The sequence below is a fragment of the Streptomyces sp. NPDC044033 genome, from assembly GCF_056434425.1.
The window spans coordinates 1-56,804 of record NZ_JBWKFF010000001.1 but is presented as its reverse complement, the minus strand read 5'-3'; the positions used below and the strand labels follow the sequence as shown (position 1 = coordinate 56,804).

Sequence of the window (56,804 nt, the reverse complement as noted above, 5' to 3'; positions counted from 1 at the left end):
CGGCCAGCGAGCGCGAGGCCGACCGCAGCCAGTGTCGACCGCAGCCGCTCGGTCCACCGGCCGTACCGCCGGGTCAGCCCGGCCACCTGCTCAACGAACGTCTGCCGTTCGCACAACACGTTCCCGCAGATGAATCGGCGGACCCGCAGACACAGCCGAACCCGCTTCCCCGCACTGGGCACGTCAGCAGGAAACCGCAGATAGGAGCTGTGAACCCGATCCGACCAGCCTCTGCACCCAACGCAGTCAGCCCCGGCCCTCGTGCACCGGGCCTCTATCAGTACCGCCTCATCGTTCACCTCGACCGACAGCACCGCGATATCCGCGATCGACGGGAACAGCAGCTCCTCCAGCCGGAGCACCGTCTCTTCCACGAACCCGAACCCTCAGCCCATCCGAGCTCTCCACTGACGATTTTCAGGCAACTTCCCGCGGCCAGGGCGGCCTACAACCGTTACTCACGGTGCACGCTTCACGAAATGTGAGCCAGAACCCGAGTTTGGGAGGCACCCGCCGCTGAGCTGATGGGTACATGTACCGGTGTGCCCAGACTCCAGTGGCCGCGCATCGTTGCCGCCGCCCTCGTCACCAGCTACGACCAGACCGGCGGGTGTTAAATCCTCGAAGGACGCGAAACCCCTGCTCTCAACCATGTCGGGACGGTAACGCCACGCCGACGCTCCGCCCAGGGCACGGTCGGATGAGCCGACGACGCGACCGGGCGCCGCGTCGTCGACACCGCCTTACGCGTTCGGGTCCCAGGCGAAGAGCCGCTCGAAGATGGCCCGGTCGCCGTCGATCTTCACCGAGTCCAGCGGGGTGCGTCCGTAGAACCACAGGACCAGCTCACCGGCCGTGCCCCGGGCGGAGGCGTCGGACGGGGCCTGGGCCTCGCCCTCGCCGGCAGCCGGGAGGTGGACGGCGCGGGCGCCATCCGCCTCGACCGTGAAGCGCCAGGAGCGGCCCTCGGTGGCGTGGTAGTCGACGACGGCCGGCTCGTGCGGCCAGACGCCCGACCACGCGCAGCAGGTGAACAGGAAGTCCTCGACGCCGTCCAGCGCCACATCCGCCGGCAGCGGCTGCGCGGCGCCCACGGTGAGCTGGGCGTCATAGGTGTGCATCGCGATCTCCTGAAGCTGGTGCCGGGCGACGGCACCGCTGGTCCGCGGCGACTGCGAGGCGCCCCACCACGTCCAGCACTCGGCGTCCGGGCCTACCTCCCGCAGGGTGTCCAGCAGCTCCTGCGTCGACGCGGCCAGCCAGGCCACCAACGCCTCGCGCTCCCGGGGCGCCTGCGCCTCGGCGCGCGCCGCCACGGCCTCGGCCGGCGGGGCGTCGGCCGGACCGGCCTCGACGACGGCGGCCCAGAAGGGGCGGCCCGAGCCCAGGTGCCGCGCCAGGTCGAACAGTGTCCACTCGGGACAGGTCGGCACCTGCACGTCCAGGCTGGGCGCGGCGGCGATCGCGGCCCGGAAGGCCGCCGCCCGCTCGTCGATCAGTCGCAGCAGGTCAGGGAGTTCAAGATTCTTCTGCACTACGGCTGTCTATCACCGCACTCTGGCGGCCGAAAGTGAATTTCCCGGCCGCCGCCTGCCGACGCCGCCGTCCGAACCATCCGCCCGAACCGCCGCCGACACCGAACCTCCGGGCAAGGCGGGCGACCCGCGTTGGCCGGGGTTCGCCCGTCGGTACAAACTCGCCGCCGAACAGCCGGTGCAGTGGGAGGTTGAGGCTCTCGGCCCTGCCGAGCCTCAGCGCCTGGTCCTCGCCGCCGTCGAGCCGTACATCGACCGCCGCGTTCTCACCGACCGGATCACAGAGGAGGAAAGGCAGCGAGATCAGCTCAGGGCCTTCACCGAGGGATGGACCCTGAATCGCTCGCCGGACCGTGAGTGACTCCCAAACTCATCGACATTGATCATGGAACAGGCCCACGCGGTGACTCCCGAAGCCGACGACAAACGACTCCCGTCCTCGCGTACAAAGCCAGCTTGAACAGGAAGAAGCCGGTGCATCAGTCCACTCGCCTCCGTGACGCGCTCTAAACGAGGACTGGAAGAGCCGCCAGACCGTGGACCAGGCGGGTCGGTCGCCAGGCCAGTTGCTCTGGGGGCACGGCGAGCCGGATGTGCGGGAATCGCGTCAGGACCGCGCGCAAGGCGAGTTCGGCCTCTAGGCGAGCTAGCGGGGCGCCGACGCAGCGGTGAATTCCGTGGCTGAAGGCCAGGTGTCCGCCGGCGTTCCGCCCGAGGTCGAGCTGATCGGGGGAGGGGAAGCGGTCGGGATCCCGGTTGGCGGCTCCGATGGCTACCTGCACGGGAGCGTCGGCTGGAATCTCGGTTCCGCCGAGGGTGATGGCCTCGGTCGTGTACCGAAATGTGGCCACGCTGACGGGAGAGCTGTGGCGAAGCAGTTCGTCCAGTGCTCCTGGCAGGAGGTCTGGGTCGTGGCGCAACTCCGCCAGATCGGCAGGCTGCTGGAGGAGCGCGAGGAGCGCATTGCCGATGAAGTTGGTCGTGGTCTCGTGCCCGGCGACGAGGAGGAGTACGGCAAGCGACACCAGCTCCTCCTCGCTGAGGTGCTCCTCGCCGTCCCGGACCAGGATGAGCCGATCGAGAAGTGCGTCGCCAGGGCTGTCTCGCCTCTCGGCAATGAGCCCCGTCATGTACTCGGCGATCTCGTGCGAGGCCGCGTCGATCCGCGCGGGCTGGCCCGCCGCGAACAGGTCGGCAGACCACCGCTTGACGTCTGGGCGGTCGTCCTCGGGCACGCCGAGCAACTCACAGATCACGGTGACGGGCAGGGGCATCGCGAAGTCAGCGATGACGTCGACCTCGCCCTGGGCGGGCCACTGGTCCAGCAAGGAACTTGTCAGCCCTTCGATGAACGGGCGCAACGCGGCGACGGCCCCGGTGGTGAACCCTTTGGCCACCAGCTTGCGGAGGCGGGTGTGCTGGGGAGGGTCGCTGGCGAGCATGTTCTGCGAAACGGCGGGGTGTAGCCGGCGCTTGGAGTGCTTTCCGGCGAAGAAGGCCGCAGTATTCTTCGAGAGGCGTGGGTCGCCGAGCGCCTGTCGGGCTTCCGCGTATCCAGTAACCAGGTAGCTGGTGTGTCCGGAAGATGCGCTCCGTAGAGCCTGGACGGGGCAGATGGACTGCTGAGTGCCGCTGCTGCCACCCGGCTGCTGGTGATCCTGCGGGGGTTTCTTCACGTTGTCAGGCTCCAATTCGCTCAGAGCGTCCCGCATGTGCGACACGCGAGCCCTGGGTGTGGGCATAAGCATTGGCGATGGCCAGCAACCACTCGGTCTCGGCGCGAAGGTCGCCGCCGCGTGCCGTGGCGTCCGCAGCCGGTAGGTCGGCAACTTCTACTGGGAGGGAGTTGGCGCGGTGGCGCTCGAGTGCGCTCCGCACGACGGCTGCTTCCACCCGAGCCGCCCCCCGACCGGCCCCAGCGTCGACCGTCTCGCGGGCCGCCTCTTCGACGGTCCGCGACCGGTACGGCCGCAAGGCCAGCATCCCGTCACTGATCTCGATGACCCTCCGTTGGAGGAGGAAATCGAAGTCGTCCGCATCGTTGTCCGCTGCAGGGAGAACGATGTCTGGTATCTCGTCCGTGAGGGCGTTCCACAGTGGTTCCAGGGCAGCCAACGATCGCTTCTCCCAGCGCCTGCGCCGAGCGAGAGTGATCGGGTACACGATGGCCGGCAGCGTGAGGCCCACGCAGATGAGCAGCACTGCCACCGCGGGCGCGGTCACGCTGAACGCGCACGGCGAGGAGAGCAGCGTGGTGCATTCCGTGTGGTCGGGAAACAGATCCACGTCCACGTCCAGGCCCAGGCTGATCAGCCTGGCGGCTTTATAGACCGTATAGATCAGGGCGAAGACGCAGCCCGCCGCAGCCAGGCGCATGCCGAGCCGGACGCTGCTTCTGCGGGTCGACTTCGACTGCCGGACGGCCTGACGCAGGAAGTCCACCACGGCGAAGCCCAGGTACGTGACGTACACGAGCAGGTAGGCCGCATACACCTGGGGTGACCGATGGGTCACTTCCTCCACTGCGAAGAGCACCGTCATGCTCACAACCGCCCCACCGAGGAGGGCCAGGCGCACGCGGATGCGCCGTCCAGCCTCATCAGGGTCGAGATTGACCTGGAACGAGACGGCCAGGACCGAGGTGGCGGCAGCGAGGGAAGCGGAGTTGCTCAGCAGACGGGCCACGTGCGGTACGGCAGCTTCGACCGCCTGCTCGAACAACGGCGCGTAGGAAGCGAAGGCCAGAGCGAACGAGGCAAGCAGTGCCCCCATCGCCCAGGTTCCCGCCGGGCGAGGCGTACCGCGCCCGAAGATCCAGAACGTGGCGGCTGACAAGAGGATGCAGGCCATCCCCAAGAAGAGGACGTTCATCATCATCAGAATCGGCCTCCCTTGATTGGCTGGGCGAACAGCGCGTCCCATCTGTCTGCGCCCTTTTCGGGCTTCCGAGACGGTGATTCGCGTTCGCGGTACATCCGCTGGCGGATGATGGTGGCCAGCATCTCCGCCTCCAGCTCGTCGTCAGTCGAGTAATTCGTGCGCCCCGACATCCGCAGGACCAGAGTCGGATTCACCCCCAGAGCGTGCGCGGCCTCCGCATCGATTTCCAGGCTCCCCGGGTGGTCGCGCCAAACGTGCATCAGCTCATGCGTCAGGATATGGCGCTGATGATGGACCGAGGTTCCCTCTTCGTAGTAGAGGAGATCCTCCTCGGTGGTTTCCAAGCGGATGCCGCACGGCGCCTCGATGGAACCCAATGTGTTCAGAGGCCGCAGCACGATCGGCTTGCCACGGGCTGCCGATACCGCGTCCCGCAACTCGCGAGTTGTGAATCGGTAGGGCAACTGCAACCGGTCGATCTGTTCCTCACCCGTACTGCGCGGTCGGGCCTCGGAACCATCTCGCGGCAAGGGCATAGGAGTCCTCCCTCAGCCTTGGCTGTTACGCCTGTTTGTGCGCTGAGGAGGAGACTGCCAAGGGGAAGGCGGAACTCGCAGTTCCCCGGAATCATCGATTCCGGTTACGCGCGGTGAGGTTTACGGCGGGGGATTCATCAAGTGGCGCCTAGACCTTAGAGGGCGGGCAGGCGAGGGCACCCATCAGCAACAAGTTGTTGACTTGTGTGTGATGTCGTTGAATCGTCCACCATCCGTAATGCCCGACTACTCTGAATGACGGTTTCATGATCCATTCGCGATCTGCCCGGCGTGTTGTGGTGCATGTCACGTGACGTGCCGTTCTAACGTCTCACCCCATGGACTCCCGGGGTGGGCGGAATGACCTGGGCTCTGAGGGGGAGCCCCTGTCTGACCTGCTGCGAGCATGGCGCCGACGCGTGGACCCCCGCGCTTTCCCGGGTCTGATCGTGCAGGGGAGGAGGGGTGAGGGGCTCTCGCAGGCTGACGTCGCCTGGCTGACGGGCGTCACCGAGCGGTGGGTCCGAGCCCTGGAACGGGGTAGGGAAGCGAACTACTCTGCGGACTTCCTTGACCGGCTCTCCTTCGTCCTACGACTCAGTCGGGCAGAGCGTCATGCCTTGTATCTGAAGGCCCTCGGCCGCCCGCCGGCCCCGCCGTCGCTACCGGAGGCGGATGCTGTCGGGGGGATGGGCGGGCTGCTGCAGCAGTTCATCGACAACCAGAGCCCCAACCCTGCCTTCGTGTCCGATCTGGCGTGGAATATTCTCGGGAGTAATGAAGCGCTTCGCCAATGGTTTCCGTGGACGGCCCACCAGGCCAATCTCATGCGATGGGCTTTTCTGCGTCCTGAAGCAAAAGAGCAACTGGTGAACTGGCGAGATGAGTGGGCGCGCATCTATCTGGGGCAGATCCGGTACGCGAGAATCCACTTCCCCCGGAGCGAGTCATTGCGGCAACTGGAAGAAGATGTCCTAGGCGGCAGCCCCGAGGCACGTGAAATGTGGGACCGTCGCGAGGTGTACGACCATGCGGATGGTGACCTGCGCATGGTCAGGGTTCCGCAGCGTGGGGATGAGCCGGTCCCGGTGCGTATCGTCGCTCTCACCCCGATGCGCAGCCAGCGGCTGCGAGTGATCGTCCTTATGGAGGTCGAGGAGGGCGACAAGCCCTAGCTGGACGGATGAGGCGCTAAAGAGAGCTGAGGTCCGGGGAAATCATGCCGAGATCTACTCGTCGTCGAGGAGGTCGCTGTCCTCGGATTTGCCTGCGAGTCCTTCCAGCCGTCTAGCCTGCTCGATCACCGAATTGACCATCTGCAGGCTCGACGAGCTGAGCCCGTTAGCGCGCAGGGCGACACGACGCACGCCTCCGTCGCGCATGGCCGCGACCACCTGGATCTCGGCGCGCGTCTGCTCTGCCACTTGTTCGTCGAAGAAGTAACCCGCCGGGACGCCGAAGAAAGTGGCGAGGGCCCGGATCGTCTGCATCTTCGGGTTCGTGTTCTTCCCGGTCCTGAGCTGCTGGATCGCGCTCGCCGAGATCTCTACCCCGGAGGTCTCCCGGATGCCGTGCGCGACCTCGGCGTAGGTGTAGGGGCCTTGCTCTTGCGGGTGTACCTCTCTGAACAGGTAGTCGAGTAGCTCCGCGAACGTTCGCTCGCTGTTGTCCGTCATCGCTCCCCCTCTGCCATGGCCTGATCATATCCAGTCCAGTGGTGATGGAGTCCAATTCCGGAGTCGAAGGCGACACTGCAGTTGACGCGGGGTCGCAATTGCGGTGTACGTTGAGCCCCCGTCTTCGCCATTGCAGTGTTGCGCCGCAGGTGAGGGGGGTGGACTTGTGTCAGGGGGCGTCATATGGTCCTGGTCCCTCGGCGGGCGAGCCGCCGAGGCACAGTCCCACGGAGGACACCACAGTCCGAGTTCCGACTCTGTGTGCACGGAGGGGAGCGGGGCCGGCGCCCGGAAGTAGCAGCTTCCGAGCGCCGGGACCGCCACCCCGAAGGGCCGCGGATTCATAACTGGGGCGGGCGGCTGACCTATTCAACGAGAGCGGCCGTCCCTCCCCACCTACAAGCGAGGGATTATCGCATGCCTGACTTCCCAGGCGGAAGGACGACCGCCGCTCCGACCCCCGAGAACGCCACAGCCGCTGCTGGATCTCGGCAGCAGCGGCTGGCCGAGCTGCTTGCCGACATGGTTCCCGGTGCGCGGACCATCCGCGTCTCGCAGCGTGAACCGGACCGTAGCTGGCCGAGCCCCTACGCCCGCGCCTACGACGAGCGGGGGCGGCTCCTAACCCTCAACCGTGCGCAGCGTCTGACCGCCGCCCGGTGGGTGATCCGCGCCAGCCCGGAGCTGGACTGGGACGAGCCGCACGACCTCCACCTTGCCTCCGGCATCCTGCGGCCCACGGCCGAGGGATACGCAGTCGCGGACGGAGGTCGCTGACCATGGCCCGGATCCGCACCATCAAGCCGGAGGCTTTCGCCTCCGAGTCCCTCGCCGAGGTGTCCCTCACCGCTGAGCGCACGTTCTTCGGGCTGCTCACCCAGGCCGACGACCACGGCCGTTTCCGGGATCAGCCTGCCGTGCTCGCCGGGCTGCTGTGGTCGCTGCGGCCCGAGCACGGGCCGGTCGGCGTCGAGGACGATCTGACCCAACTCGCGGCGGCCGGTCTGATCTGCCGCTACGGGGGCGAGGACGGCAAGCGGTACCTGCACATCGTGAGCTGGCGCCAGCACCAGAAGATCACCCGCCGGGGCGGTGTGCGCCATCCTGCCTGCCCCCACCACGGGGACGGAGCCTCAACGCGCGAGGAGGCAGTGCACATGCAGGACGATGTACCTGAACCCACAGTGCAGGCTCACGGCAACAGCACTGCCGACCCGAACGCTTCGCGTGAATCTGCCGTGCCCGCCGAAACCCCAGGTGAAGGGGCACGCAGTGAATCCTCGGTGCAGGCGCAGGTCACATGCAGTGAGCCCGCACTGCAATCGCATGAGTCCGCAGTGAGCCCGCAGGGTCCGGATCTAGGACCTAGGAACGTGGATCTAGGATCTTCTCCTTCGGGGGGCGCTGCCGCGCCCGCACCGGAGTCCGTCTCCACCCAACAGCTCATTGGCGAGTACGCCGCCTCCTGCGCTCACCGTCCGCCGAACGGGGTGCTCGGGCACCTCGGGCGCGAGGTCGCCAAGCTGCTCAAGGAGGGCATCGACCCGGAGCACATCCGTGCCGGGCTGGGTCGCCACCGGGCGAAGGGGCTGCATCCGAGCACCCTGGCGAGCCTGGTGCACGAAGCCATGAACGCCTCGGCCCCGGCCGGTGGCTTGGTGCGGCCGGAATCTGCGAATAACGTGCGTGGTCACCGGGCCTGGGCCAACCCCGCTGACCCTGCCGCCGCCTACGCCGAGGAGCTGTGATGCGCGATACCGACGTCCAGCCCGTCGGCGGCATAGCCCGCCGCCTGACCGGCATCCTGAAGTCCCGGGGCATCGACCCGAACGCTCCGGTGTCCGACGATGCCGAGCCCAGCCCGGCGCTGGAGGCGGCCCAGGCCCGCATCCCGGCCCGCTACCAGGACGCTGTCGCCGACCACCCGGCCGTCGACGCCTGGGTGAGCGAGGTCGCTGCCGCCGGGCGCCGGGGTCCGGACGGTTCCCCGGGCATCGCCCAGGGCCGGTCGCTGCTGATCGTCGGCACCACCGGCACGGGCAAGACCCATCAGGCGTACGGCGCGGTGCGCAGCCTGCTGTCCGCCGGGGTGCGGCTGCGGTGGAAGGCGACCACCGCCGCCGACCTGTACGCCGAACTGCGGCCCCGGCAGGGGAGCGACGGCGAGCGGGAGCTTCAGGACCTGGCCCGCTGCCCGCTGCTGATCATCGATGACCTCGGTGCCGCGAAGGCCAGCGAGTGGACCGAGGAGATCACGATGCGGCTGATCGACCGCCGCTACACGCAGATGCTCCCGACCCTGGTGACCACCAACCTCGGCATGAGCGACCTGCGCGCGCACATCGGGGATCGCGTCGCCTCCCGGCTGACCGAGATGACCGACAAAGTCATCCTCGACGGCCCGGACCGCAGAAGGGCTCTGGCCGCCGAGCGCCGCCGCCTCACCGCCGTCTGATCTTCTGCGCGCGACCAACGGTCCGCCTCCCTTCACGCACCAACCCCCGGGCCGCCGCCTGCCCGAACGCGCCCGGGGCCGATCGGAGACACCCGCATGCACCACACCCACACCGTCGAGCCGCGCACCCTCGGCGACCACACCTGGCACAACCAGGCCGCCTGCCTGTCCACCCCGGCCCGCCCCGTGGACCCGGAGATCTTCTTCCCCGAGCCGGAAGAGATGGACCGCATCCACGCCGCCAAGGCCCTGTGCGCCCAGTGCCCGGTCCGCCGGACCTGCCTGGACGCCGCCCTGGAGGCGGGGGACCGTGAGGGCATCCGGGGCGGGATGACCGAGGAGGAACGCGAGCCGCTGCACAGCAAGCTCCACCTGCGCCTCGACTACGCCCGCGTCAACGCCACCCTGGCCGGGGACGATATCCACCTCACCGATGCTGAACGTCGCGCGGTCACGCGCACCGCGTACCAGAACGGCGTCCCGGCCGAGCACCTCGCACGCCTGCTGAAGATCACCGAAGAACACGCGAAGAAGCGCTACCGCGAGCTGCGCCGCGAGATCCGCAACCGTGCCGTCAACGGCGCCAGCAGCGACCAGCCCCTGGCCACCGCTCGGGCCGTCCGCGACGACCTCGGGACGGCTGCATGACCCACACCGACCCAATACCGGTGCGCATCACCGGCTGGGACCGCGCCGCCATCGTCACGCTCGGCGCCGCCGGGTGCGCCCTGTCCTATGACGCGCTCCAGCAGATGGCCGTCGCCATCCACATCCGGGGCCTGCTCACCTACCTCTTCCCCTTCGTCATCGACGGCTTCATCGGCTATGGGGTGCGCGCGGTGCTGGTGATGCGCAGTGCCTCCCTGGGCGCCCGCGTATATGTATGGGCGCTGTTCGGTATCGCCACCGCCGCGAGCATCTGGGCCAACGCCCTGCACGCCGTCCGCCTCAACGACCGGGCCCCGAGCGGTGGCGGTCTCCGGCTGGGGGACGTTGCGGTCGGCGTGCTGTCCACGCTCGCCCCGCTGGCCCTGGCCGGAGCCGTCCACCTCTACATCCTCATCGCCCGCCGAGCCGCCCAGCCCGGACACCCGGACGTGGCCGGTGCGGACACCTCGGCCGTCCGCACCGAGCGGGTCGCCGCTGCCCATAGGGACAGTGAGTCCGGCCGGGGCGCGGCGGAGAGCCCGGACACGGTCCGGCCGGTCACCGGTCACCAGCCCTCCGCACTGTCCGCCGGGGCTTCCGGCCGTCCGGCGGACACACGCCCGGAGGGCCGGAGCGGACAGCCGGTCACTCCCTCCGAAGACGCACCAGAGCACCACGGGCGCGACGCTGACCTCGACGGAGAGCCGGACGCGAGATCCGGTCACCCCGCCCCGCACGGGCCACCCACCCCGGACCCGTCGGCGGGCAACGGCGACGCGGAGGGCTCCCCGTCCGCCGGTGAGGCCCAGGACCTGCTGCCGATCGCCCGCCACGCGGTGTCCGAGGCCGGGAAGCTGACCCGCCAGGTGGTCGCCGACGCCATCCGGGGGCAGGGCCTCCCGCTGTCCAACGACCGGCTGACCGAGCTGATGCAGCAGCTCCGCACCGAAGCGGGCAACCGGACACTCCGGCCCACCGGCTGACCGGCACGAACCCACTCGGCGGACACCCCGCTCGGTCACTCCGGACACCAGTCACCCGGTCGCCCGGACACCGGCAGCGGGGTGTCCGCCCCACCCGGTCACACCATGGCCCCTCCATCCCTACCGCTTCCATATGGGAGACCCCAGTGCGTACCACCCCGCCGTCCACCGAGGAGATCGACGTGTGGCTCGCCGTCCTACGCGCCCACGGCTACCTGGACCGGGCCGAATCCGGTCCCGACGGGAGCTGGACCGTGCGGCGGACACCGTCGAGCGCCCCGCACACGCTGCACCACCCCGTCCTCGCCCTCGACTACATCGCCGCCGTGCTGCGCGACGTCCGCGTCGAAGCCGGAGACGGCGCCCGATGACGACGCCGAACAACCCCGCCACCCTGCCCGGGGGACTGCCGTACGACCAGCCGGCACGAGGCCGAGCAAGCTATACCTTGCGAAACTCCCTCGACGGCGGGGCCGTCGAGGGAGTTTCGCAAGGGCATGCCCCCGCCCCCACAGGGGCGGGGGAGGTCCGGCACCAGGGGGCGCCGGACCAGGCAGCGACCGAGGGCGGATCGCAGTCGAAGGAGGAGATGCCGCCGAGCGCCGTCGTCGAGACGCGCATGCGCCCGCGCCTGCGCCAGTCCCAGCAGCGCGACCGCGTGCGCAGCGTCCGCCTGACCGCCGACGAACTCACCGACGTCCAACGCGCTGCCGAAGCGATGGGCCTGCGGGTCGCCGGGTTTCTCGCCGACGCCGCGGTCGCCGTGGCCCGTGCCCAGGACGGTCCGCACACCTGGCTAATGGACCAGCGCACTCTCGTCGAGGAGCTGATGCGCGCCTCCGCCCAGCTCGCCCGCGTCGGCAACAACCTCAATCAAGTAGCCCGCGCGCTCAACAGCGGCGGCGAGGTCCCACACGTCGAAGACGTCCTCGCTCGTGTGCTGCGGGCCGCCGCCCGTGTCGAGGCCGCCGCCACCGAGATCGCGAAGCGCTGACCGTCGTGGTGCCCGACATCTCCCTCGGCGGTCGGACCTACGGCCTTCTCGCCTACCTCTACGGGCCCGGCCGCCACGACGAGCACCTCGACCCGCACTTGGTCGCCTCCTGGCAGCCGGAGCTGGCCCCCGACCCGGGACGCGATCCGACCGCGACGCTCAAGCAGTTGCAGGAGCGCCTCGATCTGCCGGTTCAGGCCGTGCCGGAACACCTTCGCCCTAAGCGGTACGTGTGGCACTGCCCGGTCCGCGCCGACCCCGGTGACCGGCATCTGTCGGATGCCGAGTGGGCCGAGGTCGCTCGTCGCGTCGTCCACGCGACCGGCATCGCTGAAGACGGAGACGCTCAAGCCTGCCGCTGGATCGCCGTGCGCCACGCGGACGACCACATCCATATCGTCGCCACCCTCAAGCGCGAGGACGGCCGCTCCCCACGGCGTCACGACGACTACAACCGCGCCCAGGACGAATGCCGCAAGATCGAGAAGGACTTCGGCCTGCGCCAGCTCAACCCCGGCGACCGCACTGCCGCGAAGCGGCCCACCAGCGCCGAGCGAGCCAAGGCCGAACGCGCAGGTCGTACCGCCACCGCCCGCGAACTCCTGCGCGACCACGTCCGCCAGGCCATGGCGGGCGCCGCCGACGAAGCCGAGTTCTTCCACCGGCTGACCGAGGCCGGAGTCCGCATCGACCGACGGCTCGCACCCTCCGGCGACATCCTCGGGTACAAGGTCGCCCTCCCCGGCGACCGCAACCGCGCGGGCGAACCGATCTGGTTCCCCGGCTCCCGCCTCGCCCCCGACCTCTCCCTCCCCAAGATCCGAAGGCGCCTCGGCAGCCCGGAAGATGCCGAAGACCCGCCCGCCGACAGCCGCCCCCGCCAGCGGGACGGACCGGCGCGAGCCCGCCGCGCCGCCACCGGCATCGTGGAGCGCACCACCACGGCCTACACCGATGGCGACGAAGCCGAGGCTGCCGCGCAGCTCTCCGGACTCGGCGAAGTCCTCGATGCCGTAGCCCAGACCTCCCCGGCCTCCACCCGGCAGCAGGCGACGGAAGCAGCCCGCGCCTTCGAACGCGCCACCCGCTTCCACACCCGGGCCGAACGAGCTGACGACCGAGCCGTCCGCTCCGCCGCGCGTGGCATCGTCCAGGCCGGCAACGCCCTGGGACGAGGTGAGGACGGCGGCGCCACCGCCATGCTGCTGTCCACCCTGGTCCTGGCCACCATCGCCGCCGCCCGCTGGCACACCGCCCGCCAGCACCACCAACAAGCAGCCGCAGCCCGGCAGGCCGCTGACCAGCTCCGTGCCGCCTACCAAACTGCCGCGACCCCGCCCATGCGCACGATGCGCGCCCACGGGCGCCGCCTGACCGAGCACGTACGGACCCGCCATACCGGCACGGTCGAAGCCGCCCTTCCCGGCCGCACCGGCAGTCTTCGCCGCGAGGGCGGATGGGACGCCCTGGTTGCCACCCTCGACCAGGCCGAGCGCGCCGGGCACGATCCCGAAGCACTGCTCCACGAGGCCGTCGAATGGCGCGAGCTGAACACCGCCGACCGCGTCACCGACGTCCTGGTCTGGCGCCTGCGGCGCCTCGGTCGGCTCCCCGCGGACCCGTCACAGCCCCGCGCCGATACCCGAACCACGAAACCCCAGCCCCAGCCAGCGCGGACACCCGCCACCACCGCGACGCCACAGAACCCCGCCGCTCTTGAGCACCGGCGGGGAAGGCGCTGAAGGAGCGGCGCAAAGGGCTGGACGAGGCCAGCCTCGACTGTTAGGGCTGGTCAGAGGAACACAAGGAGCCGATGCGCATGACCACCGAAGAACTCCAGCACTCCAGAACCATCCTCCCGGAGACGACGTCCGGCGACGACCCGCTGCTGCGACTGCAAGAAGCGAGCGAACCGGACGACTCCATCTGGACCTACACCACCACCCACCCGGGCCCGATCACCATCACCGGAATCACCGTGATGTGCGCGAAGTGCGGCGCCCGCCGCGACTGGATGGTCATCTGCGACCGCCGCAACCAGATCTTCCTCCGCTGCCGCTGCGCCCACGAATGGCACGAGCCCGAGCTGACCCGCGCCGACTACCAGGCCATGGCAGGCGAAGGCGGCCAAAAGTACCCCAGCCTCGACGCCGTCGTACGGGATGCCGGATACGACGGCACGCTGGCCGGCACCTATCTCCCCGATGACCTCAACGCTGGAAAGTGCGGTAACGCTGGGGACGGGGATGTCGACGTCCTCAAGCGGGCCACAGCTTTCTTCGCGAAGGAGACCCGGTGACGGTGCACCCGTTCATCGAGGCGGAGAAGCGCGCAGGTCACAGCGTCAAACGGGCGTGTGAGCTGATGAAGGTCTCCCGGACCGCCTTCTATGCCCGTCGCTCCGGCCTCCCGGGTCCTCGTGCGGTGCGGGATGCCGAGCTGACCGAGCAGATCACCGAGGTTCATGCGAAATCACGCGGAACCTACGGGGCCCCACGCGTGCATGCCGTGCTCAAGCGCGAGGGTGCCGGGTGCGGCCGCCGTCGTGTCGCACGGCTGATGCAGGCTGCTGGACTGCAGGGCCGACACAGCCGACGACGGCATGTGACCACGATCTCCGATCTCTGGGCGGATCTCCGTCCTGACCTCATCGTCCGGGACTTCCGGCCCGACCGCACCGGGCTCGATGCCCGCTGGTGCGGCGACATCACGTATGTTCCGACCGAGGAGGGCCGGCTCTATCTGGCCACGGTCATCGACATCGCCTCCCGGCGCGTGGTCGGCTGAGCGACCGCCGATCACCTGCGGACCGAGCTGGTGGCCGAGGCCCTGACAGTCGCCTGCCGGCAGCGTCGCCCCACCCATCCCGTGATCTTCCATTCGGATCGCGGGTGCCAGTACACCAGTCAACAATTCGCTTCTCTGGCAGCCGAGTTCGGTATCCGGCTTTCGGTCGGCCGCACCGGTCAGTGCTGGGACAACGCGCTCGCCGAGTCGTTCTTCTCGACCGTCAAACGCGAACTGCTCGGCACCTCCGCCTGGCCCAGCCGGGCCGCCGCCCGCACCGCGATCTTCGACTTCATCGAGGGCTGGTACACCTTGCACCGACTGCACAGCAGCCTCGGCTACCTCAGCCCCGCCGAGTACGAGACCGCACTCGCAGCCTGACCACCACACCAAAGGTGTCCGTCACAGCGGAACAAGCCCAGTCCAGCCCCTATGGCTCTACGCGTTCAACCGCAGTAGGACAGCTTGGACGAGGCTGGTGATGTGGGTGGTCGGGCACTGGATCTTGCGCGGGAGCTGCCAGTTCTTGAGTGTGCTGACGATGGTTTCGAGTCCCGGGGAGGACAAGTCCTCTGAAACAATTGGGTACTTCGGTCTCCGGGCGGCCCTATTTGATCTCGCTCTGGAAAGGCCTGTCCGCGCGAATCGCCGCGTGTCGTCAGCAAATGGAGAATCGATCGCTCGATGGAGTGATTGATGTGCAGCGGAAGAGGAGCTAGGGAAGCTTGTGGGAGTCCCTTCCCTCTTGCCGAAGGAGCACATCATGAGTTCACGACGGTCCGTTCTTGCCGGTACGGCTGCATTGCTGGCCTGTCTGGGGGTGACGAACGCGGAAGCGGCAGTGTCCGCGCCTGCGGTGCATGCTGGCGCTCGCGCACTGGCGGCGCCGGTCACGCAGACCTACGCCCAGCCGGGCACGTCCACCTTCACGGTGCCCGCCGGGGTCACAACGATCTCGGTCGCAGCTGTCGGCGCTGGTGGGGCTGGCGCCGGCGGGGGCGGAGGCAGTAGCACCTTCCTCGGCGGCGCCGGGGGTGGGGGCGGCGGAGCCAGCGGAGCCGTGGTGGCGTGCGATCTCGCTGTGAGCAGTGGGCAGCCGTTGACGCTCACCGTCGGAGCCGGCGGCAGGGGCGGAGCCGGCGGTACGGGTGGTGCGTTCCCCTCGTCCGGTAATCGCGGTATCGGCGGTGACCCGTCGACGCTCACCGTCGGCGGGGAAACGCTGGTCTCCGCGGACTGGGGTGGCGGGGGCAAAGGCGGCAAACGAGCGGCCCTTTACTTCGGTGGCTCCGGTGGCACTGCCGGCAACCCCGGACGGGCTTCCGACAGCACGTGCAGTGGCACCAATCCCGTCCTCCTGAACGGCGGCGGGGGTAGTGCGGGCGGGGACGGAAAATCACAGACTAGTGGTAGTGCTGGCGGCCTTGGCGGTGCGGCCGGCTTCGGCCAGATCCCGGCATCCTGCCCCGCTGCCACGGGGTTTGGCGGGGTTGGCGGCAAGGGCGGTAAAGGTGCCAGTGGTTCTGCGAATGACGGAAGCAACGGGGTCGCTGGGAAAGCTGGTTGCATTGTGTTGACCTACACCGTCGGCGGCGCCTGACGCGCGGACTGCGCTGTGATGCCGCACACGTACTGCCGGACAGCGGCCGGTTCACAGGAGGGCTGAGTGAACGCGCCGGTCACGGCTCCGCGAAGGGTTCCCCGCAGTGCTGCCTCAGCCCGCGCCGGGAGGAGACAGCACTCGCCCTGCCCGCAGATCCTGCCCGACAGCCCAGAGGCGTACCGGCGGGCACACCCGGTCACCTCCCCCAATCCATGCCCCGCGCGGGAGTCCTGACCTCACCCGCTCGCGCCAGTTGAACACCCCGGTCGCAGCGGGACCCGTGCCTGAGCGCCGACTGCGAGCCGCTGACAACACCCCGGTTCGTGGCGTTGCCTGGTACTGGCTGAACGGCCGCTCACCCGCGGAAACTTCCATAGGACCGGACAGCCGCCATCCCGCGAGGCCCAACGCGGCTGATCGTCTCGGCGCTGACGGTCAGCAGTCCCACCAAGGGGCACCGGGCCCTGAAACCCGCCTCAGCATTGCCCCCCACGACGGCTCCACCAGGCAATCCGCACCACCGAAGCCAGCCGATCACCCCTCAAGCCCTGCGTTCGAATTCTGAGCTGGGTAAACACCGAACCCAACCAACCGTCATGTCACGCCCAGGAACCAGGCACTTACTGACACCGTGGCCCCCTGGGCCAGCTCAATTGGGCTGGTACACCGTTACCTGTCCCAGGCTATCGACAGGATCCCGCCGTCTTCCGTCAACCAGGGCACCGTTGGCGGTGGAGGAGGAGGCTCGGGAGCTTTCACTGAAGCCGGATGGAAGCAGATCAGCGCCACCACATTGGTTGAGCGCGCCCCAAAGGGGGAGCCCGAGGGCGTTGCTGCTCCCGGCCCCGGTGCCTGCGGTGGTTGCACCAGCCGCATGCGACCCGGTGTCCTGGTTCGCGCAGTCAGTGCCGAAAGAGGGTGACAGAAAGTCACCGATCCCGCCCGCGGTGGCCGGAACGGCCGTGATGCTCACGCTGGTGAGAGCGGAGGCAGTGAGAGCAAGCGCGGTCAGCGCGCGGTGGTAGACCACAGCTGCTCAACGACCCACCGCGATGAACGTCACCCCAGGTGAACGCTGTGCCCAGGAACTGCGGACTTCCCGCTCCGGAACTGCCGGTTATTCCCGACATGCCGGGCAGGGGCGCCGCCTCCTCAGCGCCGCCAAGCTGGAGCCCGCCGAGCGTGCTGCACTCCACCTGAGCCTGTACGGCGCGGCTGGCCGAGGCTAGGCCGCAGCAGTTCCGTTCGGGTGATCAGTCCCGGTGGGTTTCGCGGGAGGCAGGTTGTCCGCTGCTGCGTCGGGAGCGGCTCCCACGACAAGACCTGTCAGATGTCGATCGCTAGCCACTCGGGAGGCGGCTCGGGCAAACCCCCTGGTGGAGACATCGGCAGGGCGCCCCGAGCCGACCTCACCGACAGCGCGATGCCTCTTGAGGCGGTTGCGCGCCTGGTCAGCCTTTTCCAGGATGGTGCAGCGGATCCTGCGGCGGCGCAGGTGGGCGCGGTCTTGCGGGAGGTGTACGCCTTGCCAGCCCGCACCCGATAGGGACGGACACGTGGCAGGCCCGGCCCGATGCGGGGCACAGGATGGACGACCGGTGATGGGCCGACGTCGCTGTCCGACGCGACGGCCGGGTGGATGCGCGAGCGCCGGGTACTGCTGCCGAGGGCGAACTGTGCGGCCCGGGTGGTGGGCACGGTCCGGGAGGCAGCGATCTCACCACCTGACGATTCCTCACATATGTACCGGCCGGGAGTGCGGACCCCCACGTTCCGGCGTCTGTGGGGTGGTCACAAGGGAAGGCCGCCCCGACGGTTTCAACGGAAGGATTCGCGGAGTAGACCGCTCGGGGCCGGCGAGGTCACTCGCCCCTCATACAATGGGGGCTTTCAGACTGCTCATGCCGCCATACGGGTGAAAGAAATTAGGAGTCCTATAACTATGCGTTTTGTGCTGTCAAATGCGGAGAAAATCGTGGCGACGGGTCCCAACCGTCCGGTCTGTGCCCGTCCGCTGCAATGCACTGGAGGCAGACACTCATGCGCAAGCTGTGCCACCCCGTACGTTTCCTGACCGCCACCGCTCTCACCTTCGCCGGGCTGGCAGCCGTTCCCGCCCCGGCCTACGCCGCATCGAGCGACTGCACCGTGAACGGCATCGAGGTCACCGGGACGGCAATCAACGGAACCCCTGGAAACGACACCATCGTCTGCGAGTTCGTCGATGCAGGCACGACCATCAACGCCGGGGCAGGAGCTGACGGTATCCGTATCACGGGCTCTCCGGATTATGCTCTGCCCTTTCTCAACGCGGGCACCGTCAACGGGGGGCCCGGCGCCGACACCATTACCATCGGCACCCTCCATGGGGGGGCCCTCGAATATGGGGATGCGAACAGAGGCACGGTGAACGGTGACGACGGCATCGACACCATCAACCTCTACGGCTCCGTTGGGCAGCTACAACCCGCCGGTGCTGGGAACGGCGAAGGCGGCGTCATCAACGCACCCGGCCACGGCGGGGGAGCGGACGTCATCGAGGTCATCGGAGGGAAAGACAACAACACGGGGGCAGATGGCAATCGAGGCACGATCAACGGGGGCGACGGTATCGACCGAATCGACGTGATTGCCGGGGAAAGCCCCCAAAGTGCCGCCACCGCCAATGCGGCCACCATCAACGGGGGCAACCAACTCGACGTCATTGAGCTCTTCACCCCGTTCAAGGCTAACTCTCCAGGTGCCAGCAACACCGGAGCGGTGAACGGCGACGGCGACGGAATCGAAGGCGGCGTTCTCCAGGGCGGCACCTGCATCTTCAACGGCGACAACGTGGGCACCGTCACCAACTGCGTCGTCGTCAACACCTGACCCCCGCCCCCGAACCAGAACACACCACGTCGCCCGGGACGGCGGAACCCGTCCCGGGCCGCACACTCCGCTCGCACCAGCAGAAACCGACAAGCAGGCCATACCGAGAACGCCGTTGCGCCGGATACCCGGCGCAACGCGCAGGGGAGCACCCGCCGCTGTGCCGCGGTCAAGGCCGGCGACCCCGTGGGTGCAGGGCGTGTACCGTTCACCGCCTTCGGCGCGTACGGGCACCGTCGCCCCGGGGACCGTGAGACGGGGCGCCGACAGGCTGGATCCGCTTTCAGGTGCCGCCGCGCTGTCACTGGCGGATCCCCTGCGTCGTTTGCTCGCCTCAACGTGGGAGCTTCGCTGTTCGTTCGGGGTGGGCCGCGGTGATGTAGCGCATCGCGGTGTGAGAGGAGATCCCTAACAGGCGCATCAGGTGCAGGGGGTCGTTGACCTCGAACGCCTCCTCGCGGATCCGGTCCTGGCGCAGCGTCGGCATCGTGAGTCCGGTGGGCCGGAAGATGGCGGTGAACGTGGTGCCGATGGGCGAGTCCGTGGTATCCACCGCGGTCCATCGGTTGGTCAGCAGATGCGGGTTGGCCGTCACCGGCCAGCGGCGGTGACGTTCACGGAGCCACGCGGAGGCGCAGCGGTAGGTGAGTTCGTCCAGATAGATGATGTGGCGTTTGCCGGGACGCCGGACGATGAGCCGTTCACGGGACAGATCGAGGTCGGTGAGCAGCAGGTGGCGGATGTCGGTGCCGCTGAGTGCATGGACGCAGACAAGCACCATCACGAGGCGCTGGAAGTCGTTCTGTGCGTGGCTGAGGACGCCGGCCAGCCGGTCCGAGGGCACGGAGGGCGGGGGCTTGTTGATCCCGGCGAAGACGAGGCCGCGGGTGGGATCGCGGAAGATCACGCCCTCCTGACGAAGGGCCCGGAAGACGTTGCGAAGGACGATGTGGATCGAGCGGGCCGGCGTCCCCTTGCGGCTGGCGATGGCTCTTTTGACGTCGTCGCGGGTGATCTCGCGCAGGCTCTCGATACCGTCCGCGAGCCACCCCGTGAGGATCGGGTCCAGGACATGCCAGTAGCGGGCGATGCTCCGGTAGGTGCGGCCTGTGTGCTTCCACTTGCCCTCTCCGCGCACGACGGGCGCCGAGGTGGAAGAGCGGGGTGGCCGTGGCGTGGAACGTCAGCGCCGGCACGATCACCTCGTCACCCGAGGTGATGCCGGCCGCCGTGTACATCGAGTGCAGGGCGGCCGTCCCCGTGCATGTGGTGACGACGTGCCGGACCCCGAGGAAGGACGCCAGGGAGTCCTCCAGCTCGGCGACGACGCCGGAGCGGTCCGGGATGGACACCGCGGACATCAGCTGGCCAGTGACCGCCGATACGTCGAGGTCCTCGATCGGGGGCCAGGAGAAGTGCGGGCCAGGGGTGTCGATGACGGGCGGTCCGCCGAGGAGGGCGAGGGGCGAGGTGGCGGTCACAGCAGGTACTCCTTCGGGTCGGCGGGCGTGCGGGTGGTCTGGGAGGTGTAGGCGGCGGCCAGGAACGCGGCGTGCGCCACGTGGGTGCTGGGGCCGCAGGGGTTGGTCCGCTCGCCGTCGAGGACGCGGCAGAAGCAGTCGATCTGCGCGGTCGCGGCGGAGGGCCAGGCCGGTTCACGGGTCAGGGACTCGATCAGCTGCCCGTCCGGGGCGAGGCGCCGCACCCGTCCTCGCTCGATCACGACCGCGCCGCGGGGTCCGGTCACCGTCAGAAGCTGTTTTCAAGCCTGAGCTGAGGTCTACCCAGCTCAGGAGTCCAACGGAGCTGATCCGGAGCACTGTCGGGGAGGTGGGCTCGACCGATGAGTTCGCCATCAACCGCTCATAGTCTCGTTCCCATATTGGCGACTGCGGTCGCCGGACGGACGCTTTCCCCCTGCTTATGTACTTGAAGCCGCTGAGATGAGGCGTATCGCAGCATTCACGCCCCCATAGGAGGCCGAGTTGCTGGTCGGGTGCGCCCCTTGTGCGGCCTTGCGGACGCCTGGTGGAACGGGTGACTCTGCAGGAAGGCCGATCGTGGCGGGCTGGCCGCCCCTTGCGGACAGGCCGGTCGTTCCGACTGACAGGGGTTGCTATGTTGATCTCCCCGTCGCCTGCTCTGGACTTGTCGTCCTTCAAGCTGGCGGTGGAGGACCTTCTCGGCGTGTTCATGGCCGATAAGGCCGCCTACGCGCGAGAGAAGAATCTGCCGGACCTGGGTGCCCCTCTTCGAGGGTTTCTGGCTGCGGGAGGAAAACGCATCCGCCCGGTGCTGTCGGTGATCGGGTGGCGCGCTGGCGGTGCGCACGGAGACCTGTCCGCAGTAGTCCACCTGGCCGCGTCACTGGAGCTGTTCCATACCTTCGCGCTCATTCACGACGATGTCATGGACCACTCCGCCACCCGGCGCGGCCAGCCCACCGTCCACCACGTCATGGCCCGCGAACATCGCCGGTCAGTGACCGGCGCGGATTCCGCCGTGGCCACGGCTGCCGCCGAACGCTTCGGGCAGGGCGCCGCGATCTGAGGTTCCCCCAAGATGCGAAAGATGCTGACAGCGGGTCAGATGGGACTCTTGAGAGGACCCGTGACCATGGCTGCCCCCCGGAAATACTCCAAGACCACGGAGTTAGGGGCGAACCGGCGCTGTCAAGCGGATCGGGGGATACGTGCGTCCTGGCCGGTCTGCGGGCGTTGCCCCAGGCGTCGGCGGGTGCCTGCGTGTTACTCAAGCGTCTGGTGAGGCGTGTGGCCAGAGGGAGTTGAGGTTGTTCGGTTGTTAGTTTGATGCTTTCGGCCACGGGCCAGGCCGGGGCTTCAGCGGCGGCGGATGCGCCGGTCGCGCCGTGCGGACGGTTCGTGGGTGCGGCGCCCAGCGCTTCGCACTGCGCGAGCGGGCCGGGGAGAACGCCGTGCCGAACACGAGCGGAAGGCGGCTGAGCTGGCGTGACCTGGCCGCACGTGCGACCGCGGCCGGTACTCGGAGCCTGAGCTTCTAGGCCCCGGTGGCCAGGTCGCCGCGCGGGCGGCGGTTGAACCCCGGCCGGTGCGGCCGTACGGTCCCCCGATGGACCACACCACTGCGCATCAGCAGATTGCCGCGGACCCGCTGAGACTGGCCGGACAGCGCCTCCTGGTCACCGGCGGCACCCGCGGGCTCGGCCGCGCGATCGTGCTCCGCCTCGCCGCCGCCGGAGCACAGGTCGCCACCTGCGCCCGCCAGCTGGAGGGGCTGCGCGCTCTGGAGGAGGAAACCGCGGCGTCGGGGGCGGCACCCGTGTACACGGCGGCGCTGGATGTCACCGCGCCGGGCGAGCTGGAGGACTTCACCGACGCGGCGGCCCGCCAACTCGGCGGCCTGGACGGGGTGGTGGCCAACGCCGGCGGGGCGCGCGGCGGCGACTTGCTCAGCGCGGCCTCTAAGGACTGGGCCGCCACGTTCGACCTCAATGTGGTGCACGCCCAGCGGCTGCTGAAGGCCGCCGTCCCGCATCTGCGCGTGGCCGGCGGCGGGTCGGCGGTCCTGATCTCGTCCATCAGCGGATGGAAGCCCGCCCCCCCAGGCCCAGTACGGCGCCGCCAAGGCGGCGCTGATCAGCATGGCCCGCTCGCTGGCCAACGAGCTCGGCGTCCACCGCATCCGGGTGAACGCGGTCTCGCCCGGCTCGATGCTCATTCCCGGCCGCCGCTGGGCCCGGATGCGCGACGAGCAGCCGGACGCCTTCGCCCGCTTCCGAGCCGAGGTGCCGGCCGGCGACCTGGTCACCCCGCAGGAAGTGGCCGCCGTCGTGGAATTCCTGCTCGCCCCCGCATCCAGCGGCATCAGCGGCGCCCACATCCCCGTCGACCGCGGCCAGAACGCCCCCACCCCGGACGGCTACTGACCTCAGGCCGTCGTGCCCAGCACCGGCCGGGCCGCCCGCAGGAAGGCCCGCACCGCCGGCTCATTGCCGAACGGGTCCAGGCGCTGCGCGAAGTCGTGCAGCGCCTGGACCGAGCGCTGACTGCCGACACCCTCCAGGTACTGCAACGCGGTGTGCGCGCGGGCCAGTGCCTCGTCGAGCCGGTTCTGCTGAAGACAGGCGGTGGCCAGGACCGCCTGGCTGATCGCCCGTCGGCGCGGCCGGTCCCCATTCGCCCGGACGGACCGCTGCGCCGCCTCCTCGGCCCGCTCGGGCTGTCCCAGGTCCTGGAAGACGACGGCCGCTTCCGCCTCCCAGTAGTGGTGATCGAGGTACCGCACCCAGGCCGACTCCTGCTCCGGGCCCCGGCTTCCGTCCAAGGCGTCCTCCGCCTCCCGCAGGGCGCGCAGGGCTTCGGGGCGGCGGCCGCTGGCGGCCATGGCGCGCGCCACCATGGTGTGCACCCGCATCAGCCCCAGCGGGCTGCCCGCATCCCGCGCCGCCCGCAGACCCGCCTGGGCCAGGTTCACGCCGTCCTTGGGGTAGCCCAGGCTGGTGGACAGGTGCGAGAGCCCGGCGAGGATCTGACCGGCCAGCACCCGGTCACCGCCCTCCCGGCAGAGCCGCAGCGCCTGCACCATGTACCGCTGGGCGGCGCCGTATTCTCCGCTGTCGTAACTGCTCCAGCCGGCCGTCGCGCCCAGCCGGGCGGCCGCGGTGAACAGCGGGGCCCGGTCACCGGCGGCGACGCCCCGGCGTAGCGTAGGCACCACATCCTGGTTGAGGAACGCGAGGACGCTCGACCGCACGCCCTGGCCGCCGTAGCGGTTGTCCATCTGGTCGAAGAAGGCAGCCATCGCGTGGACCATCCCCACCCGCCAGCCGTGCTGCTTCGGCAGCACCGGCACTGTGGGCCACTCCTGAAACCGGAGCAGCCAGTGGCATCGCGGGGTGAGCAGGGCGCCTTGGGTGAAGTCGCCGGCGCTCACCGGGTGCCGACCGTTGCTGTCCTCGCAGGCCAGCTCCGCGAGCGCGCGCAGCGCGTCCCCCAGATCCTGGTGGCAGAGCAGCGAGCGGGCCGCCGCCGGAGGGTACGAGTCGGGCGGGCTGAGGCCGATGTCGTGCGGTTCTACCTTCCGGCCCAGCAGGTCGGTGAACACGTCGGCGAGGAGCCCTACGGTCTCGGGCCGGGGGAGCGTCCCGTCGATCCACCGGGAGACCGACCCCTTGTCATACCGCGTCACCTGCCCCCGACGGCCCGCCAGCACGTTCACGCGGACCGCCAACGCCTGATACGTGCAGCCGGACTCCCGAACGGCGGCGGCCAGTGCCGCATTGCGCGTACGTGTCCTGCCCGCCGTCGCCGGGGCGCTGGCGGTGGTGATGCGGGTGGCGGTGATGTGCACAAGGTCTCCGGGGAAGCGGGCATAGGTGGCGGCGGGGTGCGCGGGCCGGTGCGGGGATACGTTCTCAGGCGGCGGGCGGCAGCAAGCCTCGGTGGCCTGTGGGGGCGGGTGGCATCTCGTACTCGGGGGTGGCCCAGAGGGAGAGGGTGCTGAGCAGCTCGGCGAGGGTGGCCCAGTGCCAGCGGGTGAGGACCGCGTCGTGGTCGCTGATGTCGCGCATGTCGAGGGTCTCGGCGTCCACGAGGGCGGGCAGGAGCCGGTAGTCGGCGTAGACGGCGTCGACGGTGGTGGCCGGGCCGTGGGAGGCGGAGGCCGCCATGGTCGTCATCTTGCTGACATCCCGGGTGGCGGCCAGGCGCCGGCGTAGGCCGACAGCCATCCGCCTTCGGCTTCCCGCTGGGTGTAGGAGTCGTAGGACAGGTGGGCGGAGGCCGCGATGAGAGGCACGGCGTCGGAGCCGGTGCCGGCCAGTCGCAGGGAGGCCGCGGTGGGTGGCATCACCCAGGCCCGGCGTCCGTGTTCCCATTCCCGCAGGCAGGTGAAGACCGTCGGGTCGTAGAAGAGGGCGGTGTAGCTGTCAGGGCCGAGGATGGATGCCATACGGAGTCGGCTTCCGGCCTCGTACATGACGCTCTTGCCGTTCGCCTCTCCGTCGGGCAGTTCCTGCTGGCAGACCAAGTGGGCGCCGGCCTCCCTCCACCTGTGGTGCGCGGCGGCCCGTACGCGCGTGGCTCCTTTCCCGTTGCCTTCGACGTTGCTGCTGATGACGGTGATGTATTCGGGCACGTGCGGCTCCGTAGGTGGTTGTGGAATGTGTAAGGAAGGAGGGGCTCATGGAGGTCAGTGGCCGCCTTCGCGTGCCAGCTCCGTTTCCAGGTCGATCACGGTCACGCCGGACGAGCTGAGCTGCCAGGCACCAGCGGGCGCGCGGGTCTTGGTAGGCCACGGCCTCCTCGGCCGGCAGGGCGTGCAGCATCGCGTTCCACCCGGGCGTGAGGTGCAGTCCCCGCACTCCGTAGAGGCGGGGGTTGTGTGAGCGGCGTGCCCAGAGCGCGCCGCGGAGATCCCGGTCGCGCGGGCCTTCATCGGCGTAGTACAGCCCCTTCTTCGGGTTCATCCGGAGCATCGATCGGATACCGCTCACCTCCCCGACGCGGGTGGTGATGTAGGGGACGACGACCGTGTCCTTCGGAGTGGAGGGCTGCTGGCGCATGGGGCGGCCCTTCGCTGATCGCGAGGCTGACGGCTCATCAGGCAGTACGGCTGACGAAGGCGTGGAGGCCGGGGATCGGTTGTGCGGGGCGTTGGAGGAGGTGGAGGTGGCGGCCGTGGCGGAGCACGGTGTCGGCGACGGTCCAGTGCGCCACGTCGCGGGCGTAGCGCATGACGGCATCGGAGGGGGTGGCGCCGCGGACCCACAGCACGCGGTCGCCGTCGGTGGGCCAGCGGGAGGCGTAGTCGAGGAGGGACCAGGCCAGGAGGCGGCCGGTGCGGACGCCGGGGGCGGGACGGGTGAAGAGGGCGGGGATGAAAGCGGCGGGTTCGGCGAGTCGGGGGGCGCTCCAGCCCCAGTCCGGGGTGACGGGCATCAGGGCGGCGCAGCCCACGAGCACCGAGTCTTCGCACAGCAGCCACACCAGCGGCCGTCCGGCCTCGCGCTCGCACAGGTAGCTGAGGACGACAGATCGGTCGGCGTTGAGGCTGGGAGAGTCTTGTGCGCCGAGCTGGTCGAGGCGTTCGTCGATCAGGGCGGCGACGGCTTGGCGGTCGTCGCGGGCGGCGGGCCGCAGTTCGTACGGCGCGGCCCTGTGAGGGGCGCGGGCGGCGTCGACGCAGCGGCGGTGGGGGCGTTTCATCGGGCGTCATTTCAGCAGTGCGAGGTCGAGGGCGGCGGTGACCGGGAGGTGGTCGCCCAGGGTCCGGGCGTGTTCGGTGTCGACGGCGGCGCAGTCGGCCAGGGCGGGGGCCAGCTCGGGGGAGAGGAGGGTGTAGTCGGAGCGGTGGTTCCAGCGTTCGTCTTCGTTCCAGTAGCCGGCCGTGCGGGGGATGGGGCGGCCGAGCTGGGTGGGCGGGTCGATATAGCCCGCGCCGTATAGGGCGTGGAGTGCGCTCAGGTCGGGTGGGCCGTAGGTGCCGTCGGGCAGGAGCGTCAGGTGGCGGGAGCGCAGGTGGGGCGGTATGCACCGCCAGTCGCCGGGGAGATCTCCGGCTGGCTCGCCCATGTTCAGGTCGCCGATGAGCAGGGCGAGTTGGCCGGGGGCGGCGTACTCCGTCACCCAGCCGGTCTCCTGGAAGCGGACGGCGGGGTGGAACGGCGAGAGGTGCGTGTGGACCACGGTGAGGGATCGGTCGAGCCCGGCGACGCGGAAGGCGGCGCGGGAGGCGGCGTGGTGGAGCTTCCCGCAGCTGATGTCGGGGGTGAACTGGTCAAGCTGGAGGCGTGGCCACCGGTAGAGGGTGATCAGGTGGCAGCCGTGGGAGCCGGACGGGGCGAAGAGGGCCTGCATGCCCAGGACACGCGCGGCATGCGACAGCGTGGCGAACTTGTCGCGGTCCCAGTGCTTGGCCTCCTGGAGGCCGAGGATGTCCAGGTCCAGGGAGGCCAGGAGGGCGAGCTGGCGGTTCAGGCGGTTGCCACCGCCGTCGAGGAGGTTGTAGGAACCCGCGCGCAGGAGACTCATGCCCTCTGCCACCCCGCCGTGGTGTGGGGGATGGGCGCCGGGTCCGAGGAGGCCGGCCGGTGGTGGATGGTCCAGGTGCTGCGGTGGCCGTGGGCGCGGATTTCGACGCTGAGCGTCATGTGGCGAAAGCGCAGGGCGAAGTGGTGGGCGCGGCCGGCGGTGGGGCTGGTGACCAGGAGTTTGAGCAGAGCGGCCTGTGAGGGCGGGAGGGTCCGGGCGGCTTGGGTGATGTTGGTGTGCAGCCAGTGGATCGCGGTGGTGGCGGAGTCCGCCCAGTGCCCGCCGACGGCTTCCACCGCGGCCGGGTCGTCCAGGCTGGTGCGCTGCTCGCACCACAGCGGCGCGGCGCGCACGGTGGCTCTTACCGGGGCCGGGTCATCCCAGGACACGGTGAAGCTGCCCGAGGTGAAGCCGCTGCCGTCGGTGGGGGCAGGCTCGTCGGTCTCGTCGAGGTGGAGGGGCCGGAGGCAGAAATCGTCGGCCGCGGCGGGTGCGCACTGGGGGTCGACGGGGAGTGGAAGACGCATGCCGGTCAGCTCGCCGTGAGGAGGGTGTCGGCGAGGCGGACGAGAGTGCCGGTGTTGGCGTCGGCGTGGTGGCCGAGGACGACGGACTGGCAGGGCAGCGCGGCCAGGCGCTCCAGTACGGGGCCGGGGTCGGGGCGGGTGTCGTCGGCGAGGTGGAAGAGGTCGGGGTAGCGGTCCTCGGTCGCGGCGGAGAAGACGTCACTGTCCCCGAGTTCGGCGGTGTCCCCGGCTTCCGGGGTGGTCAGGACGGGGGAGATGCGGGGGTGCAGGACGGCGGCCGCGGTGGCGTGGGTGGTCAGGGTGCAGCCGAGCCAGGAGGTGAGCTGGTCGGGAAAGAGCTGGCACTTGAGCTCTTTGCTCTTGGCGTCGTTCCATTGCGGGGTGCGGTCGCCGGTGGTCAGGGCGTGGGTGACCTGCGGGTGCTGGGTGGGATGCAGCTGCTCGCCGCTCAGGAAGAACTGGCGGACGGTGTCGTAGAGACCGAGTCCGTCGAGGAGGCCGAAGCCCAAAGCGGCGGCGGCGGGCCAGGGCAGCAGTCGCACGGTGCCGTCCGGCTCGGGGCGGGCGAAGACGCGGTCGTTGGCGAGCAGGTCCCAGCCCTCTTGCCGGGCCAGGGTCAGGGCGACGGTGCTCTTGCCCGCGCCCTTGGACCCGACGGTCAGCAGGGCCCGGCCGTTGCGGGCGACGGCGGAGGCGTGCAGCAGTACCCACCCCTCGGCCAGGAGTTGGGCGCGGATCAGGTCGCGGGCCAGGCGGGCGGCGGCCAGCGCGACGGGTTCGTTCTCCTGCCCGGAGACGGCCACCCATCGGCGGGTGGGGGTGGCGTGGTAGGCGAGGCGCTGGGCGGGCTGGGCCGCGTAGACGCTGCCGTCGTTCTCCTCGTGGACGAGGGTGCGGGCACCGGCGTAGGTGACGTCCGCGTGCTCGTGGTCGGTGATCATCCGGGTGATGGCGGTCCGGTGGGAGGCGTCCACGCGGGCGTCGACGGTGGGATGAGCAGCCGGTCGGAAGGCTTCGGTGGCGGTGGTGATCCACCCGGGGGCGAAGTAGCGCAGCGACCAGCCGGTGATCGCGGGGCGGTTGCTGACGACGAGCGCATGCTCGGCGGCGGTGGCGGGGCCGATACGTACCGCGGTGGTCACTGGGATTCTCCTCGGGGGTGCAGGTAGCGGATCCGGTGGTAGGCGGTGGCGAGTTTCCGGTCGGCGTCGGCCAGTTGGCGGGCCTCGGACCGGTCGAGCGGGGGCAGGAAGGGGGTGGGGGTGCCGGCGGTGAAGTGCAGCGGGACGCCGTGCCAGGCGTCGCCGTGCTGGGTACTCAGTTCCACCACGGCGTCGGTCAGGCCGAGGGCGGCGCGCAGGGCGGCCAGGACGGCCGCGGCCGGGCCGAAGCGGGCCCGCCCTCCGGCGGTGATCCGGCCCGGCCGGGCGGTGAGTTCGGCGCGTACCTCCCGCAGCGAGAGGGTCAGGGGCAGGCCGCCCACGCGGGTCGCCGCCGCGCAGATCACGGCCTGGTCCCCGTGCTCGCCGATCACGTGTCCGTCGACGGCGCTGGACGGCACGCCGAGCAGGCGGGCGAGGGTCAGGCGGTAGCGGGCGGAGTCGAGGTTCGACCCCACCCCATACACCCGGCGCACCCCGGAGACCTCGGCCAGCAGCCGCGTCATGACGTCGACCGGGTTGGTGACCATCACGACGGTTCCCCGGTAGCCGACGAGGCGTTCGGCGAGGGCGGCGATGTGGGGGGCGTTGGCCTGGAGCCCGGCCATCCGCACGTCTGCGCTCGCGGTGTTGGTGAAGGTGCCGCGCAGGCAGATGACCACTGCTTCGCACGCGGTGAGGTCGGCGACCTCACAGGACTCCGCGCGTACGGGGGAGTTGCAGAGCTGGGCGAGGTCGGCGAGGTCGGTGACCAGTGCCACCGTGCGGGCCGGGCGCCAGGAGGTGATCCGTACCCGGTGGCTGAGCTTGGTGGTGACCAGGGCGGCGGCCACGCTCTGGCCGACCGCTCCGGCTCCCACGATGCCGATCGCCCCCACCGTCCCCCTGCCGCGCGCGGGGCCCGGCGGCCGCAGGCAGACCCCGTTCATCGGGCGGCTCCGGTCTCGGCGTTGACCAGGGCCTGGATGTCGTCCAGGAGCCGTGGCCACAGGCGGTGCATCGGCTGGTCCTCATCCAGCAGCGCGGTGCCGCGGTCCACGAGCGTGGCGACGGTGAGCGCGTGGTCCAGGAGGCCAGGGGCGGGGGCGGGCAGCGGCAGTGCGGCGGGCGCGGACAGGTAGCTGGAGGTGATGTTGACGGTGTCCATCAGCCACGTGGTCACCAGCTGCCGCAGCCACACCTCCCGGACCGCCGGGCGGGCGAGCGCCCGGGCCTGGCCTCGGGCGAACGCGTCGATCCCCTCGACAATCCGGCCCGCCGAGACTCCGGGCGGGGTGGCCAGCAGGTGCAGCAGGGTGCGGGAGAGGAGCTTGGCGGTGTCGGTGCAGCCGCTGCCGTACTGGAGACCCGGATCGAGGAAGACCGGAGCCCCGGACGGTCCGTGGGGGAAGAGCAGGTGCTCGGGTTTCAGATCGCTGTGCAAAAGCGCCCGGCACGGGGGCTGGGGCAGTTTGCGCAGCCGCATCAGCCGCTCCACGGCGGTGGTCAGCAGCAGCCGGGTCTGCTCGCGCACCTGGCCATCCAGGATGCGCTCTGTGCCCAGCTGCCGCAGGTACAGCTGGCCGGCGGCGCCGCGGAACTTGCGGACGAAGACGGGGCCGACACCGCGCTCGGGCGTCTGCGGAACGGTGGCACTACGGGGCAGGGCCGGGTGCTGGAGGGCGCGGAGCGTGCACACGACGCGGCCGAGCAGTTCGGCGGTGCGCTCCGGGGCGGTGGTCAGGAGGTCGGCCAGGGTCGGTCCGCTCACCCGGCCGGTGAACAGGACGCCGCCCCGGAGCCCGGCGACCGGGACGACGTCGAGCCCCGGCACCTGGTCCATCAGCCGCAGCTGGGTGGCCTCGCGGTCCAGCAGGGCGCTCGGCGCGGTGAGGTAGGCGGCCTGCGCCGCCTGCACGGTCGGCCAGTCGCCGCGCACCCCGCGCAGCAGCGAGACGAGGGAGACGCCGAGGTAGGAGACCTTCGCGACCAGGGCGCGGCCGCCGACGTCGAGGTGCTGGACGTAGCAGGTCACCGACGGCAGGTGCGCGCCCAGGCATACCGCGCGGCCCGGCCACAGGGACCGCGCACCCGCCTCGACGCGCGCGCCCGCGTCGGCGAACAGGCGATCAACGGTGACCGGTTGGTGGAAGGTTGGCTTCATCGGACCTCCGCAAGGTCGTCGTACGCAGCGGGGTGAATGGGTGACACCGGGCGCAGGGAATTCCCGGCCCTGGGCCCGGCGTCCGTCACAGAGGGCTCCCTCACCGGACTCCCGGAGCAGGGGCTAGGCGGCGCGGCGGTACCGGCCCGCCGCCCGGCCGCGCGCCGGGGCGCGGACCGCCCGCAGCGCGGACCACAGCAACTGGCCCTGATCAAACGCGCAGTAGGTGGTCAGCTCCGCCGGCCGCGCCCAGACGTAGTGGTCGAACGGCGGCGGCCCGCCCGCAGCGTCCCCGGCGGGAAGGGTGACGGGCGCCTCTCGGAGCGGCCCGACCAGGTAGACGCAGGTCGGGCCGCCGTCGATCAGCAGCGGCCCGACCTGCCGCCTGGCGACGGCCAGTCCGGTCTGCTCGCGAACGGCGCGGGCCAGCGCCCGCCGCACCTGCTCCCCGGCGCGGAGCGATACGCCGGGGGCGACGTACCAGCGCGGATCGCCGTCCCGGCGGTGTGTGCGGCGCACCAGCAGCACCGCCCCGCGCGCACTGAGCAGCAGACCCTGAGATCTGCCCGTCGTGCTCGTGGCTCTCTCCTCGTGCACGGTGCCTCCAAAGGAAATGGCATGGCAAGGGATGGGGCCGCCCGCGGTCCCCACCGACGCGGGCGGCCACGCCCCGGTAGCGACCGGGGCGGTCGAAAGGCCGGTGCCGGCTGCCCCGCTATGACGGGGTGGGAGACGGGGCAGCCGACGCGGCCCTGGCTCCCGCGGAACCAGGACCGACTTCCGTCCACGCGAACCGGCGCGGGTCACACGCCCAGCGGGACGGACCGGCGGCCGTGCCACGGAGCCCCAGGTGGGAATGGCTCTGATCGCGGCAACGACCGGTCTGAGAACCGCCCGCACCGACCGGCACAGACGATCAAGCAACACGCGATGACCTACGTGGCGGGCTGCGCCCGTAGGAGGACGCTCCACCCCCGCAGGGCCGCCGCATCCGCAGACCACCGGTCTGAATCGGCAGGCGGCGCGGCCTGCCGGGGGCGGCGCGACGTCAGCACCACGTGGTGGCTCTTTATGCGTGGCAGTGCCGGACCGACGCGCTGCTCGGTTCTCGCGGCAGGCGCTGTGGGGGAGTCCTGCGCAGGACTGGTGGTGTGCAGACACATGGCATTGCCTTCTGGCTGACTGGTGAGCGGTGAGATGTTCGGGCTGGAGAGGCGGCGCAGAGCGAGGAGACCGGACCGCCTAGGCCGAATCCGGGTGCCGCTGCCCAGCAGATGGCAGGAGGGCCGGGCGACGATCGGCATATCCGGTCATGCGCATGCCGCATGGTCGGGGGAATAAGGAGGCGGGGTGCCGGACCCCGCCTCCCGCTTCACCGCGTCGTGACCGCGCCTCGATGCTAGGACGCGGAGCGCGACGCGAGGGACACAGCTTGTGTCCTTTTCGTTCGGACTACGTTCGATTCCCGGGGCGCGGGGGACGTCCCGGTTCGAGGATCCCGAGGCGGGCTCCGAAATCGAGCAGGTCGTCGCGACGCTGGGTCCGGACCATCGTCTGCACCGTCTCCTTCACACCCGCGTGCATCCGTGTCTGAGCCGGGGCGATGCGTTCAGCAGATAAGAACTCGGCCAGGGCTTTGTCCCGCTGGCCGAGGTACCAGTAACTGCGTCCTCGATCGATGTGGTGGTGTGCCGTCCGTTCCGTGGCGTACCCGGCCGGGACCTTGAACTGCTCGGCCCGTTTCACCGCCGTCCTGCCGTCACCCATCTCCATTGGCAACGACACCGACCAGATCGCGACGTTCGTTGGGCCGAACAGCAACTCGAAGTCGTTGCGGTCGTGGCCCAGCCGCTCCGCCTCGGCCCGGGCACGGGCGAGGTGGAACTCCACGCCACGGCTATCGGTGCTGCGCGCACTGTTCAGCGCGCCTTTGAGGTGGAACGCACCGGTCAGGCTGGTGGCCTGCGGCCGGTCGGCCGGCATGGCGTGCAGTTCGGCGAGGGCCGTTTCGATGATTCCTCCGGCGACTTCGTGCTCGCCGATGGTCAGGAATTCCCCCGCGTCGTACCAGCGGGCCGCCAGGACGCGCAGCGGGTCGCCCGTCTCGTGCGCGGACCAGATCACACGTTCCGTGGCCAGGGTGGCCGCGGCCGAGTGCCCTGTCTTATAGAGGAACTGCATGGCGCACTCGTAGCCCTGGGTGAGCAGTTCCCAGGCGCGCGGTTGCTGGACGTCGGGCAGGACTTCGACGGCAACCTGGAGGTCGCGCAACAACTGCGGGAGTGCTTTCGCGGTCGCGCCCATGCTGGCGAACCGCCGGTGCCGGTTCATCTCCTGCACCCGCTCGGCGAGCCGGTCGAGGCTGACGTTCGCGGCCTCCGCCTCGGTGAGGCCGGCCATATGGCCATGCAGCAGCAGAGCGCGCTGCACCGAGGCGACGGCGCTGAAGGACTTCTGGCCTTCGGCATCGTCTGCGGTGGGCGTCATCGGCTGACCGGTGATCTCGCAGGGGTGAGCCGCCAGGGCGCGGGAGAAGGCCAGGATCACGGACGAGCGGTCCAGTGACCGGGTCCCGGCCTCGTATTTCTTGACGGCGGACAGCGAGAATCCGGACGTGTCGGCCAGTTGCTGCTGGGTCCACCGTCGGCGTTGGCGCAGCCCGGCAAGGCGCCGGCCGTTGTGCTGGACGTTCCTCATGTCACCCAACTGCGACATATCGGCTCCAGATCGTGGGATTCTACTGCGAACGTACCCATCGGCATGCCCGGGTACAGCCGCGGACTCCGGAGAGCCCGCCACCGGAGCGGAACCGACGAGGGACTGGTGGCGGGTCGGCGTTGCGTGCTCTTCAAACACAGTTGAGACACCTGCCCATCGAAACACTCTGTCGAGTCCACGCCCCTCTTGCTGACGGCGGAGACATGCCGGGGCACCCGGAGGTACCGCTTGGTGGCCCGTGTCAGCGGCGTCAGGCATCACATGATGCCGAAAAAAGAGGGGCTTGGCTTTCACAAAAAGTGAAAGCCCAATACGGCCCGGAGGGCCGTTCCTTTCAAAAAAAATGAAAGTCCCCCAAGGCCAGCTGGCACGAAGAACGCCCTCCACCCCAGGAGTTGGGACGGAGGGCGCAAAATGGGCAGGCTTCGCCTACACGTGGAGCCATCGGCCATAGTTCACGAGCGACTTCTGCGGCTTGCCGGGACGGCGCAACAGCGCAAGGACGGTCTCGCGGGTCGTGGGGTGATAGCGGGTCTGGGTCGGGGCCGCAGAGCGGGCCTTGAGCAGAGACTTGAGGGCGTCCTCGGGGCGGTTGATTTTCTCGTAGGCGCGACCCATGTCCATGAAGTGGTGCCCGGCCCGGTTCTTCGCCCCCCACCCCTCCATGTCGATGCGCTCGCCGACCTCCACGGCCTTGCCCGGATCGCCCAGGTCGATGCGCACCGAGGTCGCGTGGACCTCCACGTTCACGTCATCGAAGATCAGCCCGTACGGGTCACGGTGGCCGTGCAGGTGCCGGGCGATGCCGCGGGCTTCCTCGATCCGGGCGAGCGCGTCCTGCGTCGCGCTCTGCCGGCGCTGGCGCGAGTGCAGCACTGCTGCCCGCAGGTGCATGGTGCCCAGCGCGGACATCGCCCGCGGGTCGCCGCGGCGCACCGGCTCGTCCAGGAGCCGTTCCATCTCGCGGACCGCGCGCAGGCCGATGTTGTACGCGCCGTGATGCAGGAAGTAATTCCCCCGGTAGTGGGCGACAACGACCGGCAGGTAGGGGTCGGTGCCCCGCTGGGCGGCGGTCTCCATCCGGTCCAGCGCGATCAGCGCCAAGTCCAGGAAGCCCAGTTTGTGGGCGAAGTTGTTGCTCAACCGGTAGGCCATGGTCAGCGCTCCGTAGGCGCGCCCGCGCTGCTCTTCGGAAACGGTGGTGTGCACGTGGTCAAGCAGTTCGTTGATCAGGGCCGGGATCTTGACGCCGATGGCCAGGTACTCGCCACTGAGCCGGATGTCGTCAAGCGCGCGGATATCCCGCTCGATCTTCTCCAGGGCACGCAGGGGCCCGTCCGACTCCTCGGCCGGAAGCAGGGGGTTCGCGATGGCGTGACGCAGGGGCTGCACGAGCTCGGCCAGACCCGCGTCCTTGAGCGCATCGACGTACGGCTGGCCGGTCAGGTCGGTGACCGGCACATTCAACGCGGTGGCAACGGCCGCGGTGAACTTCGGAGTTGCGGCAACGGCGCCGCACTCAACCTTGCTGAGGAGGGAGTAGGAGACGTTGGCACGATTCGCCAGGCCCATCTGGGTCAGGTGCCGCTGCTTTCGGATCGCAGCGGTGTTCTGGCCGACGCTGGTGCCGCTCTCCAGGTCCGTGTTCAGGGGCATACTGGCTCCCGTTTCTTGGCATTCATCAGAACGGTACTCCCCGGAACAGAACAGCCGGTCCGGCCGAGCGCGCCATGGACCTCAACCAGAGCGCGCGCCGAACAGAGCCTCCAGTTCGGCCGCGGTCGCAAGGGCCGAGGTGTGATGAATGGCGTGGATGCCCAGCGCCCTCGCCGGCGGCAGGTTTTCGGCGTGGTCGTCTACGAAGACGCACTCGGGGCCCGTGAGGCCGAGTGCGTCCAGGGTGCGTTGGTAGATCACCGGTGAGGGCTTCCGGACGCGTTCAAGCTCGGAGAGGACCAAGGCGTCAAAGCCTTCGTCCAGCCCTAGCTCCCGGTATGGGTTGAAGGGCTCCAGGCCGAAGCTGTTGGACAGGACCGCGACCTTGACGCCGGCCTTCCGCGCTCGCCGAGCGGCCCGAACGATCAGCGGTTCGGCACGGAGATTCGCCAGCGCGCGCCGCATGAGATCCTTCGGGTCAACCCCCAGGATCTCGCCGACGACCCCGTTCCACTCCTCCTGGGTAGCGCGGCTGACCTCCAGCTCGGCATACACGCGAACCCCTTCCGGATGCTCGTCAAGAGCATGGAAGTAGGACCCCGGAGACAACTCCTCCGCCCTCTCGAACGCCACGCCGTTACATCGCATGCAGGTGGTCAGCACACCACCGAAGTCGAGGATCAAGCCCTGAAAGGCCACGCCGCTCCTTCCGGCAGCGGACACGGCGCTGAGCCGTTGGGCCCGCGCCACTGGTAGAACAACCGTGCCAGCGCACCGGCGGGGACGCCAGATGGCCATGGCTCGGCACCTGGCGGAGGCCGCACGGGGGGCAAAGTGTTCGAATGCGGGGCCCGGTACCGTCGCTGAAATGACGGCACACGCGGGCGATGAAGCGGCAGTCCAGTCGGCATGCCGCGACCTGGGCCTGGACAGCCGTGGCCTGCGCCCCTTGCGGCAGCACGCCACGGGCGTCTTCCTCCTCCCCAAGGAGGGCGCCGCCGTGAGGATCAGCGCGGCGTCTGCCGCCGCTCGCCTGACCACCGCGGTGGACCTGACGGGCTGGCTCGTAGAGCGGGGCTATCCAGCGGTGGAACCGCTGGCCCGCCCGTACCGGACGGACATGCACGTGATCACCGTCTGGACGTACTACCCGCAGGAGGACCGGACGCCTCCGGCCGTCGAGCACCTGGGGGCGCTCCTGCGGCGCCTGCACGCCCTTCCGCCCCCGCCCATTTCCCTGCCGGTCTACCGGCCGCTGGCCTCGCTCAGCTCCACCGTCGCCGCCAGCGAAACCCTGGCCCCGGAGGCGCGGGCCTGGCTCACGGAGACCATCGCCGAACTCCTGGACGACTACGCGCGGCTGGAGTTTCCGCTCGGCGCAGGGCTCGTGCACGGTGATGCCTACCCCGGCAACACGCTCTGGGACCGAAACGTCGCGCGCCTGGGGGACTGGGACGAGGCGGGCATAGGCCCACGCGAACTCGATCTCGCCAACACCATCCAGGGCCGGGCGCGGTTCGGCCGCAGCGAGCACGCGATAGCGGCCTTCACGGCTGCCTACGGATATGACCCCGCCGAGTGGGCTGGACTACCGGTCCTCGTGAAAATGCGGGACCTCCACACCCTGGGCGCCTTCATCAAACGTGCGGACGCAGGGGACTCCGAGGCCACCCGGCAGCTCATCCACCGTATCGATACCCTTCGCTTCGGTGCGTCCTCGGCGCGATGGGACATTTTTTGACCCTGCCCGGCATCGCCGTGGCGGTGTGCTTGCGCAGGAGTCCCCGGTAGCGGGCGACGGCGGTCTCGTCAACGTCCAGGACGCACCACACGGCCAGTTCTTCCGGCTCCGGGTAGTCGGCGAAGAAGTCGGGAACCGCATCGCGGTACTGCCGGAGCAAATTCGCACGCCGACTGGAGGCGGCGATGACGGCGGTCTGGCGGTGCTGGAGTGCGACGGCCGCGGACTTGCCCGTGGCTGTCTCGTGGGGGCCGGACTTTGCCCGGGATGAAGAGGGCCAGGACATGACGAACGTAGACCGTCAGGAACTTGCCCCCGTCCGGCCACCGGTCGCGCCCTCCTGGGCTCTATCATGCGGAGTGCGTTCCACTGCCCTAGTAGGGCTTGGTCATGTTGGTGCGGGGTCTGGCATGTCGCGGTGACAGGTGGGGCAGGCGCCGGTCCAGGTCGCGAGGAGTATCTGCAGCTCGCGAACGACTCGGTAGAGGCTCAGGCCGACGCCGTCTCTTTTGGGGATCGGCTCAGCCGCTGAAGGGTGCAGAAGGCGTGGGCGACCGAGACGAGGGTGACGTGGTGGTGCCAGCCTGGCCAGGTCCGGCCTTCGAAGTGAGCTAGGCCGAGGGCCTGTTTCATCTCTCGATAGTCGTTCTCGACGCGCCAGCGGAGCTTCGCGGTGCGCACGAGGACGGGCAACGAGGTGGTCTCGGGCAGGTTGGAGAGCCAGAACTGCACGGGCTCGTCCTGGTCGGCTGGCCATTCGGCCAGCAGCCAGCGGACCGGAAGTTCGGTGCTGGCCGTGGCCTTGCGGATCTCACGTCCGGCGGGCCGGACCCGCAGGGCCACGAAGCGCGAGTACATGCGCTTGTACCCGCTGCGGCCACTGCCCGGCCGCGATCCCTCTCTCCACTGCACCGGCCGCGCGGAGGATTTGCCGGCCTCGATGACCAGGCTCTTCACCTGCTGGGCCGGCTCGGGGCAGGCAGGATGCGGCCGTGGGCCGCGGCCGGAGTAGGCCGGGATGCACGGCTGTGTGTCCTCGGGTTGCGCGGTGGTTGTGGTCGAGATGCCCACCACGTAGTCGAGGCTGCGTTCTTCCAGGCCGAGCCGGAAAGCGGCGGTGTCCCCATAGCCGCCGTCGGCGATGACCTGGGGCACCTCGATGCCCCAGGACCGTGTTTCGTCGATCATGTCGAGGGCCAGCTGCCACTTCTCGACATGGCCTGCCTGGGCGGGGATGGCGCACTTGTCCCGGCGGGCCACTTTGACCGGATCGGCCTTCGGCGAGGCGGGATCCCAGCTCCCGGGCAGGAACAGACGCCAGTTCACCGCCGCCGAGGCACCGTGGGAAGCCAGGTGCAGCGAGACTCCGGCCTGGCAGTTGGTGACCTTGCCCGCGGTGCCGGTGTACTGCCTGCTCACGCACGCCGACGCGTTCCCGTCCTTGAGGAACCCGGTGTCATCGATGATCAACGCGGTGGGCTTGACGACCGGCTGCATACGCCAGGCCAGGCGGGCCCGCACATGCGCCGCATCCCACGGGCTGGAAGTGACGAAGTGGGCCAGCGCCTGCCGGTTCCCGTCTTCGCCCAGGCGGGCGGCCATCGGCTCCACCGACTTGCGCCCGCCGTCCAGCAGCAGGCCCCGCAGATAGACCCCGCCCCACCGTCGCTGATCCGCCCGCGCGAACGGCTCGAACATCTCCGCCGCGAAGTCCTCCAGATCACACCGGACCGCAGCCAACTCCTCACCCAGCACGCCCGTTCAACGACACGACCGATCAAGAAGACACGCCATCACAGGCCGCACATGACCAAGCCCTACTAGTGATCCGGTCTTAAGTTCTGGCGTCACCACGTGAGTCGTGTTCCGTTTCAGATCACGGGTTCGGTGGTGACGGGGCTGGTGGTCTGCTGTTTGCTGAAGGCATGGGAGACAGCAGGCTGGAGCCGCTCGTCCTGTCGGACGTCGAGATGTTGACGTTGCAGGGCTGGGCAAAGCGGCGCACGACTGCGCAGGGACTGGCGCTGCGTGCACGGATCGTGCTCGCCTGCGCGGCGGGCGGGAGCAATACGGCCGTCTCCGCGCGGCTTGACGTCAACCGGATGACAGTCAGCCGCTGGCGGGCCCGATTCCTTCGCGACCGGCTCGAAGGTCTGGCCGACGAGCCACGCCCCGGGGTGCCGCGCACCCTCACCGACGCCCAGGTCGAGGAGGTGGTGGTGCGCACTCTCGAAGAGGTTCCCGAGGGCGGCACCCACTGGTCGAAGCGCGAGCTGGCCCGGCAGGTGGGGATCTCACCCACCAGCGTGCACCGCATCTGGCGGGCCTTCGGCCTGCAGCCCTGGCGGACCGAGGAGTTCAAGATCTCCCCGGACCCGCTACTGATCGACAAGATCCGGGACGTGGTCGGGCTCTATCTGGCACCACCGGCCCACGCGGTGGTCTTCTGCGTCGACGAAAAACCGCAGATCCAGGCACTGGAGCGGACCGCACCGGTGCTGCCGATGCTGCCCGGAGTGCCCGAGCGCCGCAGCTTCGACTACGTGCGGCACGGCACCATCGACCTGTTCGCCGCGCTGAACACGGCAACCGGGAAGGTGATTAGCCGTCTGTCCGCACAGCACCGGGCCGTTGACTTCCGGGACTTCCTCGCCGAGATCGACCGCCAGACCGAGCCCGGCCTGGCGGTCCACGTCATCTGCGACAACCTCTCCGCCCACAAGGCACCGGCGGTCCACAAGTGGCTGCTCGCGCACCCCCGGTTCACCCTGCACTTCACCCCGACCTACTCGTCGTGGATCAACCAGGTCGAGCGGTGGTTCGCCGAACTGCAACGACGCTGCCTGGAACGCGGCGTCTTCTGCTCACTCGACGACCTCAAGACCGCACTCGACGAATGGATCAAGGTCTGGAACGAAGCCGCCCGGCCCTTCAAGTGGACGAAGACCGCAGACCAGATCATCGACCGGATCTGCCGCTACTGCGACAGGATCTCCGGACCAGATCACTAGGGGCATGGCTGCACGAATGGCCCGTCTCCCCCGGATACGGCCTGGGGGAGACGGGCCATTCCTGCTGTCAGGCGTGGTTGGTGTAGGTTTCCCAGGAGCGAGTCCAATTGGAACTCAGTGACCTGCGAGTATCGCGGGTGGCGATAGGGGCTTCGGGCAAGATCTTCCACTTCAGGTGTCCAGGGGGTCCGGTAGGAAGCGGGTCAGTGAACCGGCGTTGATGTCAAAAGTTTTGCCAGCGTGTGATTTCAGCTGTCAGCTCCGAGCGCGTTGAAGCGGTTGGCGTACTCGCGACGGGCCTTGTGCTGTGCCGGGATCGTCGTGGCGTTGTCGAGCGGCTGGCAGCGATCGAGGAGTCGGCGGTGGACCTCCGGCTCGGCGCTGACCCGCAGGATGTAGCCCTGGCCGCGCCGTACAGTGACGCCTTGGTCGAGCGCGGCCCTCAGGGCGAGAGGCCCCTCCGAGACACACCGCCGAAGAAGCTCAGTGGGGCTGGCGTTGCAGCCGGGTAGACGTGTCGGTGCCCATCGACATTCAGTTCCCACCGGGCTCATCGCCGTATGGCCCGCATGCGTAGCCCCACGGGGTGCATGGCAATTCCTGTCGCAGGGCGTACTTGTCGACCGGCAAGAGATTCTACGCGCCAGCGAGCGGAAATGTCGGCCAGCGCGAGGGCGTTCTCGACCAGCGCGAAGGTGTCGCCGATGCATTTGCGGGCGCCTGCCCCGAAGGGAAGGTATGCGCTGTCGCGCGTGGGGGCGGTGGAGGCGTTGATCCACCGGTCTGGATGGAAGCGGTGCGGATTGGGGAACAGCTCTGGCCGGTGGTGGAGGAGATAGGGGCTGTACATGGTGGTGGTGCCTGTGGGGAGGAAGTGACCGCCCAGCTGTGTGTCGGTTGTCGTGGTTCGGGTGAACAGCCAGCCGGGGGACGACAGGCGCAGTGTCTCGGTGATGATCCTGCTGGTCACCTGCAGTTTGGGCAGGGCGTCGTAGGTGGCGCGGCCTTGGAGGACGGTGTCAACCTCGGCATGCAGCTGGTCACGGGTGTGAGGGTTGTGCGCCAGTAGGTGCAGTGCCCAAGCAAGGAGAGATGCCGAGGTCTCCGCCCCTCCGACGAAGAGTGTCAGGACTTGGTCGACGAGTTCGGCGTCGGTGAGCTGGTCGTTCGAGTCCGTGGCATCGTCCTGGAAAGTCAGCAGGACGGACAGCAGGTCGTCATGGCTGGTTCCGGTGGACCGGTATTCGGTGATGATCTTGGAGATGGTCCGGCGGAGTCGGGTACGGGCCCGATCGTAGCGGCGCCGTCCTGGCGTGGGGAGCTTGTCGAGCGGGGGCGGGGTGAGCACCCGGCGGTAGACACCCGCCATGGTGGCCGCGAGGTCATCGACGACTTCGCCGATTTCGGGGCGCGAGTGGACGCCCGAGAAGATGGTTGCTGTGAGGGACTGGACGGCGATTCTCGTGGTTTCAGTCAGGACGTCGATGACCTGGCCATCGCGCCAGGACTCGGTGATCACAGCGGTCTGTTCGGTGATTGCCTTCGCGTAGCCCGGGAGGCAGCTTCGGTGGAACGCAGGCTGAACGAGGCGGCGCTGCCGTCGGTGTTCGTCGTGTGGACATGTGGCCAGTCCGTTGCCGAAAACCTCCTGCAGCCGAGTGAAGACGGGGCCGCCTTTGTCGAAAGTCCGGTCATCGACAAGCATCTGCCGGACCAGCTCGGGTGAACAGACCATGACCGCTTTGAAGGGACCTAACCTTACCTGCACCAGGTCACTGCATGCTGCGATGGAGGTCAAGAACCGTAGCGGGTCACGGAATACGGGCACCGCATGGCCAAGAAGAGGCCAGGCGCCCGGGGCGTCGGCGATGGGAACTGTGGTCTGCATCCTCGGTCCGATCTGTCAGCCCATCTCTTCTGAGTGAGTGGGGTCTGAATCGCTTCTGCTGAGCTCCGCAGTAGGTCCTGCCAGCGGCGCCCTCAAACGCTGGCGTCCTTCACACGCTCGCGGAGGACAAGATCGAGGTGGTGGTCGTGTGCGAGGTGGCTGCCGGTGTCGGTGTATCGGGGAATGATGGCCTGGCTGTGGCTTGCCCCACGCAGGTAGTGAGCACAGGTGTCTGTCCATGCCTGTATCCCCTGGCAGTCGTGCTCAGTTAGGCCCGACGCAGCGGCAAGGTCAGGCAGACCTGTGGTGAGGACGGTAAAATCGTCAGCCAGACGCCAGATGTGTTCGGCTGTCTTCAGCCGAGCATCCTCCGGAGAGACCCCGTCGTCCTCCCAGGCGAGCAGTACGTTGTCGTCGTTGCCGTCAACTCGTTCGCGCTCGACCGAGTAGAGGTCGTTTAGGAGAACGGTGATGTCGGTGACGATGTGGCGGACACGCTGAATCTCCGGCAGGGCGAAGAAGGCCGGAGGGATCTCCCAGCCGCAGGCAATCTCGAACAGGTCGCCGTAGGCGTGCATGCCGACGGTGAGGCGGCGTACCGCCATGCGATCCGCGAAAGAGAGCGGCCCCTCGCCTTGCGTACGGTGGGCCACGGCTTGGACTACACCGCCCCACCACAGTGTCAGATGGTGGCGGTGGCGCCGCAGCCAGGACGCGCTCATGAGGCGTTCACAGTCGGCAAGAAGATCGACGACAGCGCGGGAGAACGGATGCCGCGACACCAGCGGTTGCGACGCGGTGCATTCGATGGCCGCCATCATGTGATTCATTACGCGGCAGGTGTCGCCTAGTCGACGCCCCAAAGGGGTACTGTCGAACTGGTCGTCGAACATGATTCCCATCGACAGCCATTTGTCGACCAGCAGCAACCGGTCTGCGGGCGCGTCGGGGAAGCACCACGCTTCGAGCGAGGTGAGGTCAACGTGGTCCCACCAACGGCAGGCCGTCTCGGTGGGGAGCATCCCCATGGCCTTGGCCCAGGCGCGGGTCTGGCTTCGTGTGGTGTCCGCGTGAGGGCTTTGGCGGAGTGGGAAGGGCAGCTCCAGTTCGGGCCATGGGGCGGGGTTAGGCGATGCCTCTGCGTGGGACCCGGTACTTCCGTGAGTCTTCATTCGCACTCCCATGTCTGACCTGTCTTGTCTGCTGGGAACCGTCTAGGCCCTTGCGGGGCCTGTACGGTGTTCACTTCGTTCCGTGGGTCTTCAGTACCCGTGTCGGCTTGCCGGGGTGGATCGGTCAGCAGCGCCTGATGCAGGCGTGCTTGGCTGCGAGCAGCGAGGCTCCGGCACGGGTCCCGGCGTTGATTTCCCTCCTCCAGTGCTCCGGGACTCCTTGGGCAGCGAGACGGCGATTGACTCGTCGGCGGTTTTGACGATCTCCACGTCGCCGCAGCCCTTCTCGGAGAGCGAGGCCAGGACCTCCTCGACCAGGACGTCCGGGACGGAGACGCCGATGGTGGAAGCGCCCTCCAGCCAGGTCTCGTCGATCTCCTGGGCGAAGTCGGCCGGGTAGGCGGCGTCCGCGCCGGCACCGAGGGCGGCCTCGGCCATGCGCTTGGAGTTCGAGGAGTTACGGGAGCCGACGACGATGACCAGCTGGGCGTCCTCGGCGAGCTTCTTGACCGCGGTCTGGCGGTTCTGCGTGGCGTAGCAGATGTCGTCGCTGGGCGGGGAGAGGAGGTTGGGGAAATGGGGCTTCAGGGCGTCGACCGTCTCTGTCGTCTCGTCGACGGAGAGGGTGGTCTGGGAGAGCCAGACGACCTTGGACTCGTCGCGGACCTCGACATTGGCGATGGCCTCGGGGCCGTCGACCGGCGTGATGTGATCGGGGGTCTCGCCGGAGGTGCCGATGGCTTCCTCATGGCCCCTGGGGCCGATCGGGAGGACGTCGTAGTCTTCGTTCGCGTACCGGATCGCTTCCTTGTGGACGTTGGTCACCAGGGGGCAGGTCGCGTCGATCGTGGCGAGGTTCCGCTCGGCGGCCTCCGCGTGGACGGTCGGGGTGACGCCATGCGCGGAGGACATGACGATGGAGCCCTCTAGGACCTCTTCGGTCTGCTCGACGAAGATCGCGCCTTTCCGCTCCAGGGTCTGTACGACGTACTTGTTGTGGACTATCTCGTGGCGGCCATAGATCGGGGCCCCGTACTGCTCCAGGGCCTTCTCGACGGCGGTCACGGCACGGTCCGCGCCGGCGCACCACCCGCGAGGACGGGCCGGTAGCGCCCGCCTGTATGCCTGGTTGGTGGTTGGTGCGGGGGGCTGCTCGGTGGTACTCACGCGGTCCTCCATACGGTACGTCCGGCCAGTTCCACGAGCGTTCTGCGCACGGGGGAAGGCAACGGGGCCTCGTGGAGCGCTTTGATGGCCTGGTCGAAGAGTTCGGTGATCATGCATTCCACGATCTGATCCGCACCCGTAGCCCGCAGCACTGTGCGGAGGGCCGTGGCCGCGTCCTCGTCGAGACGGGGGTTGCCGTATAGAGTGTTCAGCAGGCGTGTCTGGGCTGTGTCGGCTGCCCGCAGGGCCTGGGAGATGAGGATGGTGTGCTTGCCCTCACGCAGATCGTCGAGCGCCGGTTTGCCGGTTTCCTCCTGGCGGCCGAAGACACCAAGGAGGTCGTCGCGCAGTTGGAAGGCTTCCCCCAAGGGGGTGGCAAACGCGCTTAGTTGGTCGAGTAGAGGCTGGTCGGCGCCTGCTAGGGCGGCACCGATCTGCAGAGGGCGCTCGATAGTGTATTTGGCCGTTTTGTAGCGGCTGATATGCAGGGTACGGGCGATGTCAGTGGTGGGGTGGCCTGTGGCGACCAGGTCGAGGTACTGGCCGTACATGACTTCCGTGCGCATGACATCGATCAGCGGGAGCACACGCTCGCGTTGATCAGCGGTGAGCGCCGCGGTGTGACTGTGGAGGAGTTCGTCGGACCAGACGAGAGCCAGGTCTCCGATCAACACCGCGGAGCAGTCCCCCAATTGGTGGGCGGCTTGGGGGGTACGGCCTCGGCGGTGACGGCTCGTGAAGGAGCGGTGCACGGTGGGTCGGCCGCGTCGAGTGTCGGAACGGTCCATCACATCGTCGTGGATCAGGCAGAACGCATGGAACATCTCCAGTGCCGCCCCGATCTGGACGGCCTGGTCGGCACCTCCCGTGCCGCCCACGGCCTGCCAGCCGAGGACACACAGCATGGGGCGGATGCGCTTGCCCCCGGCGTGTAGGAAGTCTCCGAGCGTGCGGGGGATCTCGGAGGGCAGCCCGCTGGATTCGGCGGCTGTGGTCTTGCGCTGGACGAAGTCGTCCAGGATCTGTGCGATGCGATGGTGTACCTCAATGGCCTGTGGATCGACAGGGTTGTTGCGGGACTGCGGTGGGACCGCATGGGTGCCGGTGGACGTGGTCATGATTCATCGCCTGCCTCCTGGTAGACGGTATGGGTGAGAGCGAGGGCCTCTTCGAGGAGGGCGTCGACGATCTGTGATTCGGGGACGGTGCGCAGGACTTCGCCCCGGCGGAAGATCTGGCCTTTACCGTTGCCGCAGGAGACGCCAAGGTCGGCTTCGCGGGCTTCACCCGGGCCGTTGACCACACAACCCATGACGGCGATGCGCAGGGGGTGGGGGAAGCCGTTGAAGGCGGCCTCGACCTGGCTCGCGAGGCGGTGGATGTCGACTTGGAGGCGGCCGCAGCCGGGGCAGGAGACGATCTCCAGCTTCCGTGGGCGCAGGCCGAGCGAGGCCAGGATGTGGCAGCCGGCCTTCACCTGCTCGACAGGGCCGGCGGAGAGGGAGACGCGGATGGTGTCGCCGATGCCCTCGTTCAGGAGGATGCCGAAGGCGACGGCGGACTTGATGGCGCCCTGGAAGGCGGGGCCGGCTTCGGTGACGCCGAGGTGGAGGGGGTAGTCGCATTGTTCGGCGAGCAGTCGGTTGGCGGCGATCATCGTCAAGGGGGCGTGGTGTTTGACGGCGATCTTGAGGTCGGTGAAGCCGTGTTCCTCGAACAGGGAGCATTCCCACAGCGCGGATTCGACCAGCGCCTCGGGGGTGGCGGATCCGTGCTTGGCCAGCAGGCGCGGGTCGAGGGAGCCGGCGTTCACGCCGATGCGGATGGGCACCTGGGCTGCCGTGGCGGCCTCGGCGATGTCGGCGACGCGGTCGTCGAATTTCTTGATGTTGCCGGGGTTGACGCGGACGGCGGCGCAGCCCGCGTCGATGGCGGCGAAGACGTAGCGGGGCTGGAAGTGGATGTCGGCGACCACGGGGATCGGGGACTTGGCGGCGATGGCGGGCAGGGCGTCGGCGTCGTCCCGGGAGGGGACGGCGACGCGGACGATGTCACAGCCGGCGGCGGTGACCTCGGCGATCTGCTGCAACGTCGCGTCGATGTCGGCGGTGTTGGTGGTGGTCATGGTCTGGACGGTGACCGGTGCGCCGCCGCCGACGGGGACATCGCCGACATGGATTTGCCGTGTGCGGCGGCGCACCGGGGTCTTGGCGGGGATCGGGGGCAGGCCGAGGTCGATGGCGGTCATCACATGGTCCTCAGAGGGGTCCGAAGCAGGGGGCGGCGGTCGCCGGCCACCCGGTCGAGGTGGCGCAGCGCGGAGTCGGCGATGCCCGGGCCGTCGAGGCTGGCCTCTGTCAGCAGGCTGCCGCGGGGGCCCTGGGGGAGGAAGGCGTGGGGCAGGCCGAGGTTGGCCACAGGGGTGTTGATGCCGGCGTCGCGGCAGGCCTGGGCGATGGCGGTACCGGTGCCGCCGGTGCGGGTGCTGTCCTCCACCGTGGCCACCATCTGGTGACGCGCGGCGAACCATTCCAGTGCGGGGTTGACCGGGATCAGCCAGCGGGGGTCGACGACGGTGACGCCGATGCCGCGGTTCTCCAATTCCCCGGCCGCCTCCAGAGCCGGCCTGGCCAGCGGCCCGGTGGCGACCAGGAGCAGGTCCAGGGAGCGGGAGACGCTGCGGTGGAGGATGTCGATGCCGTTCATGTGGGCCTGGGCCGGGATGTCCGCTCCGGCGGAGGCTTTGGGCAGGCGCAGTGCGGTGGGGCCGTCGTCGGTGTCGAGGGCCTCGGTGAGAAGCAGGCGCAGTTGGGCGGCGTCGCGGGGGGCGGCGATGCGCAGGCCGGGCACGGCGGCCAGCACGGTCAGGTCCCACATGCCGTGGTGACTCGGTCCGTCGGGGCCGGTGACGCCGGCCCGGTCCAGGACGAAGGTGACGGGCAGGCCGTGCAGGGCCACGTCCATCAGCACCTGGTCGAAGGCGCGGTTGAGGAAGGTGGCGTACAGGGCGACGACGGGGTGGTAGCCGGCCATGGCCATCCCCGCCGCGGAGGTGACGGCGTGCTGCTCGGCGATGCCGACGTCGAAGACCCGCTCAGGAAACTTCGTCGCCATGGGATTGAGGCCGGTGGGGCGCAGCATAGAGGCGGTGACGGCGACGACATCCGCACGCTCCTCTGCCAGTTCCACCAGGGCGCGGCTGAAGACGCTGGTCCATGAAGGGGCGCTGGGACCGGTGGCGGCGGGGGGCCGGGCGGTGGCGGGGTCGAGGGTGCCGACGGCGTGCAGGCAGTCCGCCGGATCGGCCTCCGCCGGCGCGTACCCCCGGCCCTTGGTGGTCAGCGCGTGCACGACCACGGGCCGGTGCAGTGCGCGGGCCTGTCGCAGGGCGCATTCCACGGCGCCGGTGTCATGGCCGTCGACGGGACCGAGATAGGCGAAGCCCAGGTCTGTGAACAGGTTGGGGCGCGGTGCGGGACCGGCGCCGTTGCCGTCGTGCTTGAGGGCGTCGAGGTGGCCGGCGAGTGCGCCGGTGGTGGGGGCGTAGGAGCGGCCGTTGTCGTTCAGGACGAGGATCACCGGGCGTTCGGGGGCGCCGCCGATGTTGTTCAGGGCCTCCCAGGCCATGCCGCCGGTTAGCGCGCCGTCGCCGACGACCGCCACCACGGCCCGGTCGCTGTGGTGCGCCAGGGCGCGGGCCTTGGCCAGGCCGTCGGCCCAGGACAGGGCGACGGAGGCGTGGGAGTTCTCCACCCAGTCGTGCGGGGATTCCTCACGGCAGGGGTAGCCGGAGAGCCCGCCGGCCTGGCGCAGGTGGTCGAAGTCCCCCTGTCGCCCGGTCAGGAGCTTGTGTACGTAGGCCTGGTGGCCGACGTCGAAGACGATCGCGTCGCGCGGGGAGTCGAAGACCCGGTGCAGGGCCAGGGTCAGCTCCACCACGCCGAGGTTGGGTCCCAGGTGCCCGCCGCTCGCGCAGACCTTCTCGACCAGGAAGGTACGGATCTCCTCTGCCAGGCGCGGCAGTTGACCGGGCGGCAGGGACCGCAGCTCGTCCGGCGAGGTGACGGTGTCCAGCAGGGTCGGAGTCTGGGTGCTCATGGGGTACGCACTTCCTTCGGCGGGGCGAACCGCACCGTTTCGGCGGTGGTGGAGTGCTCCTGAACGGTGACCGGTCCCAGGCCCGACAGGGCGGAGATGACCTCGTCCACCAGGAGCTGCGGGGCCGAGGCGCCGGCGGTCAGCGCCACCGTGGCGACGCCGGCGAGCCAGTCGGGGCGGATCTCGGTGGCATCGTCGATGAGGTGGGCCGCGGTGCCGGCGCGCTGGGTGCGTTCCACCAGGCGCAGTGAGTTGGAGGAGTTGGCCGAGCCGACGACCAGCACCAGACCGGCGCCGGGGACAATGGCCTCCAGGGAGTTCTGGCGGTTGGTGGTGGCGTAGCAGATGTCGTGTGACGGTGGTTCCTTCAGGCGCGGGAAGCGGGCTCGCAGCGCGTCGATGACCTCGGTGGTCTCGTCCACGGCCAGGGTGGTCTGGGTGAGGTAGGTGACCCGGTCCGGGTCGGGCACCTCCAAGTGGCCGACGTCTTCCGGTGCTTGGATCAGAACGCTGTGCCCCGGAGACTCGCCGAGGGTGCCCTCGACCTCCTCGTGCCCGGCGTGCCCGATCAGGACGACGGTGTCCCCGCGCGCCGAGAACCGGCGGGCCTCGGCGTGCACCTTGGTCACCAGCGGGCAGGTGGCGTCGACGACCTCCAGGCCACGCCCCTTGGCCTCCTCCCGTACGGCCGGGGAGACGCCGTGCGCGGAGAAGACCACCGTCGCCCCCTCGGGCACCTCGTCCAACTCCTCGACGAACACCGCCCCGCGCCGCTCCAGACCGCGTACGACATGGATGTTGTGCACGATCTGCTTGCGCACGAACAGCGGACGCCCCTGCCGCCCGGGCTGCTCCAGGAGGCGTTCGACCACCTCGATGGCCCGCTCCACCCCCGCACAGAACGACCGCGGGGCGGCCAGCAGCACCGTGCGGGGCCCGGCCGCCCCCGCCCAGGCCGCGACGGCCGCACGGGCGGCGGCCATCGCGGCTGAGGACCGGGCACCGGCGGCGAGTCCCGCGCACCTTCCGCCGCCGGCGGGTACCTCCGCCACCGCCGCCCGGACCGGGCCGACGGTGCCTCGGGGCAACAGCCGCACCCGGCCCCTGCGCACCGCCGGACCGCTCCGGGCGATCGTCCCGGCCAGCAGGGGCGCCGCCGGGCACGGCACCGCCCCGCCGTCGGAGCGGCGCAGTTCGCTGGCGACCAGCACCTGGTCGTCGCTCAGGCCGGGCTGGGGGGCGGCCATGGCGAGCGGGGATAGTACGGGTTGTTGCGGCATGCCGCTCCGCCTCCTTGTCGGTGGTCTCTGGTTCGGTCGCGGTTCTGGTTCGGTCCTGGTCCGGCCCCGAACGCCGGGGCAGGGCTTGCGCCGTGGAAGTGACAGGCGTAGCCGGGCTCCTTTCCACACCGCGCGCCCCGGCCGGTTGTCCGGGGTGCGCCACGGGCCCGGCGAACCGGAACGGCACCGGGCTCACCTCCACGACTAGCCCGCCCACCGCGGCCCGACACCGGCCCGTGCAGGGCAAGCCGTGAACGCGTTGAACGCTTGCGCGCTTGTGAAAAACGCTCGTGACTGCAGAGGAACAAAAGACCTCAGGACACAGCCCCGCCCCCACCAACACCCGCGCCCGGCCTCAACCACCTGACGGTGGCCGCGGGGACGCGCCCTCACCCGGCGTGGGCGCGGACCGCCCCTCCGGATGGGAGCGGTGCAGCCGGGCGCGCCGGCTGGACGACAGGCCGCCGAAGCACCACCCCTGCACCGCCGGCTCGCAACGGGCGACGCCACGGATCAATTGGCCACCCTGTGCCGAGCCGACACCGATCCCGCCCAACAGGCTGCGCTCATCGCCGGCTCGGCCGACTCCCCGTCACTCGCGGCTATGCGCAGCTGGCTCGCCGCCTGGGAGAACGCCGGCCGCCCGGCCCCGAGACCTACATACCGGCGCTGGTGCGCTACGACGACCGGGTCGTCAGCGGCAGGAATCTGCGGCTGTCCCGGTAGGTTGACCCGACAACGGTCCCGGCCCCGCCCTTCCCCCGTGGGACGGAGCCGGGGCCGACTGTTCGGCTCACCTCTCGGTGCTTTGCTCGCCCACCGGTTCAGCTTCGGGCTCACCGGCCCCGGCTGGGCGCGGTGGACGGGGGGCAGAGCGAGGCGGTTGCTCATGTCCAGCTCGAAGCGCCCGTACATCTCCTTACCTGGACACCTTCGAGTGATGCCCGAACCGGTGCCGTGGCGGTGGCAGTGCGGGGCTCGTTAGCTCATCCGAGTGCAGGCCGGGGAAGCCGGCGTGCGGGTGGTCAAGGAACGCGATGACGGTGTCGTTCGCCGAGTACGGCAGATAGTCCTTGCGCGGACTCACCGCGTCACATCGACGGCAGGGACCGGCCGTCCCGCCGGCGCGGGACCACCGCCGGCGGACCTTGTCCGGCTCGGGGATCAGCAGATCGCCGATCTCGCAGCCGAGCGCGACGCAGATGACGTCCAGGTCCTCCAGTTTGAGAGAGACCGGCTGGCCGGACCACAGCCCGGACATCTTCCCGGCCGAGATCACCAACCCGTGCCCAGCCAGGCCCCGTTGGAGTTCGGCTGCCTTCCAGATACCCTTGTTCGCGGCCGTCAGCCGCAGGTTCCACATGAGAACGCTTCAGGAATCCCGAAGTTACGTCAGTCGACGACAAGACACTCCGACAAGGGAGAACGCTCTGGCCACGGGGCCAGCGGGGCTCAGGGGAACTCGTGGGATGTCGCACATCCAATGCGAGGGGCGTTCACCAGGACCTATTGGGTATTTTGAGGGGTTCTTCTCCCTGTTGGGTCCTTTAACCAGTGTTCTTTGTCGATGTGCCTGTAGATCGTGCGGGCAGTGAAGCCGAGTTCGTTGGCGACTTCGCGCACGCTGTAGTTGCCGGAGGTGAGCATCTCCTGGGCGAGGGCCTTCTGGTTGGCGTCGAACAGCCGGTCCTTGGGACGGGAACCGTGGCCTCGCGGGCGGAGGGGGATACCCATCTCTTTCGCCCGCCTGTTGAGGTAGGTGGAGATTCCGAGTTCCGCGGCGATGTCCCGCAGGGTCCGGTTCCGGTTGACGTACTCGTGTCGGAGCCAGGCTGCGTCGATGCTCCGAGGCTGCCGGTGGCGGCGAGGAATGCCGTAGTCGTTGAGGAGGTGTTCGATCGCCTTGCGGCTGACGTGGAACTGCTTGGCGATCGCCGGGACGCTCTGCTGCTCGTGGTGGTGAAGGCACCGAAGTTCTTCAGGGGGAAGCCGGTCGGACAGTGCCCAGGCGACACGACGGCTGGAGTGCTGCTGGGTGACGCTCAGCGGCACCGGGTGGAGTTCAAGGAGGCAGCGGACGGCATCGGTGGTGAGGTCGAGTTCCTTTGCGACGGTGCGTGGAGTGAGCCGTTCGCTGTGGATAAGACGGTGGATCTCGGATGCCCGGCATTGGCTGAGGTCTGTTCCGGGCAGCCGTCGGCCGGCCAGCAGTGTGGTCGGTGGGTGCCAGGTCACCGGTTCGCTGGTCACGTGGTGCTGATTGAGGAACTTGTCTGCGTGAGCGTCGAGTTCGGCCAGGAGCCGGGGCGTGAGGAATGTCGCGAAGGTGGACAGCTCGGCGCGTTGACGGGGTTCGGTCAGCGCATAGTCAGCGGGTGCTTGCTCGGCGGGCAGACCGCTGAGGCGTTCGAAGAGCCACCGGCGGGCGGTGAGCGGTTTGCGTGAACCACCGGGGAAGTGGTGTGCGCGACGGCTCAGCGCTTTCCAATCGTCTTCCGGCAGCAGAGTGCGGTAGTCGAGACGTCGACGGCGCTGGTAGTCGATGGGTGAGCCGTGTCGGTCGAGATGATCTGCCAGGGCGGTCAGCGCGGCATCGATGGCTGGCCAGTCGGGGTGGCTCTTGAGTCGGTGCAGCAGGAGTGCGACGTGGTCAGGCGGGAGGCAGGATCCGAGTCGTCGGCTGGCATCGTGGATGGCGTCGGTGGATCCGTTCAGGGCGAGATGGACGGACAGGCCGTGGCAGAGGTCCTGGAAGGTCTGGCTGTGGTGGCGAAGCAGGGATGCCAGTGCGACCGTCCAGACCGTCCAGACCGTCCAGACCGGCCAGAGCAGGCTGGGCAGGTGCGCAGTCCGGTCGGAACGAGGGCGGGTCGGCCGGACTGGTGTGGTGGTTGGGCGGTGGAGGGCTGCGGCCTGCAGGGCGAGAACGAGTTCGCTGGCCGCGCCACGGCGCTGGATGAGAGCTTTCCCCGCTGGGGTCCCGGGGACGGGCGTGAAGATCCAGGCCAAGGTGGCCCCGGCTTCTCGAACATCGTCGATATTCAAGGCCTGTGTGGCGAGGGTGACCGCTGCGGCGGCGATCTCGGCTCGGGCAGGGCCAACGGACGCGGCGCGTATCTGTGAGGAGTTGGGCGTGGTGCTGGGTGCTATCTCACGGGCCCGGAAGAAGGCTTCGGTGATGTCCGCGGGAAGGTGCTGAAGAAGCTCGTGGTCGGGGCGGGACAGGATGAGTTTGCTGAGCGTGCGGATGTCGTTGAGGCAGTGGGAGACGGGAACACCCGGGTAGAGGCCGAAGCGGGCGGTGCCGTTGTGTACGGCTTCGAGGACGAGGGCCTGGGGGGCCTTGACCCAGAATCCTGGACACGGATTATGCGGCTGGTGTCAGCGTAGTTGACGGTGTTCGGGACGCTGTCTCGAAGGCGAGGGGGCTGCGATGTCCCAGGCGGGAGTGACGGCGTCTGGTGTTGTAGCGGTTCAGCCAGCGGAACGCGTCGAGGCGGGCCTCGCGCTCGCCGGACCAGTGCTTTCGGCCTTGGAGCGTCTCGCGTTTGAACGTCGCGTTGAAGGACTCGGCGAGTGCGTTGTCCGCGCTGGAGCCGACGGCGCTCATGGACTGGCGGACGCCGGCTTGGCGGCAGGCGTCGGCGAAGGTCCGGCTGGTGTACTGAGCGCCGTGGTCGGTGTGCATGACGGCCCCGGCGAGGCTGCCGCGGGTGCGTTCGGCGGCGGCCAGGGCGTCGGTGACGAGCTCGGTGCGCATGTGATCCGCGATCGCCCAGCCGGCCAGGCGACGTGAGGCGAGGTCGATGACCGTGGCCAGGTAGAGGAACTTCCAGTTGTCCAGCGGGAGATAGGTGATGTCACCAACGTACTTCGTGTTCGGTTCACTCGCGGTGAAGTCGCGTCCGATCAGGTCCGGGACCTTCGCCGCGGACGGGTCCGCGATCGTGGTGCGGTGCCTGCGACGCAGCCGCACGCCGCCAAGCCGATGGTCCGCATCACGCGCGCGATCCGCTTGTGGTTGACGCGCCAGCCGTCCTCGCGGAGCTCGGCGGTGATCCTCGGGACTCCGTAGGTGCCGTCCGACTCGCGGTGCACGGCTCGTATCCGGGCGGCGAGCTGGACGTCGGCCGCCTGGCGGGAAGCCCGGTCCGCAGCCGTCGCGCTCCAGTAGTAGAAGCTGGAGCGGGCGACGCCCAGAATGGTGCACAGCCGCTTCACGCCGTAGCGGCGCTGGTGGTCGGCGACGAACTGGAAGCGGTTCACCAGCGCGTCTCCCCGGCGAAATACTTCGCCGCTTTGCGCAGGATCTCTCGTTCCTCCTCCAACTCGCGGACCTTCTTGCGCAGAGCGGCGTTCTCCGCCTCCAACGGTGTCGGCGGCTCCGCCGACACCTCCGCCCGGCGCCCCCGGGGCCGACTCGCACCAGCTGCCCGAACCCAGTTGCGCAGGGTCTAGGGATTGATCCCCAGATCGGCGGCGACCTGCCGGATCGTCGCCTCGGGCCGCGACCGGTACAGCGCGACCGCGTCCGCCTTGAAGTCCGGCGGATAGTTCTTCATGACCACGAGATGTCCGTTCTCAGATCCTCAGGATCCAGTGTCTCGTGTGTCCAAGATCAGGGGTCAAGCCCCGTCACCGAGTGGTGGCTGCATGCCCACTGACCTGATCCAACCAGGCGTTCAGTGAGCGACTCTGGTCCGAAAAAGGATCGCCGCCGACACATCCGGCGCCGCCCGGCTCCACCCCCAACGGCCAACCCACAGCGCCTATTAGGCGTATCAGGGCGCCAGCCGCCCTGTTCGCGTGCCGTTCCGGGACCGTCGGCTGAAAGTGGCAACGCCAACACAAAAACACCACCTACGCCAAGATCCGCGGCGTCGGCGAGCAGGCCATGGCCACCTTCAAGGCAAGCCACACCAGCCGCTAAAGAATAGTTCCGCTTGACATGGTGCAGAGAAGGTTCCTGTGGGCCCTGGAGATGCCCTGGAACCAGGCGACCAGGGCGGAGGCCAGGGACTTCTGCCGGTGGCTCCAGCTCGCTGACAAGCCCGTCCGGGTGCACTGGCGGCATCAGCGCAAGGGCGTCGTGACACCTACGATCCCCGCGCCGCGATCGGAGCCGGGCATGCGGCTCCGGGAAGCCCGGACCCGGCTGGAGGCGATCCGTGCCGCACCGGACAGAGGTTCCTTCACGGTCCTGGGCGATACCTACACAAAAGCTGCCCGCCCTTCCCGCCTCACAAGCTACGGATCCGCCTGCGCCTTCGACTCAACAGGCCGCAGGCACTACTTCGCCCAGGACGAGCACCGGGCATTCTGGGGCTGGGCTGCGATCGAGGTTCTTCGCCACACCGGTGTCCGGATCGAGGAATTGCTGGAGACCAGCCACCACAGCATCACCCAATACACCCTGCCATCCACCGGCGAACTCATTCCCCTGCTGCAGATCGCCCCCTCCAAGACCGACCAGGAACGGCTTCTGGTCGTCAACCTTGTTGGCGATCAGGGAGTTCGCACCGCAGAAGAGGCGGAACTGGTCCTCACCGCTATCGCCGACCCTCTGGCTACGGTTCCGCTGCTTCGGCAACTCGCCCCCGTTCCCTGCACGCCGGATCGGCGCTTCGTGATCAAGCCCCTGCTTGGGCTTCGGCTAGGACACGGTACAGCGAGGCAATCGATCGCGGCGTGCACTTCGAAGCATGGGTCTGCGCGCTGAAGCACTGCCTGAGACGAACTACGGAAATCGCGTGTGAGGTGGAAACTTCAGCGCACAGGTCAGGCCCAGTGTCTGCTGAAGGACTGAACCGGTGCCCGACAGCGGATGGGTGGACCGGGCCGGCCCCTGGCCTCCTTCCCTAGGCGGTCCACCTCTCTTTTGGGGCTACTGGTTCTGCGGGTGGGCGATCATGTCGAGTGAGCTCTGGATGGCGTTCATCTGGGCGCCGATGTAGGCCACCCAGCGGCTTTTGGGGAAGAGCCGTGCATGCCCTGACAGAATCCCGTTGATCACGCTGCTGATCTGCGTGGCCTTCACCTCGGCCCAGTGCCGCTCCCACTCCTCCAGCTCGTCGGCGTCCCCGCAGAAGTGGTAGCCGGACTGGAACGACCACAGCAGCAGCGGCCAGCCCTTCTCGCCGGCGAGTTCGTGGTAGGCGGCGAGCCCGCGCACGATCTGCGAGCGGGAGAGCTCGGTGACCGCCATCAGCCGGGGCTTCTTCAGCCCGGCCGGTGCGACCTCCATCAACGCCAGACGGATCGCATCGGCGTGACGGGCGGAGGAGGGCGAACGGCGCCGGTCGCGCTCCCTGCTGGAGCGCGGCACGGCTACTCGCCTCGCAGGAGCCGGGCCAGCGCCTCGTCCACGTCCACCTCGCCGGTTTCGGCGGCGTGCTCGATCCACCCCAGCGCGGCGCGGACCCGGGCGACGTTCTCGCGCAGAACCGCCTGCTCGTCGTCGCTCAGGGTGCGCCCGCGCAGGCCGGGAACGACCCGGTTCGTCGTGGCGACGAACGCATGGCAGGCCCCGACCAGGTCCAAGAACTCCGCCGTCCGCTCGAAATGCCTGAGGGCAGGCGCGAGTTCGCTGGTCCGCTCGTACTCCTCGCGAGCCTGACGCCCGCGCTCGACCTGCGCATGATTGACGGACTGCCTGGCGCGGTCGTCTCCCATGGCTTTGAAGGCGACATCGGGACGGTGCAGCAGCCTGCGGGCGGCCTCGGCGGCGACCTGCTCGTCGTGGGCGAGCCCGCCGATCGCCTCGATGCGCGCCTTCGTGGGCACGTTCTCGGCGACTGCCGGGCGTTGCAGCAGGTCGGAGGCGATCTGGGCGGCGACCCGGTCGTCGGTCGCCAGGCCGTGGATCGCGGTCACCTTCTCCTGCACCGACCGAGGATTCGACACTTGCCAGCCCATCTCCCGCTTCGCGGCGTCCTGGGTCCACCGGTGCGTTCCGTAGTGCTCGTTGAGCGGCGGCTTGCGGATCAGCTCGAACCGGTCCGGGCGCCCATTCAGAATCCGGTGGATGTCCAACGACACCCCCTTGACCCGCTGCTTCGGCGGCCAGTGAGCAGCCGTGCTGCGGTAGCTCATCACGCTGGACGTCGACACCCCGACATCGTCCGCGAACCGGGCCAGGGTCTCCTCGACCGTCTGGACATCCCTTGACTCGATGTGGAAGTCGTCCCGGGCGAAGCCCTCATTTTGGCGGTGTTGGCGGGTGGGGTTGCTCCGGAGCGGCCCGGAGACGGTGACCCGGTGTTC

Annotated in this window: 52 protein-coding genes and 4 pseudogenes (1 of these 56 running past the window's edge); 21 read left to right on the top strand and 35 right to left on the bottom strand. The window is 69.2% G+C overall.

The features are described from left to right. From AC07AB_RS00280 to AC07AB_RS00260, 5 genes are all read right to left on the bottom strand, one after another. Positions 1–374, bottom strand: partial view of an ISL3 family transposase gene (locus AC07AB_RS00280; protein WP_478557589.1) — the beginning only. It extends 436 nt beyond the left edge of the window; only the first 374 of its 810 coding nucleotides appear in the window; its start codon is at positions 372–374; the stop codon falls past the left edge of the window. Positions 375–743: 369 nt separating this feature from the next. Beyond that, a complete protein-coding gene (locus tag AC07AB_RS00275; protein WP_478557586.1) occupies positions 744–1,535 on the bottom strand; it encodes a maleylpyruvate isomerase family mycothiol-dependent enzyme in 792 nt (263 codons plus the stop codon). A gap of 506 nt (positions 1,536–2,041) precedes the next feature. After that, complete coding sequence (locus tag AC07AB_RS00270; protein ID WP_478557583.1) at positions 2,042–3,247, bottom strand: cytochrome P450 family protein; 1,206 nt, start codon at positions 3,245–3,247, stop codon at positions 2,042–2,044. After that, positions 3,216–4,412: an MAB_1171c family putative transporter gene (locus tag AC07AB_RS00265; RefSeq protein WP_478557580.1), complete on the bottom strand. Its 1,197-nt coding sequence runs from the start codon at positions 4,410–4,412 to the stop codon at positions 3,216–3,218. The genes AC07AB_RS00270 and AC07AB_RS00265 overlap by 32 nt, the downstream gene beginning before the upstream one ends. Further along, positions 4,412–4,951: a regulator component gene (locus AC07AB_RS00260; RefSeq protein WP_478557577.1), complete on the bottom strand. Its 540-nt coding sequence runs from the start codon at positions 4,949–4,951 to the stop codon at positions 4,412–4,414. The genes AC07AB_RS00265 and AC07AB_RS00260 overlap by 1 nt, the downstream gene beginning before the upstream one ends. Positions 4,952–5,289: 338 nt before the next feature. Here AC07AB_RS00260 and AC07AB_RS00255 point away from each other — a divergent pair. Beyond that, a pseudogene (locus AC07AB_RS00255) lies at positions 5,290–5,562 on the top strand (helix-turn-helix domain-containing protein); the annotation flags it as partial. A gap of 9 nt (positions 5,563–5,571) precedes the next feature. Then, on the top strand, positions 5,572–6,126 hold the full coding sequence (locus AC07AB_RS00250) for an MmyB family transcriptional regulator (protein WP_478559648.1): 555 nt from the start codon (positions 5,572–5,574) through the stop codon (positions 6,124–6,126). Between the two features lie 54 nt (positions 6,127–6,180). Here the strand turns inward: AC07AB_RS00250 and AC07AB_RS00245 are convergent, their stop codons facing one another. Continuing rightward, positions 6,181–6,627 carry a Secondary metabolite protein gene (locus AC07AB_RS00245; RefSeq protein ID WP_478557574.1) on the bottom strand — a complete coding sequence of 149 codons (447 nt, stop codon included), beginning with the start codon at positions 6,625–6,627 and terminating at the stop codon, positions 6,181–6,183. Positions 6,628–7,044: 417 nt separating this feature from the next. On the opposite strand from AC07AB_RS00245, the gene AC07AB_RS00240 reads away from it, so the two are divergent. The 13 genes from AC07AB_RS00240 (at position 7,045) to AC07AB_RS00180 (ending at position 18,968) form a co-directional block, all read left to right on the top strand. Continuing rightward, positions 7,045–7,404 carry a hypothetical protein gene (locus tag AC07AB_RS00240; RefSeq protein ID WP_478557571.1) on the top strand — a complete coding sequence of 120 codons (360 nt, stop codon included), beginning with the start codon at positions 7,045–7,047 and terminating at the stop codon, positions 7,402–7,404. A gap of 2 nt (positions 7,405–7,406) precedes the next feature. Further along, entirely contained in the window at positions 7,407–8,375 is a 969-nt protein-coding gene (locus AC07AB_RS00235) for a hypothetical protein (RefSeq protein WP_478557568.1), read from the top strand. After that, a complete protein-coding gene (locus tag AC07AB_RS00230) occupies positions 8,375–9,082 on the top strand; it encodes an ATP-binding protein (protein WP_478557565.1) in 708 nt (235 codons plus the stop codon). The genes AC07AB_RS00235 and AC07AB_RS00230 overlap by 1 nt, the downstream gene beginning before the upstream one ends. Positions 9,083–9,178: 96 nt before the next feature. Next, positions 9,179–9,730, top strand: a complete 552-nt coding sequence (locus AC07AB_RS00225) for a WhiB family transcriptional regulator (protein WP_478557562.1) — start codon at positions 9,179–9,181, stop codon at positions 9,728–9,730. Then, positions 9,727–10,713, top strand: coding sequence for a DUF2637 domain-containing protein (locus tag AC07AB_RS00220; protein ID WP_478557559.1), 987 nt, complete (start codon positions 9,727–9,729; stop codon positions 10,711–10,713). The genes AC07AB_RS00225 and AC07AB_RS00220 overlap by 4 nt, the downstream gene beginning before the upstream one ends. A 146-nt stretch (positions 10,714–10,859) precedes the next feature. Further along, positions 10,860–11,084, top strand: coding sequence for a hypothetical protein (locus AC07AB_RS00215; RefSeq protein ID WP_478557556.1), 225 nt, complete (start codon positions 10,860–10,862; stop codon positions 11,082–11,084). After that, positions 11,081–11,707, top strand: a complete 627-nt coding sequence (locus AC07AB_RS00210; RefSeq protein WP_478557553.1) for a plasmid mobilization protein — start codon at positions 11,081–11,083, stop codon at positions 11,705–11,707. The genes AC07AB_RS00215 and AC07AB_RS00210 overlap by 4 nt, the downstream gene beginning before the upstream one ends. A gap of 5 nt (positions 11,708–11,712) precedes the next feature. After that, entirely contained in the window at positions 11,713–13,449 is a 1,737-nt protein-coding gene (locus AC07AB_RS00205; RefSeq protein WP_478557551.1) for a relaxase/mobilization nuclease domain-containing protein, read from the top strand. 77 nt (positions 13,450–13,526) lie between these two features. Further along, entirely contained in the window at positions 13,527–14,006 is a 480-nt protein-coding gene (locus AC07AB_RS00200) for a hypothetical protein (protein ID WP_478557549.1), read from the top strand. A 2-nt stretch (positions 14,007–14,008) separates the two neighbouring features. Beyond that, entirely contained in the window at positions 14,009–14,494 is a 486-nt protein-coding gene (locus AC07AB_RS00195) for an IS3 family transposase (protein ID WP_478557546.1), read from the top strand. 15 nt (positions 14,495–14,509) lie between these two features. Continuing rightward, positions 14,510–14,875 carry a transposase gene (locus AC07AB_RS00190; protein ID WP_478559645.1) on the top strand — a complete coding sequence of 122 codons (366 nt, stop codon included), beginning with the start codon at positions 14,510–14,512 and terminating at the stop codon, positions 14,873–14,875. Positions 14,876–15,257: 382 nt separating this feature from the next. Further along, the gene (locus tag AC07AB_RS00185) at positions 15,258–16,094 is read left to right on the top strand and encodes a glycine-rich domain-containing protein (RefSeq protein ID WP_478557543.1); all 837 of its coding nucleotides are present in this window, start codon (positions 15,258–15,260) and stop codon (positions 16,092–16,094) included. Between the two features lie 2,043 nt (positions 16,095–18,137). Next, positions 18,138–18,968: a hypothetical protein gene (locus AC07AB_RS00180; RefSeq protein ID WP_478557540.1), complete on the top strand. Its 831-nt coding sequence runs from the start codon at positions 18,138–18,140 to the stop codon at positions 18,966–18,968. A 334-nt stretch (positions 18,969–19,302) separates the two neighbouring features. On the opposite strand, the gene AC07AB_RS00175 is transcribed toward AC07AB_RS00180, so the two are convergent. The 3 genes and pseudogenes from AC07AB_RS00175 to AC07AB_RS00165 all read right to left on the bottom strand — a co-directional run bounded on the left by AC07AB_RS00175 (position 19,303) and on the right by AC07AB_RS00165 (position 20,715). Then, entirely contained in the window at positions 19,303–20,106 is an 804-nt protein-coding gene (locus AC07AB_RS00175) for a hypothetical protein (protein ID WP_478559753.1), read from the bottom strand. Positions 20,107–20,119: 13 nt separating this feature from the next. Further along, positions 20,120–20,329: pseudogene (locus AC07AB_RS00170) on the bottom strand (aminotransferase class I/II-fold pyridoxal phosphate-dependent enzyme); the annotation flags it as partial. Between the two features lie 116 nt (positions 20,330–20,445). Beyond that, positions 20,446–20,715 carry a hypothetical protein gene (locus AC07AB_RS00165; RefSeq protein WP_478557537.1) on the bottom strand — a complete coding sequence of 90 codons (270 nt, stop codon included), beginning with the start codon at positions 20,713–20,715 and terminating at the stop codon, positions 20,446–20,448. A gap of 371 nt (positions 20,716–21,086) precedes the next feature. On the opposite strand from AC07AB_RS00165, the gene AC07AB_RS00160 reads away from it, so the two are divergent. From AC07AB_RS00160 to AC07AB_RS00150, 3 genes and pseudogenes are all read left to right on the top strand, one after another. After that, positions 21,087–21,518, top strand: a complete 432-nt coding sequence (locus AC07AB_RS00160) for a polyprenyl synthetase family protein (RefSeq protein ID WP_478557534.1) — start codon at positions 21,087–21,089, stop codon at positions 21,516–21,518. Positions 21,519–22,058: 540 nt separating this feature from the next. After that, positions 22,059–22,605: pseudogene (locus AC07AB_RS00155) on the top strand (SDR family NAD(P)-dependent oxidoreductase); the annotation flags it as partial. Further along, positions 22,591–22,875, top strand: a complete 285-nt coding sequence (locus AC07AB_RS00150; protein ID WP_478559642.1) for an SDR family oxidoreductase — start codon at positions 22,591–22,593, stop codon at positions 22,873–22,875. The pseudogene AC07AB_RS00155 and the gene AC07AB_RS00150, both read left to right, overlap by 15 nt. A gap of 2 nt (positions 22,876–22,877) precedes the next feature. On the opposite strand, the gene AC07AB_RS00145 is transcribed toward AC07AB_RS00150, so the two are convergent. From AC07AB_RS00145 to AC07AB_RS00085, 13 genes are all read right to left on the bottom strand, one after another. Further along, on the bottom strand, positions 22,878–24,299 hold the full coding sequence (locus AC07AB_RS00145) for a hypothetical protein (RefSeq protein WP_478557531.1): 1,422 nt from the start codon (positions 24,297–24,299) through the stop codon (positions 22,878–22,880). Positions 24,300–24,363: 64 nt separating this feature from the next. Then, positions 24,364–24,618 (bottom strand): hypothetical protein, encoded by a 255-nt coding sequence (locus AC07AB_RS00140; RefSeq protein WP_478557528.1) that lies wholly within the window; start codon positions 24,616–24,618, stop codon positions 24,364–24,366. A 5-nt stretch (positions 24,619–24,623) separates the two neighbouring features. Then, complete coding sequence (locus tag AC07AB_RS00135) at positions 24,624–25,085, bottom strand: hypothetical protein (RefSeq protein ID WP_478557525.1); 462 nt, start codon at positions 25,083–25,085, stop codon at positions 24,624–24,626. A gap of 464 nt (positions 25,086–25,549) precedes the next feature. After that, the gene (locus tag AC07AB_RS00130; protein WP_478557522.1) at positions 25,550–26,155 is read right to left on the bottom strand and encodes a hypothetical protein; all 606 of its coding nucleotides are present in this window, start codon (positions 26,153–26,155) and stop codon (positions 25,550–25,552) included. A gap of 6 nt (positions 26,156–26,161) precedes the next feature. Continuing rightward, positions 26,162–26,980, bottom strand: a complete 819-nt coding sequence (locus AC07AB_RS00125) for an endonuclease/exonuclease/phosphatase family protein (protein ID WP_478557519.1) — start codon at positions 26,978–26,980, stop codon at positions 26,162–26,164. Then, positions 26,977–27,507, bottom strand: a complete 531-nt coding sequence (locus AC07AB_RS00120) for a hypothetical protein (protein WP_478557516.1) — start codon at positions 27,505–27,507, stop codon at positions 26,977–26,979. The genes AC07AB_RS00125 and AC07AB_RS00120 overlap by 4 nt, the downstream gene beginning before the upstream one ends. A gap of 5 nt (positions 27,508–27,512) precedes the next feature. Further along, the gene (locus AC07AB_RS00115) at positions 27,513–28,649 is read right to left on the bottom strand and encodes a hypothetical protein (RefSeq protein WP_478557514.1); all 1,137 of its coding nucleotides are present in this window, start codon (positions 28,647–28,649) and stop codon (positions 27,513–27,515) included. Continuing rightward, positions 28,646–29,596, bottom strand: coding sequence for a lactate/malate family dehydrogenase (locus tag AC07AB_RS00110; protein WP_478557511.1), 951 nt, complete (start codon positions 29,594–29,596; stop codon positions 28,646–28,648). The genes AC07AB_RS00115 and AC07AB_RS00110 overlap by 4 nt, the downstream gene beginning before the upstream one ends. Beyond that, complete coding sequence (locus AC07AB_RS00105; RefSeq protein WP_478557508.1) at positions 29,593–30,810, bottom strand: phosphotransferase; 1,218 nt, start codon at positions 30,808–30,810, stop codon at positions 29,593–29,595. The genes AC07AB_RS00110 and AC07AB_RS00105 overlap by 4 nt, the downstream gene beginning before the upstream one ends. Before the next feature lie 123 nt (positions 30,811–30,933). Further along, positions 30,934–31,407, bottom strand: a complete 474-nt coding sequence (locus AC07AB_RS00100) for an NUDIX domain-containing protein (protein WP_478557506.1) — start codon at positions 31,405–31,407, stop codon at positions 30,934–30,936. An 855-nt stretch (positions 31,408–32,262) separates the two neighbouring features. Next, positions 32,263–33,525, bottom strand: coding sequence for a helix-turn-helix domain-containing protein (locus tag AC07AB_RS00095; RefSeq protein WP_478557504.1), 1,263 nt, complete (start codon positions 33,523–33,525; stop codon positions 32,263–32,265). A 432-nt stretch (positions 33,526–33,957) separates the two neighbouring features. Further along, positions 33,958–35,184 carry a helix-turn-helix domain-containing protein gene (locus tag AC07AB_RS00090; RefSeq protein ID WP_478557501.1) on the bottom strand — a complete coding sequence of 409 codons (1,227 nt, stop codon included), beginning with the start codon at positions 35,182–35,184 and terminating at the stop codon, positions 33,958–33,960. A gap of 81 nt (positions 35,185–35,265) precedes the next feature. After that, positions 35,266–35,883, bottom strand: a complete 618-nt coding sequence (locus AC07AB_RS00085; protein WP_478557498.1) for an HAD-IA family hydrolase — start codon at positions 35,881–35,883, stop codon at positions 35,266–35,268. A 169-nt stretch (positions 35,884–36,052) separates the two neighbouring features. Here AC07AB_RS00085 and AC07AB_RS00080 point away from each other — a divergent pair, with 169 nt between their 5' ends. Next, a complete protein-coding gene (locus AC07AB_RS00080; protein ID WP_478557495.1) occupies positions 36,053–36,925 on the top strand; it encodes a phosphotransferase enzyme family protein in 873 nt (290 codons plus the stop codon). Positions 36,926–37,414: 489 nt separating this feature from the next. On the opposite strand, the gene AC07AB_RS00075 is transcribed toward AC07AB_RS00080, so the two are convergent. Beyond that, complete coding sequence (locus tag AC07AB_RS00075; RefSeq protein ID WP_478559639.1) at positions 37,415–38,623, bottom strand: IS701 family transposase; 1,209 nt, start codon at positions 38,621–38,623, stop codon at positions 37,415–37,417. A 227-nt stretch (positions 38,624–38,850) separates the two neighbouring features. Between AC07AB_RS00075 and AC07AB_RS00070 the strand changes: the two genes are divergently transcribed. Next, entirely contained in the window at positions 38,851–39,936 is a 1,086-nt protein-coding gene (locus AC07AB_RS00070; protein WP_478557492.1) for an IS630 family transposase, read from the top strand. 550 nt (positions 39,937–40,486) lie between these two features. Here AC07AB_RS00070 and AC07AB_RS00065 read toward each other — a convergent pair. The 10 genes and pseudogenes from AC07AB_RS00065 to AC07AB_RS00020 all read right to left on the bottom strand — a co-directional run bounded on the left by AC07AB_RS00065 (position 40,487) and on the right by AC07AB_RS00020 (position 54,109). Then, complete coding sequence (locus tag AC07AB_RS00065; RefSeq protein ID WP_478557489.1) at positions 40,487–41,824, bottom strand: cytochrome P450; 1,338 nt, start codon at positions 41,822–41,824, stop codon at positions 40,487–40,489. 92 nt (positions 41,825–41,916) lie between these two features. After that, complete coding sequence (locus AC07AB_RS00060; RefSeq protein ID WP_478557486.1) at positions 41,917–42,846, bottom strand: terpene synthase family protein; 930 nt, start codon at positions 42,844–42,846, stop codon at positions 41,917–41,919. 240 nt (positions 42,847–43,086) lie between these two features. Continuing rightward, a complete protein-coding gene (locus AC07AB_RS00055; RefSeq protein WP_478557483.1) occupies positions 43,087–44,163 on the bottom strand; it encodes a 4-hydroxy-3-methylbut-2-enyl diphosphate reductase in 1,077 nt (358 codons plus the stop codon). After that, complete coding sequence (locus tag AC07AB_RS00050; RefSeq protein ID WP_478557480.1) at positions 44,160–45,281, bottom strand: polyprenyl synthetase family protein; 1,122 nt, start codon at positions 45,279–45,281, stop codon at positions 44,160–44,162. The genes AC07AB_RS00055 and AC07AB_RS00050 overlap by 4 nt, the downstream gene beginning before the upstream one ends. Further along, positions 45,278–46,411: a flavodoxin-dependent (E)-4-hydroxy-3-methylbut-2-enyl-diphosphate synthase gene (ispG, locus tag AC07AB_RS00045; RefSeq protein WP_478557477.1), complete on the bottom strand. Its 1,134-nt coding sequence runs from the start codon at positions 46,409–46,411 to the stop codon at positions 45,278–45,280. Before ispG ends, AC07AB_RS00050 begins: the two co-directional genes overlap by 4 nt. Then, positions 46,411–48,261 (bottom strand): 1-deoxy-D-xylulose-5-phosphate synthase, encoded by a 1,851-nt coding sequence (locus AC07AB_RS00040; protein WP_478557474.1) that lies wholly within the window; start codon positions 48,259–48,261, stop codon positions 46,411–46,413. Before AC07AB_RS00040 ends, ispG begins: the two co-directional genes overlap by 1 nt. Then, complete coding sequence (gene ispH, locus AC07AB_RS00035) at positions 48,258–49,508, bottom strand: 4-hydroxy-3-methylbut-2-enyl diphosphate reductase (RefSeq protein WP_478557471.1); 1,251 nt, start codon at positions 49,506–49,508, stop codon at positions 48,258–48,260. Before ispH ends, AC07AB_RS00040 begins: the two co-directional genes overlap by 4 nt. Before the next feature lie 952 nt (positions 49,509–50,460). Then, the gene (locus AC07AB_RS00030; protein ID WP_478557468.1) at positions 50,461–50,904 is read right to left on the bottom strand and encodes a helix-turn-helix domain-containing protein; all 444 of its coding nucleotides are present in this window, start codon (positions 50,902–50,904) and stop codon (positions 50,461–50,463) included. 143 nt (positions 50,905–51,047) lie between these two features. Beyond that, positions 51,048–52,586 (bottom strand): helix-turn-helix transcriptional regulator, encoded by a 1,539-nt coding sequence (locus AC07AB_RS00025; RefSeq protein ID WP_478557465.1) that lies wholly within the window; start codon positions 52,584–52,586, stop codon positions 51,048–51,050. Positions 52,587–52,908: 322 nt separating this feature from the next. Next, positions 52,909–54,109, bottom strand: a pseudogene (locus AC07AB_RS00020) (IS3 family transposase). Between the two features lie 380 nt (positions 54,110–54,489). Here AC07AB_RS00020 and AC07AB_RS00015 point away from each other — a divergent pair. After that, the gene (locus tag AC07AB_RS00015) at positions 54,490–55,260 is read left to right on the top strand and encodes a hypothetical protein (protein WP_478557462.1); all 771 of its coding nucleotides are present in this window, start codon (positions 54,490–54,492) and stop codon (positions 55,258–55,260) included. Positions 55,261–55,425: 165 nt separating this feature from the next. Here AC07AB_RS00015 and AC07AB_RS00010 read toward each other — a convergent pair whose 3' ends face one another. Both AC07AB_RS00010 and AC07AB_RS00005 read right to left on the bottom strand, forming a co-directional pair. Beyond that, on the bottom strand, positions 55,426–55,866 hold the full coding sequence (locus AC07AB_RS00010; protein ID WP_478557459.1) for a RacP protein: 441 nt from the start codon (positions 55,864–55,866) through the stop codon (positions 55,426–55,428). Positions 55,867–55,868: 2 nt separating this feature from the next. Continuing rightward, on the bottom strand, positions 55,869–56,804 hold a 936-nt coding region (locus AC07AB_RS00005; protein ID WP_478557456.1), incomplete at its 5' end, for a DUF6192 family protein.

What these genes read in the sequence shown, in the direction of transcription:
- AC07AB_RS00270 (WP_478557583.1), bottom strand. Translation starts at nt 3,247, where the DNA reads ATGCGGGACGCTCTGAGCGAATTGGAGCCTGACAACGTGAAGAAACCC.
- AC07AB_RS00265 (WP_478557580.1), bottom strand. Translation starts at nt 4,412, where the DNA reads ATGATGATGAACGTCCTCTTCTTGGGGATGGCCTGCATCCTCTTGTCA.
- AC07AB_RS00260 (WP_478557577.1), bottom strand. Translation starts at nt 4,951, where the DNA reads ATGCCCTTGCCGCGAGATGGTTCCGAGGCCCGACCGCGCAGTACGGGT.
- AC07AB_RS00245 (WP_478557574.1), bottom strand. Translation starts at nt 6,627, where the DNA reads ATGACGGACAACAGCGAGCGAACGTTCGCGGAGCTACTCGACTACCTG.
- AC07AB_RS00240 (WP_478557571.1), top strand. Translation starts at nt 7,045, where the DNA reads ATGCCTGACTTCCCAGGCGGAAGGACGACCGCCGCTCCGACCCCCGAG.
- AC07AB_RS00235 (WP_478557568.1), top strand. Translation starts at nt 7,407, where the DNA reads ATGGCCCGGATCCGCACCATCAAGCCGGAGGCTTTCGCCTCCGAGTCC.
- AC07AB_RS00230 (WP_478557565.1), top strand. Translation starts at nt 8,375, where the DNA reads ATGCGCGATACCGACGTCCAGCCCGTCGGCGGCATAGCCCGCCGCCTG.
- AC07AB_RS00225 (WP_478557562.1), top strand. Translation starts at nt 9,179, where the DNA reads ATGCACCACACCCACACCGTCGAGCCGCGCACCCTCGGCGACCACACC.
- AC07AB_RS00220 (WP_478557559.1), top strand. Translation starts at nt 9,727, where the DNA reads ATGACCCACACCGACCCAATACCGGTGCGCATCACCGGCTGGGACCGC.
- AC07AB_RS00210 (WP_478557553.1), top strand. Translation starts at nt 11,081, where the DNA reads ATGACGACGCCGAACAACCCCGCCACCCTGCCCGGGGGACTGCCGTAC.
- AC07AB_RS00200 (WP_478557549.1), top strand. Translation starts at nt 13,527, where the DNA reads ATGACCACCGAAGAACTCCAGCACTCCAGAACCATCCTCCCGGAGACG.
- AC07AB_RS00185 (WP_478557543.1), top strand. Translation starts at nt 15,258, where the DNA reads ATGAGTTCACGACGGTCCGTTCTTGCCGGTACGGCTGCATTGCTGGCC.
- AC07AB_RS00180 (WP_478557540.1), top strand. Translation starts at nt 18,138, where the DNA reads ATGCGCAAGCTGTGCCACCCCGTACGTTTCCTGACCGCCACCGCTCTC.
- AC07AB_RS00160 (WP_478557534.1), top strand. Translation starts at nt 21,087, where the DNA reads ATGTTGATCTCCCCGTCGCCTGCTCTGGACTTGTCGTCCTTCAAGCTG.
- AC07AB_RS00150 (WP_478559642.1), top strand. Translation starts at nt 22,591, where the DNA reads ATGGCCCGCTCGCTGGCCAACGAGCTCGGCGTCCACCGCATCCGGGTG.
- AC07AB_RS00140 (WP_478557528.1), bottom strand. Translation starts at nt 24,618, where the DNA reads ATGGCGGCCTCCGCCTCCCACGGCCCGGCCACCACCGTCGACGCCGTC.
- AC07AB_RS00130 (WP_478557522.1), bottom strand. Translation starts at nt 26,155, where the DNA reads ATGAAACGCCCCCACCGCCGCTGCGTCGACGCCGCCCGCGCCCCTCAC.
- AC07AB_RS00125 (WP_478557519.1), bottom strand. Translation starts at nt 26,980, where the DNA reads ATGAGTCTCCTGCGCGCGGGTTCCTACAACCTCCTCGACGGCGGTGGC.
- AC07AB_RS00120 (WP_478557516.1), bottom strand. Translation starts at nt 27,507, where the DNA reads ATGCGTCTTCCACTCCCCGTCGACCCCCAGTGCGCACCCGCCGCGGCC.
- AC07AB_RS00110 (WP_478557511.1), bottom strand. Translation starts at nt 29,596, where the DNA reads ATGAACGGGGTCTGCCTGCGGCCGCCGGGCCCCGCGCGCGGCAGGGGG.
- AC07AB_RS00105 (WP_478557508.1), bottom strand. Translation starts at nt 30,810, where the DNA reads ATGAAGCCAACCTTCCACCAACCGGTCACCGTTGATCGCCTGTTCGCC.
- AC07AB_RS00095 (WP_478557504.1), bottom strand. Translation starts at nt 33,525, where the DNA reads ATGTCGCAGTTGGGTGACATGAGGAACGTCCAGCACAACGGCCGGCGC.
- AC07AB_RS00090 (WP_478557501.1), bottom strand. Translation starts at nt 35,184, where the DNA reads ATGCCCCTGAACACGGACCTGGAGAGCGGCACCAGCGTCGGCCAGAAC.
- AC07AB_RS00080 (WP_478557495.1), top strand. Translation starts at nt 36,053, where the DNA reads ATGACGGCACACGCGGGCGATGAAGCGGCAGTCCAGTCGGCATGCCGC.
- AC07AB_RS00075 (WP_478559639.1), bottom strand. Translation starts at nt 38,623, where the DNA reads ATGTTCGAGCCGTTCGCGCGGGCGGATCAGCGACGGTGGGGCGGGGTC.
- AC07AB_RS00070 (WP_478557492.1), top strand. Translation starts at nt 38,851, where the DNA reads ATGGGAGACAGCAGGCTGGAGCCGCTCGTCCTGTCGGACGTCGAGATG.
- AC07AB_RS00065 (WP_478557489.1), bottom strand. Translation starts at nt 41,824, where the DNA reads ATGCAGACCACAGTTCCCATCGCCGACGCCCCGGGCGCCTGGCCTCTT.
- AC07AB_RS00060 (WP_478557486.1), bottom strand. Translation starts at nt 42,846, where the DNA reads ATGCTCCCCACCGAGACGGCCTGCCGTTGGTGGGACCACGTTGACCTC.
- AC07AB_RS00050 (WP_478557480.1), bottom strand. Translation starts at nt 45,281, where the DNA reads ATGACCACGTCCACCGGCACCCATGCGGTCCCACCGCAGTCCCGCAAC.
- ispG (WP_478557477.1), bottom strand. Translation starts at nt 46,411, where the DNA reads ATGACCGCCATCGACCTCGGCCTGCCCCCGATCCCCGCCAAGACCCCG.
- AC07AB_RS00040 (WP_478557474.1), bottom strand. Translation starts at nt 48,261, where the DNA reads ATGAGCACCCAGACTCCGACCCTGCTGGACACCGTCACCTCGCCGGAC.
- ispH (WP_478557471.1), bottom strand. Translation starts at nt 49,508, where the DNA reads ATGGCCGCCCCCCAGCCCGGCCTGAGCGACGACCAGGTGCTGGTCGCC.
- AC07AB_RS00030 (WP_478557468.1), bottom strand. Translation starts at nt 50,904, where the DNA reads ATGTGGAACCTGCGGCTGACGGCCGCGAACAAGGGTATCTGGAAGGCA.
- AC07AB_RS00015 (WP_478557462.1), top strand. Translation starts at nt 54,490, where the DNA reads ATGGTGCAGAGAAGGTTCCTGTGGGCCCTGGAGATGCCCTGGAACCAG.